Annotated in this window: 58 protein-coding genes, 1 other RNA gene and 1 pseudogene (1 of these 60 only partly in view); 18 read left to right on the top strand and 42 right to left on the bottom strand. The window is 61.8% G+C overall.

From position 1 onward, the window contains the following. From ftsA to rsmI, 16 genes are all read right to left on the bottom strand, one after another. On the bottom strand, positions 1 to 1162 hold the 5' portion of the coding sequence (gene ftsA / locus PMM47T1_RS02230) for a cell division protein FtsA (protein ID WP_008365410.1). Its footprint begins 95 nt before the window's first position; only the first 1162 of its 1257 coding nucleotides appear in the window; it begins with the start codon at positions 1160 to 1162; the stop codon falls past the left edge of the window. Between the two features lie 14 nt (positions 1163 to 1176). Further along, positions 1177 to 2046: a cell division protein FtsQ/DivIB gene (locus tag PMM47T1_RS02225; protein WP_008365409.1), complete on the bottom strand. Its 870-nt coding sequence runs from the start codon at positions 2044 to 2046 to the stop codon at positions 1177 to 1179. A gap of 4 nt (positions 2047 to 2050) precedes the next feature. After that, entirely contained in the window at positions 2051 to 3010 is a 960-nt protein-coding gene (locus tag PMM47T1_RS02220) for a D-alanine--D-alanine ligase (protein ID WP_008365408.1), read from the bottom strand. Continuing rightward, a complete protein-coding gene (gene murC, locus PMM47T1_RS02215; RefSeq protein ID WP_008365407.1) occupies positions 3007 to 4461 on the bottom strand; it encodes a UDP-N-acetylmuramate--L-alanine ligase in 1455 nt (484 codons plus the stop codon). The genes PMM47T1_RS02220 and murC overlap by 4 nt, the downstream gene beginning before the upstream one ends. Beyond that, complete coding sequence (murG, locus tag PMM47T1_RS02210) at positions 4454 to 5524, bottom strand: undecaprenyldiphospho-muramoylpentapeptide beta-N-acetylglucosaminyltransferase (RefSeq protein WP_008365406.1); 1071 nt, start codon at positions 5522 to 5524, stop codon at positions 4454 to 4456. The genes murC and murG overlap by 8 nt, the downstream gene beginning before the upstream one ends. Further along, positions 5514 to 6728: a putative lipid II flippase FtsW gene (ftsW, locus tag PMM47T1_RS02205; RefSeq protein ID WP_008365405.1), complete on the bottom strand. Its 1215-nt coding sequence runs from the start codon at positions 6726 to 6728 to the stop codon at positions 5514 to 5516. Before ftsW ends, murG begins: the two co-directional genes overlap by 11 nt. After that, on the bottom strand, positions 6725 to 8071 hold the full coding sequence (murD, locus tag PMM47T1_RS02200; protein ID WP_008365403.1) for a UDP-N-acetylmuramoyl-L-alanine--D-glutamate ligase: 1347 nt from the start codon (positions 8069 to 8071) through the stop codon (positions 6725 to 6727). Before murD ends, ftsW begins: the two co-directional genes overlap by 4 nt. Before the next feature lie 5 nt (positions 8072 to 8076). After that, positions 8077 to 9159, bottom strand: coding sequence for a phospho-N-acetylmuramoyl-pentapeptide-transferase (mraY, locus tag PMM47T1_RS02195; RefSeq protein WP_008365402.1), 1083 nt, complete (start codon positions 9157 to 9159; stop codon positions 8077 to 8079). Beyond that, a complete protein-coding gene (locus PMM47T1_RS02190; protein WP_008365400.1) occupies positions 9159 to 10526 on the bottom strand; it encodes a UDP-N-acetylmuramoyl-tripeptide--D-alanyl-D-alanine ligase in 1368 nt (455 codons plus the stop codon). Before PMM47T1_RS02190 ends, mraY begins: the two co-directional genes overlap by 1 nt. Beyond that, on the bottom strand, positions 10519 to 11982 hold the full coding sequence (locus PMM47T1_RS02185; RefSeq protein ID WP_008365399.1) for a UDP-N-acetylmuramoyl-L-alanyl-D-glutamate--2,6-diaminopimelate ligase: 1464 nt from the start codon (positions 11980 to 11982) through the stop codon (positions 10519 to 10521). Before PMM47T1_RS02185 ends, PMM47T1_RS02190 begins: the two co-directional genes overlap by 8 nt. Then, positions 11982 to 13718, bottom strand: coding sequence for a peptidoglycan D,D-transpeptidase FtsI family protein (locus PMM47T1_RS02180; protein WP_177323358.1), 1737 nt, complete (start codon positions 13716 to 13718; stop codon positions 11982 to 11984). Before PMM47T1_RS02180 ends, PMM47T1_RS02185 begins: the two co-directional genes overlap by 1 nt. Continuing rightward, positions 13718 to 14011, bottom strand: a complete 294-nt coding sequence (ftsL, locus tag PMM47T1_RS02175; RefSeq protein ID WP_008365394.1) for a cell division protein FtsL — start codon at positions 14009 to 14011, stop codon at positions 13718 to 13720. Before ftsL ends, PMM47T1_RS02180 begins: the two co-directional genes overlap by 1 nt. Continuing rightward, positions 14008 to 14955 (bottom strand): 16S rRNA (cytosine(1402)-N(4))-methyltransferase RsmH, encoded by a 948-nt coding sequence (gene rsmH / locus PMM47T1_RS02170; RefSeq protein WP_008365392.1) that lies wholly within the window; start codon positions 14953 to 14955, stop codon positions 14008 to 14010. Before rsmH ends, ftsL begins: the two co-directional genes overlap by 4 nt. Continuing rightward, positions 14952 to 15407 carry a division/cell wall cluster transcriptional repressor MraZ gene (mraZ, locus tag PMM47T1_RS02165; protein WP_008365390.1) on the bottom strand — a complete coding sequence of 152 codons (456 nt, stop codon included), beginning with the start codon at positions 15405 to 15407 and terminating at the stop codon, positions 14952 to 14954. The genes rsmH and mraZ overlap by 4 nt, the downstream gene beginning before the upstream one ends. Positions 15408 to 15717: 310 nt before the next feature. After that, positions 15718 to 16077, bottom strand: an RNA gene (rnpB, locus tag PMM47T1_RS28595) — RNase P RNA component class A. A gap of 97 nt (positions 16078 to 16174) precedes the next feature. Further along, complete coding sequence (gene rsmI / locus PMM47T1_RS02160) at positions 16175 to 17017, bottom strand: 16S rRNA (cytidine(1402)-2'-O)-methyltransferase (RefSeq protein WP_043300631.1); 843 nt, start codon at positions 17015 to 17017, stop codon at positions 16175 to 16177. Positions 17018 to 17227: 210 nt separating this feature from the next. Here rsmI and PMM47T1_RS02155 point away from each other — a divergent pair, with 210 nt between their 5' ends. From PMM47T1_RS02155 to PMM47T1_RS02140, 4 genes are all read left to right on the top strand, one after another. Then, positions 17228 to 19003 (top strand): penicillin-binding protein activator, encoded by a 1776-nt coding sequence (locus tag PMM47T1_RS02155; protein ID WP_008365386.1) that lies wholly within the window; start codon positions 17228 to 17230, stop codon positions 19001 to 19003. Next, positions 19003 to 19374: a YraN family protein gene (locus PMM47T1_RS02150; protein WP_008365385.1), complete on the top strand. Its 372-nt coding sequence runs from the start codon at positions 19003 to 19005 to the stop codon at positions 19372 to 19374. Before PMM47T1_RS02155 ends, PMM47T1_RS02150 begins: the two co-directional genes overlap by 1 nt. A gap of 131 nt (positions 19375 to 19505) precedes the next feature. Then, positions 19506 to 20099 (top strand): phosphoheptose isomerase, encoded by a 594-nt coding sequence (locus tag PMM47T1_RS02145; RefSeq protein WP_043300630.1) that lies wholly within the window; start codon positions 19506 to 19508, stop codon positions 20097 to 20099. After that, entirely contained in the window at positions 20096 to 20674 is a 579-nt protein-coding gene (locus PMM47T1_RS02140; RefSeq protein WP_008365382.1) for a BON domain-containing protein, read from the top strand. The genes PMM47T1_RS02145 and PMM47T1_RS02140 overlap by 4 nt, the downstream gene beginning before the upstream one ends. A gap of 94 nt (positions 20675 to 20768) precedes the next feature. Here PMM47T1_RS02140 and PMM47T1_RS02135 read toward each other — a convergent pair whose 3' ends face one another. The 7 genes from PMM47T1_RS02135 to rplM form a co-directional block, all read right to left on the bottom strand. Continuing rightward, the gene (locus tag PMM47T1_RS02135; protein ID WP_008365380.1) at positions 20769 to 21191 is read right to left on the bottom strand and encodes a ClpXP protease specificity-enhancing factor; all 423 of its coding nucleotides are present in this window, start codon (positions 21189 to 21191) and stop codon (positions 20769 to 20771) included. 17 nt (positions 21192 to 21208) lie between these two features. Then, entirely contained in the window at positions 21209 to 21826 is a 618-nt protein-coding gene (locus tag PMM47T1_RS02130; protein WP_008365378.1) for a glutathione S-transferase N-terminal domain-containing protein, read from the bottom strand. Positions 21827 to 21983: 157 nt separating this feature from the next. Beyond that, the gene (locus PMM47T1_RS02125; protein ID WP_008365376.1) at positions 21984 to 22763 is read right to left on the bottom strand and encodes a cytochrome c1; all 780 of its coding nucleotides are present in this window, start codon (positions 22761 to 22763) and stop codon (positions 21984 to 21986) included. Next, complete coding sequence (locus tag PMM47T1_RS02120; protein ID WP_008365374.1) at positions 22763 to 23974, bottom strand: cytochrome b; 1212 nt, start codon at positions 23972 to 23974, stop codon at positions 22763 to 22765. The genes PMM47T1_RS02125 and PMM47T1_RS02120 overlap by 1 nt, the downstream gene beginning before the upstream one ends. Beyond that, positions 23974 to 24567 (bottom strand): ubiquinol-cytochrome c reductase iron-sulfur subunit, encoded by a 594-nt coding sequence (petA, locus tag PMM47T1_RS02115; RefSeq protein WP_008365373.1) that lies wholly within the window; start codon positions 24565 to 24567, stop codon positions 23974 to 23976. Before petA ends, PMM47T1_RS02120 begins: the two co-directional genes overlap by 1 nt. 331 nt (positions 24568 to 24898) lie before the next feature. Continuing rightward, complete coding sequence (gene rpsI / locus PMM47T1_RS02110; protein WP_008365372.1) at positions 24899 to 25291, bottom strand: 30S ribosomal protein S9; 393 nt, start codon at positions 25289 to 25291, stop codon at positions 24899 to 24901. Between the two features lie 14 nt (positions 25292 to 25305). Further along, complete coding sequence (gene rplM, locus PMM47T1_RS02105) at positions 25306 to 25734, bottom strand: 50S ribosomal protein L13 (protein WP_007928449.1); 429 nt, start codon at positions 25732 to 25734, stop codon at positions 25306 to 25308. Positions 25735 to 25982: 248 nt separating this feature from the next. Between rplM and PMM47T1_RS02100 the strand changes: the two genes are divergently transcribed. After that, a complete protein-coding gene (locus PMM47T1_RS02100; protein WP_008365368.1) occupies positions 25983 to 27023 on the top strand; it encodes an NADP(H)-dependent aldo-keto reductase in 1041 nt (346 codons plus the stop codon). Between the two features lie 65 nt (positions 27024 to 27088). On the opposite strand, the gene PMM47T1_RS02095 is transcribed toward PMM47T1_RS02100, so the two are convergent. After that, the gene (locus PMM47T1_RS02095) at positions 27089 to 28228 is read right to left on the bottom strand and encodes an acyl-CoA dehydrogenase family protein (RefSeq protein WP_008365366.1); all 1140 of its coding nucleotides are present in this window, start codon (positions 28226 to 28228) and stop codon (positions 27089 to 27091) included. Between the two features lie 240 nt (positions 28229 to 28468). Between PMM47T1_RS02095 and PMM47T1_RS02090 the strand changes: the two genes are divergently transcribed. Continuing rightward, positions 28469 to 29365 carry a GlxA family transcriptional regulator gene (locus PMM47T1_RS02090; RefSeq protein ID WP_177323357.1) on the top strand — a complete coding sequence of 299 codons (897 nt, stop codon included), beginning with the start codon at positions 28469 to 28471 and terminating at the stop codon, positions 29363 to 29365. Positions 29366 to 29438: 73 nt separating this feature from the next. Here PMM47T1_RS02090 and zapE read toward each other — a convergent pair whose 3' ends face one another. The 3 genes from zapE to PMM47T1_RS02075 form a co-directional block, all read right to left on the bottom strand. After that, positions 29439 to 30533 carry a cell division protein ZapE gene (zapE, locus tag PMM47T1_RS02085; RefSeq protein WP_008365361.1) on the bottom strand — a complete coding sequence of 365 codons (1095 nt, stop codon included), beginning with the start codon at positions 30531 to 30533 and terminating at the stop codon, positions 29439 to 29441. Between the two features lie 85 nt (positions 30534 to 30618). Continuing rightward, complete coding sequence (locus PMM47T1_RS02080; protein ID WP_008365360.1) at positions 30619 to 31968, bottom strand: tryptophan--tRNA ligase; 1350 nt, start codon at positions 31966 to 31968, stop codon at positions 30619 to 30621. 24 nt (positions 31969 to 31992) lie between these two features. Then, positions 31993 to 32628, bottom strand: coding sequence for an alpha/beta hydrolase (locus tag PMM47T1_RS02075; protein WP_008365358.1), 636 nt, complete (start codon positions 32626 to 32628; stop codon positions 31993 to 31995). 138 nt (positions 32629 to 32766) lie between these two features. On the opposite strand from PMM47T1_RS02075, the gene PMM47T1_RS02070 reads away from it, so the two are divergent. Continuing rightward, positions 32767 to 33201 (top strand): YhcB family protein, encoded by a 435-nt coding sequence (locus PMM47T1_RS02070; RefSeq protein ID WP_008365357.1) that lies wholly within the window; start codon positions 32767 to 32769, stop codon positions 33199 to 33201. Between the two features lie 86 nt (positions 33202 to 33287). Here PMM47T1_RS02070 and PMM47T1_RS02065 read toward each other — a convergent pair whose 3' ends face one another. The 5 genes and pseudogenes from PMM47T1_RS02065 to PMM47T1_RS02050 all read right to left on the bottom strand — a co-directional run bounded on the left by PMM47T1_RS02065 (position 33288) and on the right by PMM47T1_RS02050 (position 38863). Further along, positions 33288 to 34427: an acyltransferase family protein gene (locus tag PMM47T1_RS02065; RefSeq protein ID WP_008365355.1), complete on the bottom strand. Its 1140-nt coding sequence runs from the start codon at positions 34425 to 34427 to the stop codon at positions 33288 to 33290. 291 nt (positions 34428 to 34718) lie between these two features. Continuing rightward, on the bottom strand, positions 34719 to 36620 hold the full coding sequence (gene cysN, locus PMM47T1_RS02060; protein ID WP_008365352.1) for a sulfate adenylyltransferase subunit CysN: 1902 nt from the start codon (positions 36618 to 36620) through the stop codon (positions 34719 to 34721). A 61-nt stretch (positions 36621 to 36681) separates the two neighbouring features. Beyond that, positions 36682 to 36957: pseudogene (locus PMM47T1_RS28805) on the bottom strand (four helix bundle protein); the annotation flags it as partial. A gap of 14 nt (positions 36958 to 36971) precedes the next feature. Continuing rightward, positions 36972 to 37889, bottom strand: a complete 918-nt coding sequence (gene cysD, locus PMM47T1_RS02055) for a sulfate adenylyltransferase subunit CysD (protein ID WP_008365348.1) — start codon at positions 37887 to 37889, stop codon at positions 36972 to 36974. A 215-nt stretch (positions 37890 to 38104) separates the two neighbouring features. Beyond that, complete coding sequence (locus PMM47T1_RS02050; protein WP_008365347.1) at positions 38105 to 38863, bottom strand: Nif3-like dinuclear metal center hexameric protein; 759 nt, start codon at positions 38861 to 38863, stop codon at positions 38105 to 38107. Positions 38864 to 38985: 122 nt separating this feature from the next. Here PMM47T1_RS02050 and algW point away from each other — a divergent pair, with 122 nt between their 5' ends. Further along, a complete protein-coding gene (algW, locus tag PMM47T1_RS02045) occupies positions 38986 to 40149 on the top strand; it encodes a Do family serine endopeptidase AlgW (protein WP_008365345.1) in 1164 nt (387 codons plus the stop codon). A gap of 159 nt (positions 40150 to 40308) precedes the next feature. Here the strand turns inward: algW and hisC are convergent, their stop codons facing one another. The 10 genes from hisC to PMM47T1_RS01995 all read right to left on the bottom strand — a co-directional run bounded on the left by hisC (position 40309) and on the right by PMM47T1_RS01995 (position 48264). Continuing rightward, positions 40309 to 41352: a histidinol-phosphate transaminase gene (gene hisC, locus PMM47T1_RS02040; protein ID WP_008365343.1), complete on the bottom strand. Its 1044-nt coding sequence runs from the start codon at positions 41350 to 41352 to the stop codon at positions 40309 to 40311. 3 nt (positions 41353 to 41355) lie between these two features. After that, positions 41356 to 42684 carry a histidinol dehydrogenase gene (gene hisD / locus PMM47T1_RS02035; RefSeq protein WP_008365341.1) on the bottom strand — a complete coding sequence of 443 codons (1329 nt, stop codon included), beginning with the start codon at positions 42682 to 42684 and terminating at the stop codon, positions 41356 to 41358. Positions 42685 to 42823: 139 nt separating this feature from the next. After that, a complete protein-coding gene (gene hisG, locus PMM47T1_RS02030) occupies positions 42824 to 43459 on the bottom strand; it encodes an ATP phosphoribosyltransferase (RefSeq protein WP_008365338.1) in 636 nt (211 codons plus the stop codon). Positions 43460 to 43578: 119 nt separating this feature from the next. Further along, positions 43579 to 44844: a UDP-N-acetylglucosamine 1-carboxyvinyltransferase gene (murA, locus tag PMM47T1_RS02025; RefSeq protein WP_008365337.1), complete on the bottom strand. Its 1266-nt coding sequence runs from the start codon at positions 44842 to 44844 to the stop codon at positions 43579 to 43581. Positions 44845 to 44866: 22 nt separating this feature from the next. Continuing rightward, positions 44867 to 45106, bottom strand: coding sequence for a BolA family protein (locus tag PMM47T1_RS02020; RefSeq protein WP_008365335.1), 240 nt, complete (start codon positions 45104 to 45106; stop codon positions 44867 to 44869). 120 nt (positions 45107 to 45226) lie between these two features. Further along, positions 45227 to 45532 (bottom strand): STAS domain-containing protein, encoded by a 306-nt coding sequence (locus PMM47T1_RS02015; RefSeq protein ID WP_008365333.1) that lies wholly within the window; start codon positions 45530 to 45532, stop codon positions 45227 to 45229. Further along, entirely contained in the window at positions 45529 to 46179 is a 651-nt protein-coding gene (locus PMM47T1_RS02010; protein WP_008365331.1) for an MlaC/ttg2D family ABC transporter substrate-binding protein, read from the bottom strand. Before PMM47T1_RS02010 ends, PMM47T1_RS02015 begins: the two co-directional genes overlap by 4 nt. 11 nt (positions 46180 to 46190) lie before the next feature. Further along, on the bottom strand, positions 46191 to 46658 hold the full coding sequence (gene mlaD / locus PMM47T1_RS02005; RefSeq protein WP_008365329.1) for an outer membrane lipid asymmetry maintenance protein MlaD: 468 nt from the start codon (positions 46656 to 46658) through the stop codon (positions 46191 to 46193). After that, positions 46658 to 47455 carry a lipid asymmetry maintenance ABC transporter permease subunit MlaE gene (gene mlaE, locus PMM47T1_RS02000; protein ID WP_008365327.1) on the bottom strand — a complete coding sequence of 266 codons (798 nt, stop codon included), beginning with the start codon at positions 47453 to 47455 and terminating at the stop codon, positions 46658 to 46660. The genes mlaD and mlaE overlap by 1 nt, the downstream gene beginning before the upstream one ends. Then, complete coding sequence (locus PMM47T1_RS01995) at positions 47455 to 48264, bottom strand: ATP-binding cassette domain-containing protein (protein ID WP_008365325.1); 810 nt, start codon at positions 48262 to 48264, stop codon at positions 47455 to 47457. Before PMM47T1_RS01995 ends, mlaE begins: the two co-directional genes overlap by 1 nt. A gap of 231 nt (positions 48265 to 48495) precedes the next feature. Here PMM47T1_RS01995 and PMM47T1_RS01990 point away from each other — a divergent pair, with 231 nt between their 5' ends. From PMM47T1_RS01990 to PMM47T1_RS01945, 10 genes are all read left to right on the top strand, one after another. Further along, entirely contained in the window at positions 48496 to 49470 is a 975-nt protein-coding gene (locus PMM47T1_RS01990) for a KpsF/GutQ family sugar-phosphate isomerase (protein WP_008365323.1), read from the top strand. Next, complete coding sequence (locus tag PMM47T1_RS01985) at positions 49470 to 49994, top strand: KdsC family phosphatase (RefSeq protein ID WP_008365320.1); 525 nt, start codon at positions 49470 to 49472, stop codon at positions 49992 to 49994. Before PMM47T1_RS01990 ends, PMM47T1_RS01985 begins: the two co-directional genes overlap by 1 nt. Before the next feature lie 8 nt (positions 49995 to 50002). Then, on the top strand, positions 50003 to 50575 hold the full coding sequence (gene lptC / locus PMM47T1_RS01980) for an LPS export ABC transporter periplasmic protein LptC (protein ID WP_008365319.1): 573 nt from the start codon (positions 50003 to 50005) through the stop codon (positions 50573 to 50575). Further along, complete coding sequence (gene lptA / locus PMM47T1_RS01975) at positions 50562 to 51104, top strand: lipopolysaccharide transport periplasmic protein LptA (protein ID WP_043300629.1); 543 nt, start codon at positions 50562 to 50564, stop codon at positions 51102 to 51104. The genes lptC and lptA overlap by 14 nt, the downstream gene beginning before the upstream one ends. Beyond that, the gene (gene lptB, locus PMM47T1_RS01970; protein ID WP_008365315.1) at positions 51104 to 51829 is read left to right on the top strand and encodes an LPS export ABC transporter ATP-binding protein; all 726 of its coding nucleotides are present in this window, start codon (positions 51104 to 51106) and stop codon (positions 51827 to 51829) included. Before lptA ends, lptB begins: the two co-directional genes overlap by 1 nt. A gap of 192 nt (positions 51830 to 52021) precedes the next feature. Beyond that, positions 52022 to 53518, top strand: a complete 1497-nt coding sequence (locus PMM47T1_RS01965; protein ID WP_008365314.1) for an RNA polymerase factor sigma-54 — start codon at positions 52022 to 52024, stop codon at positions 53516 to 53518. A 111-nt stretch (positions 53519 to 53629) separates the two neighbouring features. Beyond that, the gene (hpf, locus tag PMM47T1_RS01960; RefSeq protein WP_008365312.1) at positions 53630 to 53938 is read left to right on the top strand and encodes a ribosome hibernation-promoting factor, HPF/YfiA family; all 309 of its coding nucleotides are present in this window, start codon (positions 53630 to 53632) and stop codon (positions 53936 to 53938) included. Between the two features lie 12 nt (positions 53939 to 53950). After that, the gene (gene ptsN, locus PMM47T1_RS01955) at positions 53951 to 54415 is read left to right on the top strand and encodes a PTS IIA-like nitrogen regulatory protein PtsN (RefSeq protein ID WP_008365310.1); all 465 of its coding nucleotides are present in this window, start codon (positions 53951 to 53953) and stop codon (positions 54413 to 54415) included. 2 nt (positions 54416 to 54417) lie between these two features. After that, entirely contained in the window at positions 54418 to 55275 is an 858-nt protein-coding gene (gene rapZ, locus PMM47T1_RS01950; RefSeq protein ID WP_008365308.1) for an RNase adapter RapZ, read from the top strand. Between the two features lie 16 nt (positions 55276 to 55291). After that, the gene (locus PMM47T1_RS01945; protein ID WP_008365306.1) at positions 55292 to 55567 is read left to right on the top strand and encodes an HPr family phosphocarrier protein; all 276 of its coding nucleotides are present in this window, start codon (positions 55292 to 55294) and stop codon (positions 55565 to 55567) included. The last annotated feature ends 32 nt before the right edge of the window (positions 55568 to 55599 follow it).

The following is a 55599-nucleotide window of genomic DNA, read 5'->3' as shown; positions in this document are numbered from 1 at the left end:
TGGTGCCATCGTTCTGCTTCTGCAGCCCGTACATCAGCAAGCCCACACCGGTGGAATAAATCGGGTTGCGCACAACATCGGCAAGCCCGCGAACCGAATGCGGTACGCCCAGGCGCACCGGCATGTGGAAAATCTCTTCGGCCAGTTCCACCGCGCCTTCCATCTTCGACGTGCCGCCGGTCAGCACGATGCCGCCGGGGATCAGGTCTTCGTAGCCGCTGCGGCGCAATTCGGCCTGGATCAGGGTGAACAGCTCGTCGTAGCGCGGCTCGACCACTTCGGCCAGGGCCTGGCGCGACAGCTCGCGCGGCGGACGGTCGCCCACGCTTGGCACCTTGATGGTTTCACCGGCACCGGCCAGCTTGGCCAGGGCGCAGGCGTAGCGAATCTTGATTTCTTCGGCGTACTGGGTCGGCGTGCGCAGGGCCATGGCGATGTCGTTGGTGACCTGGTCGCCAGCAATCGGGATGACCGCCGTGTGACGAATGGCGCCTTCGGTGAAGATGGCGATGTCGGTGGTGCCGCCACCGATGTCCACCAGGCACACGCCCAGCTCTTTCTCGTCGTCGGTCAGCACCGAGTAGGCCGAGGCCAACTGCTCGAGGATGATGTCGTCGATTTCCAGGCCGCAGCGGCGTACGCACTTTTCAATATTCTGCGCGGCGTTGACGGCGCAGGTCACCACGTGGACCTTGGCTTCCAGGCGCACGCCCGACATGCCCAGGGGCTCGCGAACGCCCTCCTGGTTGTCGATGGAGTAGTCCTGCGGCAGGGTGTGCAAAACCCGTTGGTCGGCCGGGATGGCCACGGCCTGGGCGGCATCGAGTACACGCTCCAGGTCCGCGCTGCTCACTTCACGATCGCGGATAGCGACGATGCCGTGGGAGTTGAGGCTGCGGATGTGGTTGCCGGCGATGCCGACGAATGCCGAGTGGATACGGCAGCCCGCCATCAGCTGGGCCTCTTCCACCGCGCGCTGGATCGACTGCACGGTCGACTCGATATTCACCACCACGCCCTTCTTCAGGCCACGCGAGGGGTGGGTACCGATCCCGACGATATCCAGCGAACCGTCATCCGCGACTTCGCATACCAGCGCCACCACCTTGGAGGTGCCGATATCCAGACCGACGATCATTTTCCCGCTTTGCACGTTTGCCATGGTCCTGCCTCTTCTTAATTCTTCGCGACGGCGGGTTGGGCCGTCGGCTGCGCATTCGGTTCCCGCCAGCCGACGGCCAGGCCGTTGGCGTAACGCAGGTCGATGCGCGCGATATTCGTGATCTGGTCTTTCAGTGTTTTGTCGTAAATGGCAATGAAGCGGCGCATCTTCTCGACGAGGTGGTCACGCCCCAGCAACAGCTCGATGCCGGGCCCCGAGTTGCCTGCGCCGGTGGTGAGGAACCAGCTGCCACGCTCGCGCAGCTCCAGCCGGGCGATGGAGAAACCCATCGGCCGCAACATCTGGCTCAACACCTGGTACTGCTGCATGACCTGTTGCTGGGCACGTTGCGGCCCGAACAGCTGCGGCAGGTGCTCATAGTTGGCCAACTCGCGCGGCGCGAACGCCTCGCCCTGGTTGTTGAGCAACGCCGAGTCCCCCCAACGGGCCACCGGCAGTTGCTCTTCCAGCCGGATCACGACCTGGTCAGGCCACACCCGGCGAACTTCGGCGTGGGCGATCCACGGCATCTGTTCAAGCTCGGTGCGCATGCTGGCCAGGTCGATGGTAAAGAAGGTCGACGCCACGTACGGGGCAATGCGCTGCTGCACCGCTTGCTGGCTGATGTAGCTCAGGTCGCCCTGCACGTTGATCTTGGTGATCGGCCGGTCGGCGTAGGGCATCAGGTAAATGGCGCCCTCGTAGGTGCCGACGCCCAGTACCACCAGCAGCACCGGCCAGAACAGCTTCTTCAAGAAGCTGAAATTGGCCTTGCGTACCCGTGCGCCCATGGGCTCCTGCGCCACCATTCGGCTGGCGCCACGGGGCACCGGCTTGCTGCGGCCGGGTACGGGTTGCTGATGACGAAGCGTCGCGCCGTTCATGGGTTTACCCTCGCGCCTCTACGCTGTCGGCCAGGATCGCCAGCACCAGTTGCTGGAAATCGATGCCTGCAGCGCGTGCTGCCATGGGGACCAGGCTGTGATCGGTCATGCCTGGGGCCGTGTTGACTTCCAATAGCCAGAAACGCCCCTGCTCGTCCTGCATGACATCGACGCGTGCCCAGCCGGCAATGCCCACCGCTTCACAGGCACGGGCCGTGAGGTCGATCAGCTCTTGTTCGCGGGTGGCGTCGAGGCCGCACGGGATTCGATACTGGGTATCGTTGGCCACGTATTTGGCGTCGTAGTCATAGAACGTGTGTGGGGTGCCCAGGGCAATCGGGGGCAGGACCTCACCGCGCAGGGTCGCGATGGTGAATTCAGGACCCTGAATCCATTGTTCCACCAGAACTTGCGAATCGTAGGTGCTGGCAGCTTTCCATGCGCCGATCAATTCCTCGACGCTGGTCACTTTGGCCATACCGATACTTGAACCTTCATGGGCCGGTTTGACGATCAAAGGGAAGCCCAGTTCCGCACCTGCGCAAATACAATCAGCCTCGCTGGCCAACACCGCGTGATGCGGGGTCGACAGGCCCAGGCTCTGCCACACTTGTTTGGTGCGCAGTTTGTCCATGGCCAGGGCCGAGGCCAGGATGCCGCTGCCGGTGTACGGAATGCCCAGGCACTCCAGCAGGCCCTGCATGCTGCCGTCTTCACCGCCACGACCGTGGAGGATGATGAAGGCGCGGTCGATCTTCTCGCTTTGCAGGCGCGCCAGCAGGTCGTCGCCCACATCCAGGCCGAACGCGTCCACGCCTGCGCTTTGCAGGGCTTCAAGCACGGCGGCGCCGGACTTCAGCGAAACCTCCCGCTCGGCGCTCTTGCCGCCGTAAAGCACGGCCACGCGCCCGAAATCCTTCGGGGCAATGGTCGATAGCAGGGAGGATGAGGTACTGGCTGTCATTTCGATTTCCCCTCGCCGGCCTTGTCAGCGGCGAACAACGGACTTTTCAGTAATTGCGGGGCGAGCCCGCCGATGTCGCCGGCGCCCTGGCACAGCAGGATGTCACCGGCACGCAGCAATGGCTTGACCAAGGGGGCCAATTCCACGCCACGTTCGATGTAGATAGGGTCGAGCTGACCGCGCTGACGGATGCTGTGGCACAGCTGGCGGCTGTCGGCACCCGGAATCGGCTCTTCGCCCGCCGGGTAGACTTCCATCAACAACAGTACGTTGGCGTCGGCCAGCACCTGGACGAAATCGTCGTACAGGTCGCGGGTGCGGCTGTAGCGGTGCGGCTGGTACACCATCACCAGGCGCCGCTCCGGCCAGCCACCGCGCACGGCGCGGATCACCGCGGCCACTTCAGTAGGGTGGTGGCCGTAGTCGTCCACCAGCATCACGCTGCCGTCTTCCACCGGCAATTCGCCGTACACCTGGAAGCGTCGGCCCACGCCCTGGAAGCCCGACAAGCCCTGGACGATGGCTTCGTCGCTGACGCCTTCGTCAGTGGCGATGGCGATGGTGGCCAAGGCATTGAGCACGTTGTGGTTGCCGGGCATGTTCACCGACACGTTCAGCGGCTCGCGGTCGCGGCGCAGCACGGTGAAGTAGGTCAGCATGCCGTCCTGGCGAATGTTGATGGCACGTACGTCGGCTTCTTCGCTGACACCGTAGGTCAGGGTCGGACGGGCGATCTGTGGCAGGATCTCGCGCACCACCGGGTCGTCCAGGCACACCACGGCCAAGCCGTAGAACGGCAGGTTGTGGAGGAAGTCGACGAAGGTTTTCTTCAGCTTGTTGAAGTCGCCACCGTAGGTCGCCATGTGATCGGCGTCGATGTTGGTGACCACGGCTACCAGCGGTTGCAGGTGCAGGAAACTGGCGTCGCTTTCGTCGGCTTCGGCGATCAGGTAGCGGCTGGTGCCCAATTGCGCGTTGGTGCCGGCGGCATTCAGGCGGCCGCCGATCACGAAAGTCGGGTCCAGGCCGCCAGCGGCGAACACCGAGGCAATCAGGCTGGTGGTGGTGGTCTTGCCATGGGTACCGGCCACGGCGATGCCGTGACGGTAGCGCATCAGTTCAGCGAGCATTTCGGCGCGCGGCACCACGGGAATGCGGCGTTCAAGGGCAGTGGCCACTTCCGGGTTGGAGGTGTTCACGGCGCTGGACACCACCAGCACGTCGGCCGTGGCGGCGTTCTCGGCACGGTGACCGATGAAGATCTGCGCGCCAAAGGATTGCAGGCGCTCGGTGACCGCCGACGCTTTCAGGTCGGAACCCGACACCTGGTAACCCAGGTTGAGCAGCACTTCGGCAATGCCGCACATGCCCACGCCGCCGATACCGACGAAATGGATGCGACGGATGCGGCGCATTTCCGGTTGCGGCATGGCTTTCTGGTTCTCAACCATGGGCCACCTCCAGGCAGACGTCGACGACGGTACGGGTAGCATCGGGCTTGGCCAGGCGGCGCGCGGTGCTCGCCATGGTGTTGAGTTTTTCCGGTTGCATCAAAACCTCATTCAGGCGTTCAGCCAGCTCGGCTGCGCCGGTTGTCGCTTGTGGCATCAGGAAGGCAGCGCCTTCACGGGCCAGATATTCGGCGTTGCGGGTCTGGTGGTCGTCGATCGCGTGGGGCAACGGCACCAGCACGGAAGCCAGGCCGGCGGCGGCCAGTTCACTGACGGTCAGGGCGCCTGCGCGGCACACCACCATGTCGGCCCAGCCATAGGCCTGGGCCATGTCCTTGATGAACGGCGCCACCTGCGCCTCGATCCCGGCCTCGCGATAACGCTGGCTGGTGATTTCATCGTGCTGCTTGCCGCTTTGGTGGAACACCTCGGGGCGAATGGCCTCGGGCACCAGCGCCAGCGCGGCGGGGATCAGTTTGTTCAGCGGCTCGGAGCCCAGGCTGCCACCGGTAACCAGCAGACGTGGACGACGCCCGGCCAGCGCCTGGCGCGGGGTTTCCAGGAACAGCTCGGTGCGCACCGGGTTGCCGGTGGTACGGCGCTTGGCCGAGGCGGCGAAGGTGTTCGGGAACGCCTCGCAGATGCGTGCGGCCAACGGCGCCAGCAGGCGGTTGGCGGTACCGGCCACGGCGTTCTGCTCGTGGACGATCACCGGCACGCCGCACAGGCGCGCGGCCAGGCCGCCAGGGCCAGTCACGTAGCCACCGAAGCCCACCACGCAAACCGGCTTGAGCCGGCGCATCACCTTGCGCGCCTGCAGCAGTGCGCGTACCAGCACGAACGGCGCCTTGATCAGCGACAGCTTGCTCTTGCCGCGCAGGCCGGCCACGTTGATCAGGTGCAATGGCAAGCCAGCCTGGGGCACCAGTTCGTTTTCGATGCCGCGCGGCGTACCCAGCCAGTGCACGGTGTAGCCGCGGGCCTGGAATTCGCGCGCACACGACAGCGCCGGGAACACGTGCCCGCCTGTGCCGCCAGCCATGATCAATACGTTACCGGACACGGGCAGGCTCCTCGGCGAAGTCGCTCTCGTCGAACTCGGTTTCTTCACTGCCCAGGTGCGTGCGGCTCTCCCATTCGATGCGCAGCAACAACCCCAGGCAGGCGCAACAGATCACCAGCGAGCTGCCCCCGTAACTGAGGAACGGCAGGGTCAGGCCCTTGGTAGGCAGCAGGCCCACGTTCACGCCCACGTTGATCAGGAACTGGCCTATCCACAGGAACGACAGGCCGTAGGCCATGTACGCGGCGAAGAATTGCTTGGAGCGCTCGGCCCACACGCCGATGTACATGCCGCGAATACACACGAACACGAACAGCGCCACGGTGCACAGCGAACCGACCACGCCCAGCTCTTCGGCCAATACCGAAAACACAAAGTCGGTGTGCGCTTCAGGCAGGTAGAACTGCTTCTGCACGCTGTTGCCCAGGCCTGCACCCAGCCAGCCACCGCGGCCAAAGGCGATCAGCGCCTGAGTCAGCTGGTAGCCGGAACCGAACTGGTCGGCCCACGGGTCGGTGAAGGTGGTGAGACGCGCCATCCGGTAAGGCTGGGCCTGCACCAGGATGAACACCGCGGCCACCGCCAGCAGCACCATCAGGGCAAAGCGGAACAGCCCCACGCCACCCAGGAACAGCATGGCCGCCGCAGCGCCCATCATGACCACGGTGGCACCGAAGTCAGGTTCCATCAGCAGCAGGCCCGCCATGGGCAGCAACACGATGAACGGTTTGAAGAAGCCCATCCAGGTGCCGCGCACTTCCTTCTGCTGGCGGATAAGGTAGCCCGACAGGAAGATCACCACGAACACCTTGGCTATTTCCGAGGGCTGCACGTTGAACGCGCTGAAGCCGATCCAGCGCATCGAACCGTTTACCTCGCGGCCGATGCCGGGCACCAGCACCAGCACAAGCAGGCCGAACGCGCCGATCAGCAGCATCCAGCCCAAGCGCTGCCAGGTGGCGATGGGGATCATCATGGTCACGCCGCAGGCGCCCAGGCCCAGCATCAGGTACACCAGGTGACGAATCATCATGTACAGGGGGTTGCCCGACTGCACGGCGGCCACTTCGGACGATGCCGAGGTAATCATCACCAGGCCCAAGCCCAACAGGGCCAGGCAGCCAGCCAGCATCGGGAAGTCGACGTCGATTCCGCGACCGGTGATCAACGGCGACGGGTATGGCTTGATCACGCCAAAAATCATGACAAGCCCTCCACGGCCTGGGCGAACAGGCGCCCACGCTCTTCATAGTTCTTGAACATGTCCAGGCTCGCGCAGGCGGGCGACAGCAGCACGGCATCGCCGGGCTGGGTCAGAGCAGCGCATTGTTCCACGGCCTCGTCGAGGGTGTTGACGCGTACCAGCGGCACGTCGTCGCCCAGGACAGCGGCAATCAGCTCGGCATCACGGCCCAGCAGTACCACGGCGCGGCAATGGGCAGCCACCGGCGCTTTCAGGGCGGAGAAATCGGCACCCTTGCCGTCACCACCCGCCACCAGCACCAGCTTGCCATCGATGTCGGCACCCAGGCCTTCGATGGCGGCCAGGGCAGCACCGACGTTGGTGGCCTTGGAGTCGTCGTAGTAGCTCACGCCATTGCGTTCGCGCAGCCATTGGCAACGATGGGCCAGGCCGGCAAAGGTGCGCAACGTCGCCAGCATCGGCTCGAACGGCAGGCCCACGGCGTGGCCCAGGGCCAGCGCGGCCAGGGCGTTGGCCTGGTTGTGGGAACCGCGAATTTTCAGCTCGCTGACGGGCATCAGGTTCTGGAATTCGAAGGCCAGGTATTTCTGGCCGTCTTCTTCGCGCAAGCCGAAGGCCTTGAAGTCAGGCTTGTTGAGGCCGAAAGTCCAGCACGGCAGGCCCTCGCCCATCAGCGGCCGGGTCAGGGCGTCCTGACGGTTGTAGACCACCTGGCGGGCGCCACGGAAGATCCGGTGCTTGGCCAGGTGGTAGGCCGGCAAGCCGCTGTAGCGGTCCATGTGGTCTTCGCTGATGTTGAGCACGGTGGCCACTTCGGCGTTGAGCTGGTCAGTGGTTTCCAGCTGGAAGCTCGACAGTTCCATCACGTACAGCTCGACGTCGTCGGCCAGCAGGTCCAGGGCCGGGGTGCCGAGGTTGCCGCCCACGGCCACGCGCTTGCCGGCCGCGGCCGCCATGTCGCCCACCAGGGTGGTGACGGTGCTCTTGGCATTGGAGCCGCTGATGGCGACGATGGGCGCCTGCGCGTTACGCGCGAACAGCTCGATGTCACCCGACAGCTTCACGCCACGGGCCGCAGCCTGCTGCAGGGCAGGCGTGGCCAGGGCCAGGCCGGGGCTGACGTACAGTTCGTTGGCCCGGCACAGGAAGTCCACGTCCAGCTCGCCACAACGCACTTCCACCTGCGGGTAGTCACGACGCAGCGTCGCCAGCTCCGGCGGATTCTCGCGCGTGTCGGCCACGGCAAAGGCAACGCCCCGGCGCGCCAGGAAGCGCACCAGGGACATGCCGCTCTTGCCGAGGCCGACAACGATGCGGAATTGGTCAGAAGCGATCAGAGACACTCGTTCTACCTCAATTTCAGTGTGGCAAGGCCAAACAGCACCAGGATCACGGTGATGATCCAGAATCGGACGATCACTCGCGGCTCGGGCCAGCCCTTGAGTTCGAAGTGGTGGTGAATGGGCGCCATGCGGAACACGCGGCGACCGGTCAGTTTGAAAGAGGCCACCTGAATGACCACTGAAAGGGTTTCCATCACGAACACACCGCCCATGATGAACAGCACGATTTCCTGGCGCACGATGACTGCGATGGTGCCCAGGGCCGCGCCCAGGGCCAGCGCACCGACGTCCCCCATGAACACCTGGGCCGGGTAGGTGTTGAACCACAGGAAGCCCAGGCCCGCGCCGATCAGCGCGCCGCAGAACACGATCAGTTCGCCGGCGCCCGGTACATAGGGAATCAGCAGGTAATCGGCGAATTTAACGTTACCCGACAGGTAGCAGAAAATGCCCAGGGCCCCGCCCACCATCACGGTCGGCATGATCGCCAGGCCGTCCAGGCCGTCGGTAAGGTTCACTGCGTTGCTGGAGCCTACGATGACGAAATAGGTCAACACCACGAAGCCCACGCCCAGGTAAATGCTGGCGTCCTTGAACATCGGGATGATCAGGGTGGTTTCCACCGCGCTAGGCGCGGTCATGTACAGGAACACTGCCGCGCCCAGGCCGAACACCGACTGCCAGAAATACTTCCAGCGGCTCGGCAGGCCACGGGAGTTCTTCTCGATCACCTTGCGGTAGTCATCCACCCAGCCGATGCCTCCGAACAGCAAAGTGACCAGCAGCACGGTCCACACATAACGGTTGGTCAGGTCAGCCCACAGCAGGGTGCTGATGGCGATGGCGGACAGGATCAGGGCGCCGCCCATGGTGGGGGTGCCGGATTTTTTCAGGTGCGACTCGGGGCCGTCATTGCGCACGGCCTGGCCGATCTGACGAATCTGCAGGGTACGAATCATCCATGGGCCCAGGAAAAGGGCCAACGACAGCGCGGTCAGCACGCCCAGAATCCCGCGCAGGGTCAGGTACTGAAAGACCGCGAAGCCTTTGTAGAACTGTTGCAGATACTCCGCCAGCAGCAGCAGCATTAATGTTTCTCCCCGCTGGAACCGCACAAGGCCGCCACGACGTTTTCCATCGCAGCGCTGCGCGAACCCTTGATCAAAATGGTGGTGTTTTCGCCCTTCTCCGCGCCAAGCGCAGCGATCAGGTCAAGTTGTGTGCCGAAATGGCGAGCATTGACGCCGAATGCGTTTACCGCGTGAACCATGTTCGGGCCCACGGCGTACAGGGTATCGACCTTGCCGAGGGCGTACTCGCCCACCTGCCGATGCCCCTCTTCTGCCCACTGCCCCAATTCGCCGATGTCCCCGAGCACCAGGACGGTGCGTCCGGAAAAGCCGGCGAGTATATCAATGGCGGCGCACATTGAGGTGGGGTTTGCGTTGTAGGTGTCATCAATAACCCGCAGGCCTTCAGGAGTAACCTGGGCCACAGTGCGGCCCTTGACCGGCTGCACGCTTTCAAGCCCGACGGCAATGTCGCCGATGGCCAGACCAAAGGCATGGGCGGCGGCCGCCGCGGCCAGGGCGTTCTGCACGTTGTGGGTGCCCAGCAGGTTCAACTGCACCCGCGCGGTACCTTGCAGGCCGTGCAGGTTGAAGGCCGGACAACCGCGCGCATCGGCACTGATATCGCTGGCGTGGAAATCGGCAGCGGTGTTGACGAGGGCGAAACTGAGCACCCGGCGCTGGCCCGCACGCGCATGCCAGATGCTGTAGGCCTTGTCGTCCAGATTCAATACCGCAGTGCCGTCATCGGCCAGGCCGTCGATGATCTCGCCCTTGGCCTCGACGATCTTTTCCGGGCCACCGAACTCGCCCACGTGAGCGGTGCCGGCGTTGTTGAGGATGGCCACGTGCGGCTTGGTCAGCCCCACGGTGTAGGCGATTTCGCCCAGGCGCGAAGCGCCCAGTTCGATGACGGCAGCAGTATGCTGAGGCGCCAGTTCGAGCAGGGTCAGCGGCGCGCCCAGGTCATTATTGAGGTTACCGCGGGTCGCCAGCACTTCGCCCTGGGTACGCAGGATACCGGCCAGCAGTTCCTTGACCGTGGTCTTGCCGCTGGAGCCAGTCACGGCGGCCACCGGACGGGTGAAGCGCGCACGGTTCAAGGCGCCGAGCTGGCCCAGGGCCGCGCGGCAATCGGCAACCACCAGTTGGGGCAGTTCGACACCGGCCACTTCGCGTTCCACCAGCGCGGCGACCGCGCCCTTGGCAGCGACGTCGGCCAGGTAGTCATGGCCGTCGAAGTTCGGCCCGGTCAGTGCCACAAACAACTGGCCGGCGACTATGGCGCGGCTGTCGATGCTGACACCATTGAAATTCACATCCTGGCCGTGCAAACGCGCAGCCAGTGGCGTGAGCAGTTCCGCCAGGGACATGGGTCTAAGCATGGTCCACCTCCCAGGTGGCCAGGGCCTTGGCGGCCTCTTCCAGATCGGAGAACGCCAGGCGCTGGCCGTTGATTTCCTGATAGTCCTCGTGCCCCTTGCCGGCCAGCACTACAACGTCATCGACGCCGGCCTGAGCGATCAGTTGGGCAATGGCCGGGCCACGGCCCGAGACGAATTCGACCCGGGCAGCGGCGCTGAACCCGGGACGGATGCCGGCAAAAATCTGCAACGGGTCTTCGCTGCGGGGGTTGTCGTCGGTGACCAGCACGCGATCGGCCAGGCGCTCGGCCACTTCAGCCATTAGCGGGCGCTTGCCACGGTCGCGATCACCGCCGCAACCGAACAGGCACACCAGTTGGCCCTTGGCGTGTGGGCGCAGCGCCTGCAGTACCTTGTCCAGGGCATCCGGGGTGTGGGCGTAGTCGACCACCACCAGCGGTTGCTTTCCGCCGCCCAGGCGCTGCATGCGACCCAGCGGGCCTTCCAGCTGCGGCATCACCTTGAGGATGTCATCCAGCGGGTAGTCCAGCGCCATCAGCGTACCCACCGCGGCCAGCACGTTGCTGAGGTTGAAGCGCCCCAGCAGGCGGCTGCGCAGCACGTGCTCGCCCTGGGCGGTCACCAGCGTGGCGCGCACGCCGTGGTCGTCGAACTGCGCTTCGCGGCAGAACAGGGTGGCGGCCGGGTCGAGCAGGCTATAGGTGATCAGCCGGGACTCGTGGGTCTCCTCGGCCAGCGTGCTGCCGAAGGCATCGTCCAGGTTCAGCACGCGGCAGCGCAGGCCGGACCAGTTGAACAGCTTGGCCTTGGCCGCGGCGTAGGCCTGCATGCTGCCGTGATAGTCCAAATGGTCGCGACTGAGGTTGGTCAGCACCGCCACGTCGAAGGCCAGGGCAGTGACGCGCCCCTGGTCCAGGGCATGGGAGGACACTTCCATGGCCACGGCTTTGGCACCGGCCTTTTTCAGGCCCACCAGGGTCGACTGCACGGCGAGCGGGTCCGGGGTGGTCAGACGGCCGCTTTGCAGCGCCTCGTAGAAGCCGGTACCCAGGGTGCCGATCAGGCCGCAGCGCTGGCCCAGAAGGTCCAGCGCCTGGGCCACCAATTGGGTGACGCTGGTCTTGCCGTTGGTGCCGGTGACGCCTACCAGGTTGAGCAGGCGGCTAGGGTCGCCATAGAAGCGCCCGGCAATGTCCGACAACTGGCGAACCAGGCCCTTGACCGGAATCAGCGGCACGTCGGTAATCGGCAACACGGTGGCGCCGTCCACTTCATAGGCCACGGCGGCAGCGCCGCGCCCCAGGGCATCGGCAATGTGCGTGCGGCCGTCCACCTTGGCACCGGGCACGGCCAGGAACAGGTCGCCGGGACGTACGTTACGGCTGTCCAGGGCCAGTTCGCGAATCAACGGATCGCGGTTGGCCTGGGCGAAAATCTTGCTCAGCGGCATGCTCATCAACCGCGCCCTCCCTTGCTGGCCGCAGGCTGGGCCTCGGCTTGTTGCTGCGGGGTGCTCGGCAGGTTGTCCGGGGTCACGTTCATCAACCGCAACGTACCGGACATGACCTTGCTGAACACTGGCGCCGAGACCAGGCCACCGAAATAGCCGGCCTTGCTCGGTTCATCGATGACCACGACGATGGCGTAGCGCGGGTCGCTGAGCGGGCCGAAACCGGCGAACAGCGAGCGATAGGCGTTTTCGGTATAGCCGCGCGAACCGATGGTGGCTTTACGTGCGGTACCGGACTTGCCGGCCACGTGATAACCAGGCACCCGTGCACGGTAAACGCCGCGGGGGTCTTCGATCACCTGTTGCATCATGCCCTGCAGGGTCTTGGCCACCTGCTCCGGCATCACCCGGGTGGCCGGCGGCTTACCGTCGACCTTGAGAATGCTCAGCGGCACGATTTCGCCGTCGTTGGCGATGGCCGAATAGGCGTGCACCAATTGCAGCGCGGTCACCGACAGGCCGTAGCCATAGGACAGGGTCGCGGTCTCGGCCTTTTTCCACTCGCGGTGGTTGGGCAGGTTGCCCACGCGCTCGCCCGGGAAGCCGAGGCCGGTGTACTGACCAAGCCCCACGGCCGACATGGCGCGGAAAATGTTCTCGCCGCCAACGTCGAAGGCCACCTTGCTCATGCCCACGTTACTGGAGTTGATAAGGATACCGGTCAGGTCGAGGATCGGGCCCTCGGTGCGGGTCACGTCCTTAATGGTATAGCGGCCGATCTGCAGGGTACCAGGGTACACCTCGACCTTGTCGGTAGGCTTCCACCGCCCGGTTTCCAGGGCAGCGCTCATGGAAATCGGCTTCATGGTCGAGCCCGGCTCGAACACGTCGGTGATCGCCCGGTTACGCATGGAGGCCGGGAACATGGTCTTGCGGTTGTTCGGGTTGTAGGTGGGCTGGTTGACCATGGCCAGCACTTCGCCGGTCTTGACGTCCATGATGACCAGGCTGCCCGCCTTTGCCTCGTTCTCGACGATGGCGTTGCGCAGCTCGCGGCTGGCGAGGTATTGCAGGCGCAGGTCGATGGACAAGGTCAGGGTCTTGCCCGCCTTGGCGTTCTTGGTCACCTGCACGTCCTTGATCAGGCGGCCGCGACGGTCCTTGATCACCTGGCGCTTGCCCGGCACGCCGGCCAGCCAGTCTTCGTACGCCAACTCCACGCCTTCACGGCCATGGTCGTCCAGGTCGGTGAAGCCGACCATGTGCGCGGTCACATCACCGGCCGGGTAGAAACGACGAAATTCCTCAATGCCGTAGACACCAGGAACCTTGAGGTCGAGCACGGTCTGGCCCTGTTCCGGGGTAAGGCCGCGGACCAGGTAGATGAATTCCTTGGTGGCCTGGGCTTCCAGGCGCGTGGTCAGTTCCTTGGGGTCCTGGCCGAGAGCTGCCGCCAACGCCGGCCACTTGCTCTTGTCTACCTGCATTTCCTTGGGGTTGGCCCACAAGGTGGTGACCGGCGTACTGACCGCCAGCGGTTCACCGTTGCGGTCGGTGACCAGGCCGCGGTGCGCAGGAATAGGGATATGACGCACGCTGCGCGCATCGCCCTGGCCCTTGAGGAAGTCATGATCGATGACCTGCAGGTCCACGATGCGCCACACGATGGCACCCACCATGATACCCAGCAAGCCCACGAGCACCCGGAAGCGCCAGGGGTAAAGTGCCCCTTCAAGCTTCATCATGGCGCCACCATCTTGATTTCGGCGGCATCGGGAATGCGCATTTTCAGTTGGCCGCTGGCCAGCGCCTCGATACGGCTATGAGCCGTCCAGGTACTTTGTTCCAGAATCAGGCGGCCCCATTCGGCCTGCGCCTTGTCGCGTTCGCTCAACTCGTTGTACAGGCTGTTGAGCAACTGACGGTTGAGGTGCGCGCTATAGGACACGCCAATGGCGGACACCAGCACGGCAATGAACAGCAGAAGCATCAGGAAGCTTCCGCCTGGCAAAGGCTTGGCGTAAAGCTTGCTCACCGCAGCTTCTCCGCCACGCGCATGACCGCGCTGCGCGAGCGTGGGTTGGCCTTGAGTTCAGCCTCGGAGGCGAACTGGGCCTTGCCGTGGACCTTGATCTTGGGCTCGAACGCCTGGAAGCGCACCGGCAGGTTGCGCGGCAGGTTGTCGGCTTCACCCTTGGCCAGCTTGCGCATGAACAGCTTGACGATGCGATCTTCCAGCGAGTGGAAGCTGATGACCACCAGGCGGCCGCCGATTTCCAGCGACTCCAGCGCAGCCTCAAGGCCCGCCTCAAGGTCGGCCAGCTCGTTATTGACGTGAATACGCAGGCCCTGGAACGCACGGGTGGCGGGGTTCTTGCCCTTTTCCCAGGCAGGGTTGGCAACTTTCAGCACTTCGGCCAGGTCACCGGTGCGCTCGAACGGCTTGACCTCGCGGCGCGCAACCACGGCATTGGCCATGCGCTTGGCGAAACGCTCTTCGCCGTATTCCTTGAACACGCGGGCGATTTCCTCGGCCGGCGCATTGGCAATGAACTCGGCGGCGCTGACGCCACGGCTCGGGTCCATGCGCATGTCCAGCGGGCCATCGTTCATGAAGCTGAAGCCGCGTTCGGGGTCATCCAGCTGAGGTGAAGACACACCCAGGTCCAGCAAGACGCCGTTGACCTTGCCGCTCAAACCTTGACTAGCAATCTCGCTACCCATTTCCGCAAAACTGCGCTGCACAATGACAAAGCGGCCGTCTTCGGCCGCCAGCGCTTGCCCGGTGGCAATCGCTTGAGGATCCTTGTCGAAACCCAACAATCGCCCCTGGGGGCCCAGGTGCTTGAGGATCAATCGGCTATGACCACCGCGCCCGAACGTCCCGTCCAAATAGCAGCCATCGCCCTGTATGGCGAGAGCCTCGACGGCTTCGTCAAGCAATACGGTGATGTGGTTAAAGCCGCTATCTATAGTCACAGAATCAAATCACGCAGTTCATCAGGCATGGCGCCCGGTTGTTGAATAGCTGCCAGGTCCGCTTCAGCAACAGCGTTCCAGGCATCCTCGTCCCACAGTTGAAACTTGTTGAGCTGGCCTACCAGCATCGCTTTCTTGTCCAGCTTCGCGTACTCGCGCAGGCGTGGCGGAACCAGAAAACGCCCGCTGCCGTCGAGCTCCAGGTCAACCGCATTACCAATCAGCAACCTCTGCAGACGGCGGTTTTCTTCCCGAAGCGACGGCAATGCGCGCAGCTTTGTCTCAATCAATTCCCATTCGTCCAGCGGATACACACAAAGGCAGGGGTCGACGGCGTCGATGGTCACGATCAACTGGCCGCTGGAGCGCGAAACCAGCTCGTCACGGTACCGGCTCGGCATAGCGAGACGGCCCTTTGCATCGAGACTGATGGCATTTGCTCCGCGAAACACAGAGGCGCTTCCCCAAATTTTAGTTTTTTGTGCCTAAAAACCCACTTTGTGCCACTTTCCGCCACTTGCGCACACTATAGGAATGCGCCCATACCACCGTCAAGGCACGCTCGTAAGGAAAACCCTTACAGATCGGAGATTTAGGAGATAAACGGAAGGAGACAGGCTAATTCGAGGGAAGCGCGTGGGTATAAAGCCAAGTCAACTCAATGAGCTACGAGTCAAACTTAAAGTGATTTATCAAGAGTAAGATTTTTTCGGTATTACCAGGGCCGCTTCTGCCATTGATTTGATGCAGAAGGGAAAAGAGGTGGAGAGTCGATCTGTAAGCCGGGTTCTGTCGAGGACAGTCATTCCTCTACGATGGCCATCACTGGACACCTTTAGCAACCTACCCGGTTCCAACGCGGGCCGCGCCATATGGAACCCTATTTGGTCTTGCTCCGAGTGGGGTTTGCCTAGCCACGAACTGTTACCAGACGTGCGGTGCGCTCTTACCGCACCTTTTCACCCTTACCGGCACCGAAATGCTTAGGCGGTTATTTTCTGTGGCACTTTCCGTAGGCTCGCGCCTCCCAGGTGTTACCTGGCACTCCGCCCTATGGAGCCCGGACTTTCCTCCCCCCGCTTTTGCGGAACAAAAGCAGGCAGCGACTGTCCAATCGACTCTCCGCTGACAAGGTTACGGAATAGCACGGCCAGCTGCAAGCTTTAAGCTTCGAGCTGCAAGCTTGTGTGCCTGCCTTGCAGCTCGAGGCTTGCAGCTTTCAGCTGCTTTTCTGCCGCTCCAACGCCACCTGATACAACACATTCTTCCGCGCCCCGGTAATCTCCGCCGCCAACGCCGCCGCTCGCTTCAACGGCATTTCCTTGAGCAGCAGGTCCAGCACGCGCATCACCTCGGCGCTGACCACTTCATCAGTTTCCGGCGGCGTCCAGCCGGCCACCAACACCACGCATTCGCCGCGCTGCTGGTTGCTGTCGCCCTCTACAAAAGCACGCAATTGGGACAACGGCAGGCCCTTCAAGGTTTCGAAGGTCTTGGTCAGCTCGCGCGCCAGCAAGGCGGGGCGATCCGGGCCGAAGACAAACTCCATATCCTGCAGGCATTCCAGAATCCGATGCGGGGCCTCGTAGAAGATCAACGTACGCGGCTCTTCGCGCACCTGCTCCAGGCGCGAGCGGCGGCCTACGGTCTTGGCCGGCAGGAAGCCTTCGAAAATGAAGCGATCGGAAGGCAGGCCCGCCGCCGACAACGCCGCGATCAGCGCACAAGGGCCTGGCACCGGAACCACCGGGATACCGGCGGCACGCACCTGGCGCACCAGGTGGTAACCCGGGTCGGAAATCAGCGGGGTGCCGGCGTCGGAAATCAGCGCTACGCTTTCGCCCGCCAGCAGCTTGTCGAGAAACCGCCCGCCCTCGTCACGCTCGTTGTGCTCGTGGCAGGCGGCTAGAGGGGTGCTGATGCCGAAGTGCTGCATCAGCCGGATGGAATGGCGGGTGTCCTCGGCGGCAATCAGAGCCACGTCACTCAGGATCTTCAAGGCACGGGCGCTCATGTCGTCCAGGTTACCGATGGGCGTGGCCACCACATAAAGTGTTCCCATCGCGGAATTCGAAGCACCTGGAGCAGTCACAGCACACACCTGTCGTTGGCAAAAGCGGCATTGTAGCGCGCGCTTTCACCCAACGGCCAATAAGCCCTCGGTAAAACCCTGAATGACCTTTGGTACCGCTTTCACGCCAGTGACATCGCACCGGGGGCCATGCTTGGGTACAATTGCCGGCCTAACCGATCGAGTATCAGGAAGATATACATGACAGCTTGCCTGCGGCTGCTCTCAGCCCTATGCCTTGCCGCACTGTTGGCGGCCTGCGCCAGCTCGCCTTCCAGCAGCCTGGGCGATCTGCCGCGCACCCCCGACGCCAGCATCGAACAACTGCTTGGCCAGGCCGCTTCGGCGAAGACCCCGGTCGATGCCTCGGTACTGCGCCTGAGCGCCGCCAACCTCGCCTATCAGCAGCACGCCAACGAGCGCGCCGGGCAGATCCTGGCCCAGGTACAGGTAGACCTGCTCAACGTCGGCCAGCAAATCATCGCCAGCACCCTCAAAGCCGAGCTGGCCATGGCCCGCAACCAACCCAAGGAAGCCCTGGCCGCGCTCAATCACCCAAGCCTGCAACGCTTGGGCGAAGCCTCGGTCGAGCAACAGGTGCGCACCCACAGCGTGCGCGCCCGCGCCCTGGAAGCCGACGGCCAGGTCCTGCCCGCCGCCCAGGAACGCGTGTTCATTGCCCCACTACTCAGCGGCGACGCTGCGGCAGCGAACAGTGAGGCCATCTGGACCTTGGTGAACAGCCTGCCCATCGACCAGCTGCAACCTGGCGGCACCGACGACCTGGCCGGCTGGCAGAGCCTGGCCCTGGCCGTGAAAAGCGCCGGCACGCTGGACCAGCAGAAAGCCGCCATCGACAACTGGCGCAGCGCCCACCCCGACCACCCTGCCGCCAAGCAATTGCCGCCATCCCTGGTCAAGCTCATGGAGCTGACCAGCCAGCCGCTGACCAAGATCGTGCTGCTGCTGCCGCAACAAGGCCCGCTGGCCTCCGTTGGCAAGGCCCTGCGCGACGGCTTCATGGCTGCCTATTACCAGGCCCAGCAAGCCGGCCAGAAACCGCCTGCGGTGGAAGTGATCGACAGCTCGCGCGTTACCTCCATGGATGATGTGTACCGTCAGGCCCAAGCCGCCGGCGCACAATTGGTGGTGGGCCCGCTGGAGAAACCGCTGGTGAAACAACTGGCCGGGCGCGCGCAACTGCCGCTCACCACCCTGGCCCTGAACTACAGCGACGGCAACCAGGCCAACCCACCCCAGCTGTTCCAGTTCGGCCTGGCGGCTGAAGACGAAGCCCGCGAAGTCTCCCGTCGTGCCCGCGCCGACGGCCTGCATCGCGCCGTGGCCCTGGTGCCCCGCGGCGAATGGGGCGACCGCGTGCTCGCCGCCTTCCGTCAGGACTTCGAAGCCAACGGCGGTCAGTTGCTGGGTTCCCAGCGCGTCGACCAGCCCGTGGCCCTGGCCCAGCAGATCGGCGACCTGATGCAGGCTCACCAGGGTGCCAACGGCAGCAACGGCTCGCGCCGCCAGGACGTGGACTTCATCTTCCTGGCGTCCACGCCGCAACTGGCCCAGCAGATCAAACCAACGCTGAACTTCCAATATGCCGGTGACGTGCCGGTGTACGCGACGTCCAATGTCTACAGTGCCAGCGGCGACCAGGCCCAGTACATCGACATGAACGGTGTGCGCTTCTGCGAAACGCCATGGTTGCTGGACACCAGCAACCCGCTGCGCCAGCAAGTGGTTCGTCAGTGGCCCCAAGCCGGTGGCAGCCTCGGCCGCCTGTATGCCATGGGTGTCGACGCCTTTGGCCTGGCCCCGCGCCTTGGCCAGCTCAAAGCACTGCCGGACAACCGCATGCAGGGCCTGTCGGGCAACCTGAGTGTCAATGCCGGCCAGCGCATCGAGCGCCAACTGCCGTGGGCACAATTCAATGGCGGCCAGGTGCAGCGCCTGCCGGATACGGCCCAGTAATGCCCGCCAGCTCGCCGCGCCAGGCCGGCCAGGAGGCCGAAGCGCAAGCACTTGCACACCTGCAACAACAGGGTTTGCAGCTGCTTGCGCGCAACTGGCTGTGTAAAGGCGGCGAGCTTGATCTGGTCATGCTTGATGGCGATACAGTAGTATTCGTCGAAGTTCGTTACCGCCTGCACGCACAATGGGGCGGCGCGCTTGAAAGCATCGATGCGCGCAAGCAGGCCAGAGTCGTCAATGCCGCACATCTGTTTCTGCACAAGGAAGCGCGCTGGGCCAATCATCCCTGCCGCTTCGACGTGGTCGCCCTGGAAGGCAGCGCCAGCAAGGACACGCGCCTGAACTGGCTACGCAATGCTTTTGATGGTTGAGCCAACCGTCGTGAGTGCTGTTGGACACCCCCTTTTTTCAACGATTTTTGCTCTTTGCTTTGCGGGCTGCACATTCATGTGCCGGGACGCTGAACAGCGCCCGACCAGCCGCCCTAATTAAGGTCACATTGATGGACATGCAATCCCGAATTCGCCAGCTTTTCCAGGCCAGTATCGATACCAAGCAACAGGCGATGGAAGTCCTTGCACCGCACATCGAGCAAGCCAGCCAGGTCATGGTCAACGCCCTGCTCAACGAGGGCAAGATGCTGTCGTGCGGCAATGGTGGCTCGGCCGGTGACGCGCAGCACTTTTCCTCCGAGCTGCTCAACCGCTTCGAGCGCGAGCGCCCGAGCCTGCCGGCCATCGCCCTGACCACCGACAGCTCGACCATCACCTCTATCGCCAACGACTACAGCTACAACGAGATCTTCTCCAAGCAGATCCGCGCCCTGGGTCAGCCGGGCGATGTGCTGCTGGCGATTTCCACCAGCGGCAACTCGGCCAACATCATTCAGGCGATCCAGGCCGCACATGATCGCGAAATGATTGTCGTAGCCCTGACCGGTCGCGACGGCGGCGGCATGGCCTCGTTGCTGCTGCCCGAAGACGTCGAGATTCGCGTACCGGCCAGCGTCACCGCACGCATCCAGGAAGTTCACCTGCTGGCGATCCACTGCCTCTGCGACTTGATCGACAGCCAATTGTTCGGGAGTGAAGAATGACCCCTAATCGCCTTGGCCTGATGGCCCTGACACTGTGCCTGAGCCTGACCGGCTGCAGCTCGTTTTTGACTGCCACCCGCGACAAGCCGATCGAGGATGATCGCGGCACGCGCACCTTCGGCAGCAAGATCGATGACTCGCTGATTGAAACCAAAGTGTCGGTGAACGTGGCCAAAGCCAGCCCGGACCTTGACCAGAACTCGCACATCGTCGTCAGCAGCTTCAACGGCATTGTCCTGCTGGCTGGCCAGACTCCGCGGGCCGACCTCAAGGCCATGGCCGAACAGGCCGCCAGCGGCGTTCAGCGCGTCAAGAAAGTGCACAACGAACTGCAGGTCATGGAACCTTCGTCAATCCTGGCCCGCAACAACGACGCCTGGCTGACCACCAAGATCAAGACCCAGATGCTTGCCGACGCCAGCATCCCCGGCTCGCGCATCAAGATCATCACCGAGAACGGCATTGTCTACATGCTGGGGCTGGTCACCCAGAAGGAAGCGGCCCAGGCGGCATCGCTGGTGCAAGGCGTGGGTGGCGTACAGAAGATCGTCAAGCTGTTCGAATACATCGACTGATGAGGGCAGCTGCAAGCTGCAAGCTTCTAACTTGAGGCTTGTAGCTTTAAGCTCGAAGCTAAAAAAAGGCGATCCGAGAGGATCGCCTTTTTTGTTACTTGACCACTTTCAGGCTTGGACGGCCTGCAGGGCGCTGCGGGCGCCCGCCATCGGGTGGCAGGTCATCATCATGACCATCGAGCACCACCTCGTCTTCCTCGAACGCCGGCGGCTCGAGATCGAAGACCATGCCCTGGCCATTCTCGCGGGCATACACCCCCAGGATAGCGCCGATCGGCACGTAGAGGGTGTGTGCCACACCACCGAAACGGCCTTCGAAGCTGACCGCGTCGTTGTCCATGTGCAAATGACGCACTGCACTGGGCGACACATTGAGGACGATCTGGCCATCACTGGCAAAGCCCTTGGGCACCTGCACCGAACGGTATTCGGAATTGACCAGCATGTGTGGCGTGCAATCGTTATCCACGATCCACTCGTAGAGTGCACGCACGAGATACGGACGACTGGAGTTCATCAACGGCTCCTTCAAACCTAGCGCATTTCACGTTCAGCGGCCGAGAGGCTAGCCTGGAAGGCCTCACGGGCAAACTGACGCTCCATATAGTCCAGCAGCGGCTTTGCGGGCCGCGGCAATTCGATACCCAGAACTGGCAAACGCCAGAGTATGGGCAGTAGACAGCAATCAACAAGACTTTGCTCCTCACTGAGGAAGAAAGGCTTGTCGGCAAACAATGGCGAGACACCCGTGAGGCTCTCGCGCAGCTCCTTGCGGGCCTGCACGCGCGCCGGTTCCTTGGTGCGCGTGTCAAGAATCAGGTCCACCAGCCCACACCAGTCGCGCTGGATCCGGTGGATCAGCAGGCGGCTGTTGGCTCGGGCCACCGGATACACCGGCAGCAGCGGCGGATGCGGGTAACGCTCATCCAGATATTCCATCACGACGGTGGATTCGTACAGCGCCAGATCGCGATCAACCAGCGTCGGCACACTGCCGTACGGGTTCACTTCGATCAATTTGGCCGGCTGCGAACCCGCCGGCACACTGATGATCTCGGCGCTTACACCCTTCTCGGCGAGAACGATGCGAACCCGATGAGAATAGTGGTCAGCGGGGTCGGAGTAACAGGCCAACCGGTTGGTCACGCCCATGGCGGTCCTCCTCGCGTATAAAAAACATGAATAACACAAAAACGAGCGCGCCCCTGAAACACTCCTTTAGCGGATGTGACTGGAAGGCATTCCAGGCTCACTACGCAGCGGAGTTGCCCAGGGGCGCGCGCATTTAACAGCAAATCTTACCGCACATTCAATGAACGTCTTTCCAGTATTCACGTTTGAGCAGGTAGGCAAAGATGAAGAGGATGGCCAGGTAAAGCAATACGTAGGCGCCAATGCGTTCGCTGGCGAGCTTGTTGGGGTTGGCCGAGTAAGCCAGGAAGGTCACCAGGTTCTTGATTTTTTCATCAAACTGCTCGGGCGTCAGGCTGCCGGTCTTGGGCAATAGCGTCAGTTGATCGCAGGCTTCATGGGTCAATGGCGAGCCGGTCAGCGGGTCATATTGCTTCTTGCCATCGGTGACTAGCTGAACCTGCTTGCAGCCGATCACCTGGCGCCCCTGCAGGCCGCCCAGCACGTTGGGCATGCCTACATTGGGGAACACGGCGTTGTTCACGCCCCAGGGCCGCGCAGGGTCCTCATAGAAGGAGCGCAGGTAGCCATACAGCCAGTCGGTACCGCGCACCCGCGCCACCAGGGTCAGGTCCGGGGGCGCGGCGCCGAACCAGGCCTTGGCGTCGGCAGGCTGCATGCCGATGGTCATGTGGTCGCCGATCTTGGCGCCGGTGAACACCAGTTTTTCCAGCATCAGGTCATGGGGAATACCCAAGTCATCGGCCACCCGCTCGTAACGCTGGAACTTGGCACTGTGGCAGCCCATGCAGTAGTTGGCGAAGGTGCGCGCGCCATCTTGCATGGCAGGCTTGTCGGCGAGGTCGATATCCACTTTTTCCAGCTCCGGACCACCCTCGGCGGCCAGGGTCAACGTGGGCAGCAACGCAATAATGAACACCGCTAATAGCTTTTTCATCAGCCAGTCACCCTTTCCGGTACCGGTTTGGTCTTCTCGAGCCGGGTGTAGAACGGCATCAGAATGAAGTAGGCGAAATACAGCACCGTACAGACCTGCGAAACCAGCGTTCGCTCAGGTGTTGGCGGTTGCACGCCGAGGTAGCCCAGGGTCATGAACGAGACGCAGAACAGCGTCAATGCAATTCGACTCAACCAGCCCTTGTACCGCATGGACTTGACCGGACTGCGATCCAGCCAAGGCAACACGAACAACACGGCGATGGCCGCCCCCATGGACATCACCCCCATCAGCTTGTCAGGCACGGCGCGCAAGATGGCGTAGAACGGCGTGAAGTACCACACCGGGGCGATATGTTCTGGCGTCTTGAAGGCGTTGGCCTGCTCGAAGTTGGGTTTTTCCAGGAAGTAGCCGCCCATTTCCGGAAAGAAGAACACAATGGAGCAGAACACGAACAGGAACACCACCACCCCCACAATGTCCTTGACCGTGTAGTACGGGTGGAACGCAATGCCGTCAAGCGGCACGCCGCGTTCATCCTTGAGCTTCTTGATCTCGATGCCGTCGGGGTTGTTGGACCCCACCTCATGCAGCGCCAGCACATGCAGCACCACCAGCCCCAGAATGACGATGGGCAAGGCAATCACGTGCAGGGCGAAGAAGCGGTTCAGGGTGATGCCGGAAATCAGATAGTCGCCGCGAATCCACTGGGTCAGGTCATTGCCGATTACCGGAATGGCGCCAAACAGGGAAATGATCACCTGCGCCCCCCAGTACGACATCTGCCCCCAGGGCAGCAGGTAGCCCATGAAGGCCTCGGCCATCAATGCCAGGTAGATGAGCATGCCGAAGATCCACACCAGCTCCCGAGGCTTCTTGTAGGAGCCATACAACAGGCCGCGAAACATGTGTAGGTAGACCACGATGAAGAACGCCGAGGCACCGGTGGAGTGCAGGTAGCGCAAGATCCAGCCATAGGACACGTCGCGCATGATGTACTCGACCGAGGCAAACGCCTCCTCCGCCGAGGGCGTGAAGCTCATGGTCAGCCACACGCCGGTGATGATCTGGTTGACCAGCACCAGCAGCGCCAGGGAGCCGAAGAAATAGAAGAAGTTGAAGTTCTTCGGTGCGTAATATTTGGTGAGGTGCTCTTCCCACATTTTGGTCGCGGGAAAACGGGCATCCACCCAGGCCATGAATTTGCTCATCACGCTTTCTCCGTGTCTTCGCCAATGACAATCACGTCGTCGCTTTCGTACCTGTGCGGCGGTACCGCCAGGTTCAGCGGCGCGGGCTGGGACTTGTAGACGCGTCCGGCGAGGTCGTAGTGGGAACCGTGGCAGGGGCAGAAATAGCCACCCACCCAGTCCTTGCCCAGGTCGGCCGGAGCCACCTCGGGGCGAAACGTCGGAGAACAGCCCAAGTGGGTGCAGATGCCGATGAGGATCAGGACCTGGGGCTTGATGGAGCGCAACTTGGGGTCGACATAGGCAGGCTGGGTTGAGTTCTTGGACTCCGGATCGGACAGCCGGTCCTCGATCTTGCCCAGGTTGGCGAGGATCTCGTCGGTGCGGCGCACCACGAATACCGGCTGGCCACGCCATTCGGCGATGACTTGCTGGCCAGGCTCGACCTTGCTGATGTTGAACTTGACTGGAGCCCCCGCCGCCTTGGCCTTGGCACTTGGAAACCACGACCCCACGAACGGGACCGCAGCCCCCACCGCTCCTGCTGCGCCGACCACGGAGGTGGCCGCTACGAGGAAGCGACGCCGGCCTGCATTCACGCCGTCATTGCTCATTCAGTCCTCTCCCATCAGCTTCGTGTGCCCTGTTGCAACGGGCATCTACATTGTTGTTTCCACCCGCACAGGTAGGGTCAGTACCTGAAAATGTGACGAATGGTAGTGAAAAGCCCATACATGGACAAGGGAAATACCGCGGCAAACGGCTTCATCCCCTGCCCCGACGGCATGCGCAGGTCCAGCAAGTTGCTGTACAAAAACTTCGCACGCCACCTTTAACATCGTAGCCGCTGCGGGCCCTCGACGCTCACCGTAGTCTAGTCGACATAAAAAAGCCCGGTTCCAAAGGAACCGGGCTTTTTTTTGAACGGAGTCGCGAAGCTTTGAATTAACGCTTCGAGTACTGCGGACGCTTACGCGCTTTACGCAGACCGACTTTCTTACGTTCAACTTCACGAGCGTCACGAGTGACGAAGCCTGCTTTACGCAGTGCGCCACGCAGGGTCTCGTCGTACTGCATCAGTGCACGGGTGATACCGTGACGGATCGCGCCGGCTTGACCGCTGACACCACCACCGATAACGGTGACGTAGATGTCGAACTTCTCGGTGGTCTCGGTCAGTTCCAGCGGCTGACGAACTACCATGCGGGCAGTTTCACGGCCGAAGAACACGTCCAGAGAACGGTTGTTGATGGAGATGTTGCCAGTACCCGGACGCAGGAAAACGCGTGCGGTAGCGGTCTTGCGACGGCCAGTGCCGTAATTTTGAGTCGCCGACATAATGAACTATTCCGTTAAATCTTCAGTTCTTGGGGCTGCTGAGCAGTATGAGGGTGTGCAGCGCCCGCATAGACTTTCAGCTTACGGTACATGTCGCGACCCAGCGGGTTTTTAGGCAGCATGCCTTTTACCGCGGTCTCGATCACGCGCTCAGGGGCCTTGGCGATCAGCTTTTCAAAGTTGATCGACTTGATGCCGCCCGGGAAACCGGAGTGGGAGTAGTACATTTTGTCAGTGGTTTTAGCGCCAGTGACACGAACCTGCTCAGCGTTGATGACGACGATGTAGTCGCCGGTGTCAACGTGAGGGGTGTATTCTGGTTTGTGCTTGCCACGCAGACGGCTCGCGATCTCAGTAGCCAGACGACCCAGGGTCTGACCAGCAGCATCAACGACGAACCAGTCGCGTTTTACTGTTTCCGGTTTAGCAGTAAAAGTTTTCATTCTTTATAGCCTCGAAGGCCGTCCAGCAAAAAGAGACGGCAGATCTTACTGAATAGTGCGTACTTTGACAAGTCAAAGGCAGCCGGATACAGACGCTATCGGGGGCTCGGGTCGGCGCGTCCAATATACGGCAAGATTCTTCGGCGAGCGGCGCATCACTTCCACTGCAGAGAGAGGGGGCGAATTATCCAGATTGCGAAAAAAATATCAACCTGCTTTTATGATTCCTTTGCCTTGAGGAGAAGCAGATGGATTATCGCCGACTGGGACGCACCGACATCAACGTCAGCGCCCTGTGCCTGGGTACCATGACCTGGGGCGAGCAGAACACCGAGGCAGAGGGCTTCGCGCAGATCGAGCGGGCCAAGGCTGCCGGTATCAACTTCATCGACACGGCGGAAATGTACCCCGTGCCCCCTCGTCCGGAAACCTACGCCGCCACCGAGCGCGTCATCGGCAATTACTTCGCCAGCCGCGGCGATCGCGCCGACTGGGTACTGGCCAGCAAAATCGCCGGCCCAGGCAACGGCATCGCGCACATCCGCGACGGCCAGCTGCGCCACAACCGCGAGCACATCGTGCAGGCCCTGGATGCCAGCCTGGCACGCCTGAAGACCGACTGGATCGACGTGTACCAGCTGCACTGGCCCGAGCGCAGCACCAATTTCTTCGGCAAGCTGGGCTACCAGCACACCCAGGACGACCTGATCACGCCGCTGGAGGATACGCTCGAGGCATTGGACGAGCAGGTCAAGGCCGGCAAGATCCGCCACATCGGCCTGTCCAACGAAACGCCGTGGGGCACCATGAAGTTCCTGCAACTGGCCGAAAGCCGCGGCTGGCCACGCGCAGTGTCCATCCAGAACCCCTACAACCTGCTCAACCGCAGCTTTGAAGTGGGCCTGGCGGAAATTGCCATCCGCGAACAATGCGGCCTGCTGGCCTACTCGCCCATGGCCTTCGGCATGCTCTCGGGCAAGTTCGAGAACGGCGCCAAGCCAGCCAATGCGCGCCTGACCCTGTTCAGCCGCTTCACCCGCTACAACAACCCGCAAAGCGTGGCCGCGTGCAGCCGCTACGTGGCCCTGGCCCGCGAACACGGCCTGGACCCGGCGCAGATGGCCCTGGCGTTTGTCACCCAGCAGCCGTTCGTCACCAGCAACATCATTGGCGCCACGTCGCTGGAGCAACTGGATACCAACATCGCCAGCTTCGACCTGAAGCTGAGCGATGAGGTGCTGGAAGGCATCGAGGCGATCCACAAGGATCAACCCAACCCGGCGCCGTAACACATCACCCTGTGGGAGCGGGCTCTGCCCGCTCCCACAAGGACCTTGTGCAAGCCTCAATCACATCAGATCACCGACCGGGCAATGATCTCCTTCATGATTTCATTGGTCCCGGCATAAATGCGCTGCACCCGCGCATCTGCCCACGCCCGGGCAATCGGGTATTCCCACATGAAGCCGTAGCCGCCGTGCAGTTGCACGCACTCGTCGAGCACCTTGCACTGTAGGTCCGAGCCCCAATACTTGGTCATCGCCGCCGTGGGCACGTCCAGCTCGCCCTTGAGGTGCAGTTCCAGGCAGCGGTCGATGAAGACCCGGCCAATCTGCACTTCGGTGGCCATTTCCGCCAGCTTGAAACGGGTGTTCTGGAAATCGCTGATGGCCTTGCCGAACGCCTTGCGGTCGCGGGTGTAGTCCAACGTCCACTGCACGGCCGCCTCGGCTGACGACACTGCACCGATGGCCACGGTCAGGCGCTCCTGAGGCAACTCCTGCATCAGGTAGGCAAAGCCCTGCCCGGCCTGGCCCAGCAGGTTGTCCTTGGGAATGCGCACGTTCTGGAAGAACAGTTCGGAGGTATCCTGGGCCTTCATACCCACCTTCTCCAGGCGCTTGCCCTTGTCGAAACCAGGCGTGCCGGCCTCCACCAAAAACAAGCTGGTGCCCTTGGCTCCGGCCCTTGGGTCGGTCTTGGCGACCACGATCACCAGGTCGGCAAGAAAGCCATTGGTGATGAAGGTCTTTGAACCATTGAGCACATATTCATCACCGTCCAGCACAGCGGTGGTCTTCACGCCCTGCAAATCAGACCCGGCGCCCGGCTCAGTCATGGCAATGGCCGTTACCAGCTCGCCACTGACCATGCGCGGCAGGTATTTGCGTTTAAGCGCCTCGCTGCCGTAATGCAAGATATACGGCGCTACGATGTCCGAATGCAGTGAAAAGCCAATGCCGCTCAGGCCCTGGCGGCTGATTTCCTCGATCACCACGGCGCTGTACAGAAAATCAGCGCCGATGCCGCCGTATTCCTCGGGTATATGCGAGCACAGCAAACCGGCCTCGCCCGCCTTGTTCCAGAGCGCTCGGTCCACGTGGCCCTGCTTCTCCCAGTGGGAATGGAAAGGCGCCGCCTCTTTTTCAAAGAACTTGCGTACGCTGTCGCGGAACAATTCGTGGTCGGAGCTGAATACGGTCCTAGGAATCATCTGACACCTCTCGCTGAGCAATCCATGTTAGATAGCAGAGACTAAGCGCCACGGCTGCTATCGACACTGGACACAAACGCCAAAAAATAAGACGATCCAGCCGCTTATTGACCACTATCCCTTATAAGAATAACGAACATGATGTTTACCCCGAATACCCCGTCCCTGCGGCGCGTGAGCATTCTGGCCATCGACAAGGTCTTTGCCTCGACGCTGATGCACGCCAAGGATTTCTTCCACCTGGCCAGCCTGCGTTACGGCAAGCAGTTGGGCCAGGGCCTGACGTCCATTTTCGAAACCCGGCTGATCAGCCCGGACGGCCAACCCGTACAAACCTTCAGCGGCGTACAGGTGCCGGTGGACGGCACCCTTGAAGACGCCGACATCATTGTGCTGCCTGCTTTCTGGGATGACTTTGACGCCCTGTGCCTGCGCTACCCGCAGGTGATGCCCTGGCTGCGTGCCCAGCACGCCCGTGGCGCGGTGTTGTGCGGCGAAGCCAGTGGTGTGTTCTGGCTAGCCGAGGCAGGCCTGCTGGACGGCAAGGAGGCCACCACGTACTGGCGCTTCTTCGGCCAGTTCGCCGAGCGCTTCCCGCAAGTGATCCTGAACCAGGACAAGCACCTGACCGACGCCGACAACCTGTACTGCGCCGCCGGCACCACCTCGGCGTGCGATCTGTACATTTACCTGATCGAGCGCTTCTGTGGCGCCAGCGTTGCCCAGGCGGTGTCGCGCGACATCCTTTACGAAGTGCAACGCAACTACACCCCGGGGCGCATGGGCTTTGGTGGTCAGAAACTGCACCAGGACCTGATCATCCTGCAGATCCAGCAATGGCTGGAGGAGCACTTCGCCGACAAGTTCCGCTTCGAGGACGTGGCCCGCGAGCATGGCATGAGCATCCGCAATTTCATGCGCCGGTTCCAGAACGCCACGGGCGACAAGCCCTTGCATTACCTGCAACGGCTGCGGATTGAAACGGCCAAGGGATTGCTGTCAGGCTCGCGCAAGAGCATCAAGACCATCAGCTATGAGGTAGGGTACGACGACGCGAGCTTCTTCGCCCGCCTGTTCCGCCAGCACACGGCGCTGTCGCCGAACCAGTATCGCCAGCAGTTTTTGCAGGAGGCGTAGCCTCCTGAGCCGCAAGCTACAAGCTACAAGCTGTGCACACCTCACTTGCAGCTTATAGCTTGCAGCTGCCTCTTCAGGGCTTGTGCGCGCGCGACAGGAATTCGTGCGACTGCATTTCCAGCAGGCGACTCAGGGTGCGCTGGAACTCAAACATCAGGCGACCGCCGGTGTACAGTTCCTTGAGCTCCACTTCGGCAGAGATGATCAGCTTGACGTTGCGGTCGTAGAATTCGTCGACCATGTTGATGAAACGTCGCGCGATGTCATCGGTGGCCACGCCCATCTGCTCCACGCCGCTGAGCAGCACGGCGTGGAAGATCTTGCCCAGTTCAATGTAGTCGTTCTGGCTGCGTGGGCCGTCGCACAGCTCACGAAAGTCGAACCAGGCCACGTCGTCGCAGGTCTTCAGCGCGCGGATTTCACGGTTCTCGATCATCAGCACGTCGTTTTCAACGGCTGCCGTACACTCCGGCGTCAACGCCTTGAAGCTTTTGAGCAGGCTTTGCGCAGCCGCTTCGTTGAGCGGGTAGTGGAACAGCTCAGCCTGCTCCAGGTGGCGCAGACGGTAGTCCACGCCGCTGTCGACGTTGACGATCTCGGTGTTCTGCTTGATCAGGGCAATGGCCGGCAGGAAGCGCGCACGTTGCAAGCCGTCCTTGTACAGGCCGTCCGGAACGATGTTGGAGGTGGCCACCAGGGTCACGCCATTCTTGAACAGCTCTTCCATCAGCGTGCCAAGGATCATGGCGTCGGTGATGTCGGAGACGAAGAATTCGTCGAAGCAGATGACCCGCGCTTCGTCGGAAAAGCGCTTGGCGATCACCGTCAGCGGGTTTTTCTCACCCTTGAGAGTGCGCATTTCTTCGTGCACGCGCTTCATGAAGCGGTGAAAGTGGGTGCGCACTTTCTCCTTGAACGGCAACGCCTCGAAGAATGTGTCCACCAGGTACGTCTTGCCTCGCCCTACGCCACCCCAGAAGTACAGGCCCTTGACCAGCGTCGGCTCTTTCTTGCCGAACAACTTGCCGAACAGGCCTGGCTTGCTGTCATGCGCCGCGATCAGGTCGTCATACAGACGCTGGAGGTGACGCACCGCGGTTTCCTGCGCAGCATCATGGAAGAACTCGGGGCGTTTGAGGTCAGCTTGATATCGTTCTAGAGGCGTCATATTCGTTAGCAGGGCAACAAAAACGGGCCGTCACTGTAGCGGCGGCCCTGGGTTATGGCAATTAGACTTGCGACAGTTGGTCGCATTAGTCCTGTTGGGGCTGCAAGGCAAGCCGCAGAGCCTCTACCGCGGCGTCGCGGCTGGCAGTGTCGGTAAACTCCGGGCTGTCACCCACGCAGGCGTCGTCCAGCCACAGGGTGAAGCCGGTGCCTTCGCCGCGCACGTCCAGCGCTGCGCCGCTTTGCAACTGCTTGCTGACCTGGCCGGCCGTCTTGCCATCGGCAAAGCTGCGCGACAGCAGCAGTTGTTCGCCATCAGCGGCCAGCAGGCGGAAACGGAAGCTGCCGTCTTCATCGCGGAAGCTGACAAAACGCGCGGTCTTGGCGGCTTTCTTCTTGGTGGTGGTAGCAACCTGAGCCTGCTCGCGGAACGAACGCAGGCCTACCGCCTCACGCAGCTCGCCGAGGAACGGCGTGGCCACCTTGCGGGCCTTGGCGGCACCGGCCAACAGGATGTCTTCCAGGTCGGCCGGGCGGGCGATGAACTGGTGGTATTTGTCCCGAGCTTCACCCAGTTGGCTGTCCAACAGGCTGAACAGGCGACTCTTCGCCTCGCCCCAGCCCAGGCCCTGCAGCAGTTCTTCGCGGAACTCGGCCTGCTGGGCCGGGGTGGAGAAGGCCTGGAACAGGGTGAACAGGTGCGAGTTGTCCGGGTCTTTCGCTTCGCCTGGCGCCCGGGAGTCGGTGACGATACGCGAAATCGACTCCTTCATGTCCTTGGCGCTGGTGAACAGCGGGATGGTGTTGTCGTAGCTCTTGGACATCTTGCGACCGTCCAGGCCTGGCAACGTCGCCACGCTTTCCTCGATCAGCGCCTCGGGCATCACGAAGAACTCGCGGCCCTGGCCGAACAGGTGGTTGAAGCGCTGGCCGATGTCGCGAGCCATTTCCACGTGCTGGATCTGGTCGCGACCTACCGGCACCTGATGGGCGTTGAACATCAGGATGTCGGCGGCCATCAGCACCGGGTAGCTGAACAGGCCCATGGTGATGCCAGCGTCCGGGTCTTCGCCGGCTTCGACGTTCTTGTCAACCGAGGCCTTGTAGGCGTGGGCACGGTTGAGCAGGCCCTTGCCGGCCACACAGGTCAACAGCCAGGTCAGCTCGGTGATTTCGGGGATATCGGACTGGCGATAGAAGGTCACACGATCCACGTCCAGACCACCGGCCAGCCACGTGGCGGCGATTTCCAGGCGCGAGCGCTGGATGCGCAGCGGGTCGTCACACTTGATCAGCGCATGGTAGTCGGCCAGGAAGTAGAACGAATCAGCGTCGCTCTGCTGGCTGGCGACGATAGCCGGGCGGATGGCACCGGCATAGTTGCCCAGGTGCGGCGTGCCAGTGGTGGTGATACCGGTCAGGATACGAGTGGTCATGGTTGTATTCTTGTCAGTCTGCAATCAATTCGAAAGGCGTGGCAGGACCAGATCTTTCAGGTCGGTCAGCTTGCCATGAAAAAAGTGTCCGCATTCTGCCACTTTCAGCAGCTCATGGGGGCGTTGCAGCTGTCCGGACCAGGCGTACACCAAGGCCGGATCAACCACTTCGTCGGTTTCCGGCTGGATCACCGTCAGCGTCCCTCCCAGTGGCAGGCTATGCTCTGCCCCCAGGCGCATCACCGCCGGTGCCACCATGAACAGGCGCTCAACGCTCTGCCCGGCGGCTTCCAGGCGCCCGCCCAGGCTGGCGGCGACGAAACCACCGAACGAGAAGCCCAGCAGTGTCAGCGGCAGGTCGGGGTGTTGGCTGCGCAGCCAGGCGGCGACGGCTTGGGCGTCACCGACTTCACCGTTACCCATGTCATGGCTACCGGCGCTTTGACCGACGCCGCGGTAGTTGAAACGCAAGGTAACAAAACCGGCGTCACGGGCCGTGCGCTGCAAGGTGGAGATCACCTTGTTGAGCATGGTCCCGCCTTGCACCGGGTTGGGATGGCAGATCAGCGCGATGCCGCGGGCATCGGTGGTGTCCAGGTACAGGGCTTCGAGTTGGCCTTGCGGGCCATCGATGAAAACGGGGGTTTCGCGGATCAGCAAGGGTGTACTCCGTGACCTCGATAGGGGTCGACTCGTCTAGTCGAAGGATTCTGTCTGAAATATTTGCGATTGCTCGCGGTATACAGCGCAGGTTAGAGCCGTTAACGTAAAGCAAAGCCGTTTATAGAGGAAGGACTCGTGGAACACTCGCTCTTAGTTTGGTTGTTGCCGACAATCGCCCTCGTCGTGGGTGTCGTGATTGGCCTGGTCGTCGCCCGCCTCGTGCCCAATGCCGCCCCCAGCAGCACTCAGCGCCAGCTGGACGAGATTCAGGAACGCTTCGACAGCTACCAGAATGACGTGGTCACCCACTTCAACACAACGGCCTCGCTGGTCAAGAAAATGACCCAGAGCTACCAGGAAGTGCAGGAACACCTCGCCGAGGGCGCCAATCAACTGGCCCTGGACGAACTGACCCGCCAACGCCTGCTGGCGGCCCTGCACGCCGACGCGGCAGGCCCGCGCGAACGCCTCACGCCACCGCGCGACGCCGAGCCGCCCCGCGACTACGCGCCCAAGGCGCCGAACTCGCCAGGTATGCTGGACGAGCAATACGGGCTGAAGCGCAAGTAACTGCGCCCACCATGAAAAAGGAGCCTTGTGGCTCCTTTTTTATTGCCTGGCGCCTGGCGCTTGTAGCCGCAGCCTTTCGGCAACGGCTACACGGCAGTCACCGGGGCGGCAGGCCGCGGGCGCTGGCGAATGAACGGCCGCTCGATGCCCCAGTACGTAGCCACGCTGAGGCTGGCCACCAGCCACAGCACCAACGGCAGGAACCACACATAGTGCAGGAAGTTGGCCGCCTGGAAGTCATAGATCGAGAACACGCTGAACAGCACGTAAATCACGATGCCGTGCAGCAGGTAAATACTGAAGCTGGCCTCGCCCAGAATCTTCAACCCACGGTTTTCCAGCAGGCTGTTCAGGCTGTTGCCCAGCACAAACAAGGCGAATGGAATGGCCAGGATGATCATTTGGGCCTTCGAATAAGGCTTAAGCGCCATGCACAAGACCAGTACCGCCAATGCCACCAGCGTGCTCGGCCAGCGCGCATAATCGATTGCCCTGGCCTTGAGCCAATCCTCAAGGATGGCGACGACAATGCCTGCCACGAACAGCTTGATGTAGTTGTTGCTGAAATACTGGCCGTACAGCGGCCACAGCAGCGCCAGCGCGACGATCGAGATCACCACGGCCGCAACGGCCAGACGACGACGCAACAGGCAATACAGCAGCGGCAGCGACAGGTAGAACACCGCCTCGTACAGCAATGTCCATTGCACACCAGCGTTGATACGGCGGGTTTCGTCGATGCCATTGAAGGGCACGCCGATGAATACCAGCCAGTGGCCGATCGACTTGGTGAAGTCGAGCAACGACCCCAATTGGCCGCCTTGTTGATAAAACGCAACAACCACCACAATGACGACACTGGTCAGATACATCGGGAAAATTCGGCGAATGCGCGATGAAGCGATGGCCGTCCAACGGGGCACTCCGCGATACACTTTTCCGCCAAACAGATAGCCGGTGATCATGAAGAACAGCGACACTGGGACCGCGCCCAAGTTGTTGATTACTCGACTGTCTGTCATCTGCCAGATCGACGTGGCATGCCAGTAGTAGCTGACCGTGAAGTGGTGTGCCAGTACGGCGGTAGCAAGGATACCGCGCAGCCCGTCCAGAGAAGACACGCGATGTTGCGCTTCTTCGGACAAGATGGGCAGACGGCTGGCAGCCAGGCAAAAAATGGCCATCGCCAACACATATAGCGCGACCAGCAGCAGGATTTCGATCATGTTTGTTCTTTCGTATCCGTAAACAGCGTAAAAAGCGCCAGCAGAATTGAGTGACTTGGCACGCAAACAACTTCTTGCGTTACATTCTAATCACGTTCGCTGGGTTTGGCGCCTCCCGTTGTTGTCGATTCCTGATACATCGAATCGCGCCAGGCACGACGATCTGCGCAGCCTGGCGGCAGCGGCTACAGGCAGCAGATACAAAGCACTGGGTACGGGGGGGAGGTTGCAGCCCACAAAAAAGCCCGCCCCTCTTTCGAGGGGCGGGCTTTCGCGGTGCAGCGAAGTGGCTTAGATGGCGCCGCGCTTGCGCAGCAGTTCCAGCACTTGCTTGACGCCGTCTTCCAGCGAGACGCTCTGGGTGTCGATCACCAGGTCGGCGTTCAACGGCACATCGTACGGGAAGGACTCACCCGGGATGTTGTCGCCACCGGCGGCATACAGGCCCTGCGGGTCACGCTGGGCACATACCTGCGGCGATGCCTGCACGTACACGGTCAGCAGGCGCTCGGCACCGATCAGGGCCTTGGCCTGTTCACGACCTTCGGCATCCGGCGCGACGAAGGCCGCCAGGGTCAGCAGGCCAGCTTCGTTGAACTGACGCGCCACGTGAGCAGCACGACGCCAATTTTCAGTGCGACCGGCGCGATCCTGCGGCAGGCCCTTGTTCAGGTCATGGCGCAGGTTCTGGCCATCCAGCACGAACACCGCGCGCCCCATGTCGAACAGCTTGCGTTCAACGGCATAGGCCAGGGTGCTCTTGCCAGCGCCCGACAGGCCGCTGAACAGCACGGTAGCCGGCTGCTGGCCGAAGCGCAGGGCGCGCTCTTCAGTGGCCACGTGGGCCTGCTTGCCATGATGGCCAGCAGAGCCGTGCGGCACCACCGGCGGCGCGATGATCATGCCGGCGCCCACGGTGCCATTGGTCAGGCGGTCGATGACAATGAACGCACCAGTGGTGCGGTTGCTGTCGTAGCCGTCCAGGGCAATCGGTGCATCCAGCGCCAGCTTTACTCGCCCGATCTCGTTCAGGGCCAGGGCACTGCCCGGACCTTCAGCGAGGGTGTTGACGTCAACCTTGTGGACGATGCTGGCAATGGAGCCTGGCACGTAGCTGGTGGCGCGCTTGATGTCGTACTTCTTGCCCGGCAGCATCGGCTCTTCAGCCATCCACACCAGCATGGCGTCGAAGCTGTCAGTGACAGTCGGCACGTTGTCGGCGTGTACCAGCAGGTCGCCACGGGAGATGTCGATCTCGTCTTCCATGGTCAGGGTCACGGCCTGGCCCGGGCCTGCCTGCTCCAGTTCACCTTCGAAGGTGACAATGGATTTGACCCGGCTGCTCTTGCCCGACGGCAGCACGACGATTTCATCGCCCTTGTGCACGACACCGCTGGCCAGGGTACCGGCGAAGCCTCGGAAGTTCAGGTTCGGACGGTTGACGTACTGCACCGGGAAACGCAGGTCGGTGAGGTTGCGGTCAGCCGCCACTTCCACGGTTTCGAGGATTTCCATCAGGGTCTGACCGGTGTACCACGGCGAGCGCTCGCTATGATTCACCACGTTGTCACCCTTGAGGGCCGACATTGGCACGAAGTGCAGGCTGGACGGCTTGAGAGCGATACCTTCGGCGAACTTCAGGTAATCGGCCTTGATCTCCTCGAATACGCCTTCGTCGAAGCCCTTGAGGTCCATCTTGTTGATGGCCACCACGATGTGCTTGATGCCCAGCAGGGAGGCGATATAGCTGTGGCGACGGGTCTGGGTCTGCACGCCGTAGCGGGCGTCCACCAGGATGATCGCCAGGTCACAGGTGGAAGCACCGGTGGCCATGTTGCGGGTGTACTGCTCGTGGCCTGGGGTGTCGGCAATGATGAACTTGCGCTTGGCGGTCGAGAAGTAGCGGTAAGCCACGTCGATGGTGATGCCTTGCTCGCGTTCGGCCTGCAGGCCATCCACCAGCAACGCCAGGTCGATATCGTCACCGGTGGTGCCGACTTTCTTGGAATCACGGGTAATGGCTTCCAGGTGATCTTCGTAGATCATCTTGGAGTCGTGCAGCAGGCGCCCGATCAGGGTGCTCTTGCCGTCGTCGACGTTACCGCAGGTCAGGAAACGCAGCAGCTCTTTGCGCTCGTGCTGGCCCAAATAGGCGAGGATGTCCTCGCTGATCAAATCAGATTGATGACTCATTGCATTCGAGCTCCAAGCTGTAAGCTTCAAGCGGCAAGCTTGTCGGCGTACAACTAGTTGGAATTTTTTTGATCAACCCGCACAGCCTGTTGGAAAGCTCACGGGTTTCCGGAATCCAGTGCGCTGCAAGCGATTCGCTAATGTAACCAATCTCTTTGCCTATCATCATCTGTGTTCGCAACTCCCCACAGGAAGCTTTGGCAATCCACAAAAACTGGCATTTTTCCTTGGTAGAGAAACGCTCCATTCCCTCTGCGATATTGCTAGGAACCGATAACGCAGAACGAGTGATCTGACTCCGAAAAGCCAAACCTGGGCAGGTAGCCATCGCTTGCAGCTTGCAACGTGCCGCTAAAAGTAACCCTGACGTTTCTTGTCTTCCATTGAACCGGCGCCATCGTGGTCGATGACCCGACCCTGGCGCTCGGAAGTTCGCGTCAGGAGCATTTCCTGAATGATGTCGGTCAGGCTTTCGGCCTCCGACTCCACCGCGCCCGTCAATGGGTAGCAGCCAAGGGTACGGAAACGCACTTTCTTTTTGACGATCTGCGCTTTCTCTTCCTCGCTGAGGTGCTCGAGGATGCGATCGTCGTCGATCATGATCAGGGTGCCGTTCTTCTCGATGACTTCGCGTTCGGCGGCGAAGTACAGCGGTACGATCGGGATACCTTCCAGGTAGATGTACTGCCAGATGTCCAGCTCGGTCCAGTTCGACAGCGGGAACACGCGAATGGATTCGCCCTTGTTGACCTTGCCGTTATAGACGTTCCACAACTCGGGTCGTTGGTTTTTCGGGTCCCAGCGGTGCTTGCTGTCACGGAACGAGTAAACACGCTCCTTGGCACGCGACTTCTCTTCGTCGCGGCGGGCACCACCGAAGGCGGCGTCGAAGCCGTACTTGTCCAATGCCTGCTTGAGGCCCTGGGTCTTCATGATGTCGGTGTGCTTGGAGCTGCCGTGGGTGAAGGGGTTGATGCCCTGCGCCACGCCCTCGGGGTTGACGTGCACCAGCAGGTCCAGGCCCAGTTCTTCAACCATACGGTCGCGGAACTTGTACATCTCCTGAAACTTCCACTGGGTGTCGACGTGCATCACCGGGAACGGCAACTTGCCGGGGAAGAACGCCTTGCGTGCCAAGTGCAGCATCACGGCGGAGTCTTTGCCGATAGAATAGAGCATCACCGGGTTGTCGAACTCGGCGGCCACCTCACGGATGATGTGGATGCTCTCCGCCTCCAACTGTTTCAAATGCGTCAGTTTGTCGACCATGGCTACTCACGGAATTACATTCGTTATGGACGGCCTGCGGGCCGTGTTCGAGCCGCCCACTCTAGCACAGAGGCCGCTTCTATCTAATTGGCTGGCTAGAACGAAACAATATAAGAATATACCCGTGAGTTTGGGCCATTGGCTCCCCCTGAGGTTACCCCCTTTGTAGGAGCGGGCACTGCCCGCGAAGCAGAACCCGCTCCCACAGGCAATACTCAAATGGGGTTGGGGATATCGATAAAGATGTGTTCGAGGGCGAAGCGCCGGGCCAGGTAATCGCCCAGGGCCTGCACGCCATAGCGTTCGGTGGCGTGGTGCCCAGCGGCAATGAAGCTGACGTCGTTTTCCCGGGCGCTGTGGAAGGTCTGCTCGCTGGCCTCGCCACTGATGTACAGGTCCACACCGGCGGCAATGGCCTGGTCGATATAGCCCTGCCCGCCACCCGTGCACCAACCGACGCGGCGGATCATTTCGCTGCCTTCGATCAGCAAGGGTTCGCGGCCCATGACCTCCTGCACGCGACGGGCAAAGTCACGCGCCGTGACCGGCTCGGCCAGCGAGCCCACCAGGCCCACCACCCGGGCATTGTCCGGGTCCAGCGGGCCTTCCACGGTAATATCCAGTTGACGGGCCAGTTGTACGTTGTTGCCCACGTCCGGGTGCAGGTCCAGCGGCAAATGGTAGGCCAGCAGGCTGATGTCATGCTTGAGCAGGGTTTTCAGCCGGCGCTGCTTCATGCCCACCACGCAAGGGTTCTCCCCCTTCCAGAAATAGCCGTGGTGCACCAGCACCAAGTCAGCCTGTGCTTCCACGGCGGCGTCCAGCAGCGCCTGGCTGGCAGTAACGCCGCTGACAATGCGCATCACCTGCGGACGCCCCTCCACTTGCAGGCCGTTGGGGCAATAATCCTGGATTTTCGCACTGTTGAGGTAACGGTCGGCTTCTTCGACCAGGGTGCTCAGGGCAACAGCCATAAAAGACTCCTAAATAGCAGTTCAGAGCGGCGCAAGCCCTCGTATAATGGCGCCCATTATGGCCCTCCCCCACCCCATGTGGAATGGTTCACGCTCTGAAGCAAACTCCCAGGATCCGTTAAATGTTCAAGGCACTGCGTTATTTTGGCTGGCCGCTGCTGACTGGTTTACTCATCGCATTGCTGATCATCCAGCGTTTCCCGCAACTGGTGGGCTTGCCCAGCCTGGACGTCAACCTGCAGCAGGTTGCCCAAACATCCTCCAGCGTGGTGCAAGGCCCGGTCACCTATGCCGATGCCGTGGTGCTGGCCGCTCCGGCGGTGGCCAACCTGTACACCACCAAAGTGGTCAACAAGAACAATCACCCCTTGTTTGAAGACCCGCAGTTCCGTCGCTTCTTCGGCGACAACCTGCCCAAGCAGCGGCGCATGGAGTCCAGCCTGGGCTCCGGGGTGATCATGAGCCCCGAAGGCTACCTGCTGACCAACAACCACGTAGTGTCGGGCGCCGATCAGATCGTGGTGGCCCTGAAGGACGGCCGCGAGACCCTGGCGCACGTCATTGGCAGCGACCCGGAAACCGACCTGGCGGTACTCAAGATAGACCTGAAGAACCTGCCGTCGATCACCATCGGTCGTTCCGACAACATCCGTATCGGCGACGTAGCCCTGGCCATCGGTAACCCGTTCGGTGTAGGCCAGACGGTGACCATGGGCATTATCAGCGCCACTGGCCGCAACCAACTGGGTCTGAACACCTACGAAGATTTTATCCAGACCGATGCGGCCATCAACCCCGGCAACTCCGGCGGCGCCCTGGTAGACGCCAATGGCAACCTGACCGGCATCAACACGGCAATCTTCTCCAAGTCCGGCGGCTCCCAGGGCATCGGCTTTGCCATTCCGATCAAGCTGGCCCTGGAGGTGATGAAGTCGATCATCGAGCACGGCCAGGTGATCCGTGGCTGGCTGGGTATCGAGGTACAGCCGCTGACCCAGGAACTGGCGGACTCGTTCGGCCTCAAGGACCGCCCAGGCATCGTCGTCGCAGGCATCTTCCGCGACGGCCCGGCGCAGAAGGCCGGCCTGCAGTTGGGTGACGTGATCCTGAGCATCGACGGCGAGCCGGCCGGTGACGGGCGCAAGTCGATGAACCAGGTGGCACGCACCAAGCCCAACGACAAGATCGACATCCAGATCATGCGCAACGGCAAGGAAATGAAACTGACCGCCGAAGTGGGCCTGCGGCCACCACCGGCGCCGAGTGCCACGCAAGAGGTGCAGTAACGAAAAAGCCCGCGAAAGCGGGCTTTTTATTGACGCATCTGCTGCCTTTGTGGGAGCGGGCTCTGCCCGCGAAGCATTCACCGCGCATTTACAGCCAGATTGCGGTGGCCTTTTCGCGGGCAGAGCCCACTCCCACAAGAGCCCGGAGATTGCGGCGGGTTACAGCGCGTCGAGCAGCGCCTGATTCTGCTCGGGGGTGCCGATGCTGATGCGCAGGAACTGGGCAATGCGCTGCTGCTTGAAGTGACGCACGATCACGCCCTTCTCGCGCACCTTGGCGGCAATGGCCGCGGCATCCTGTTGCGGATGACGGGCAAAGATGAAGTTGGCCGCCGAAGGCAGCACTTCGAAGCCGCGCTGCTCAAGCTCGGCCACCAGCTTCTCGCGACTGTCGATTACCCATTGGCAGGTACGCTCAAAGTACTCGCGATCCTTGAACGAAGCCGCGCCACCGACAATGGCCAGGCGGTCCAGCGGATAGGAGTTGAAGCTGTTCTTGACCCTCTCCAGCGCCTCGATCAGGTCCGGGTGGCCAACGGCCAGGCCAACCCGCAGGCCCGCCAGCGAGCGCGACTTGGACAAGGTCTGGGTAACCAGCAGGTTCGGGTACCGGTTCACCAGGCCAATGGCCGTCTCGCCACCGAAGTCGATGTAAGCCTCGTCGACCACCACCACCGAGTCCGGGCTGTTCTTCACCAGTTGCTCCACCGCGTCCAGTGCCAGCAGGCAACCGGTCGGGGCGTTGGGGTTGGGGAAGATGATCCCGCCATTGGCGCGTGCATAGTCTTCAACGCGAATCTGGAACTGCTCGTCCAGCGCCACCGCGTCGAAAGCGATGCCGTACAGGCCGCAGTACACCGGGTAGAAGCTGTAGCTGATGTCTGGGAACAGCAGCGGCGCGTCGTGCTGGAACAATCCGTGAAAGATGTGCGCCAGGACTTCGTCCGAACCGTTGCCCAGGAACACCTGGTTGGGCTGCACACCGTAGAACTCGCACACCGCCTGCTTGAGCAGGTCGCTGTTGGGGTCCGGGTACAGGCGCAGGCTGTCACCCAGCTCCGCGCGCATGGCCTCGATAGCCTTGGGCGATGGGCCGTAAGGGTTTTCATTGGTGTTGAGCTTCACCAGGTTGGCAACCTTGGGTTGCTCGCCGGGCACATAGGGCACCAGTTGCTTGACGAAGGGGCTCCAGAATTTGCTCATGTTTCAGTTCCCCTGCTTGTCGTCGGCGAGAATGCGGTATTCGGCACTGCGGGCGTGCGCGCTGAGCGACTCGCCACGGGCCAGGATCGAAGCGGTCTTGCCCAGCTCGGAGGCACCCTGCTGCGAGCAGAAGATGATCGACGAGCGCTTCTGGAAGTCGTACACACCCAGGGGCGAGGAGAAGCGCGCGGTACCGGAGGTCGGCAGCACGTGGTTGGGGCCTGCGCAATAGTCACCCAGCGCTTCGCTGGTGTGGCGGCCCATGAAGATCGCGCCGGCGTGGCGGATCTTCGGCAACCAGGCCTGCGGGTCGGCCACCGACAGCTCCAGGTGTTCCGGGGCGATGCGGTTGGCCACTTCGATGGCCTGGTCCATGTCGCGCACGTGAATCAGCGCGCCACGGCCGTTGATCGACGTGTTGATGATCTCGGCACGGTCCATGGTGGGTAGCAGCTTGTCGATGCTGGCCGCTACCTTGTCCAGGAATGCGGCGTCGGGGCTGACCAGGATGGCCTGGGCGTCTTCATCGTGCTCGGCCTGGGAAAACAGGTCCATGGCAATCCAGTCCGGGTCGGTCTCGCCGTCGCATACCACGAGGATTTCCGAAGGGCCGGCGATCATGTCGATGCCCACCTGGCCGAACACGTGGCGCTTGGCGGTGGCGACGTAGATGTTGCCCGGGCCGACCACTTTGTCTACCTGGGGCACGCTCTGGGTACCGTAGGCCAGCGCGGCCACGGCCTGGGCGCCACCGATGGTGAACACCCGGTCGACACCGGCAATGCAGGCGGCGGCCAGCACCAGTTCATTCACTTCACCGCGCGGGGTGGGCACCACCATGACCACTTCGGTCACGCCGGCCACCTTTGCGGGGATGGCGTTCATCAGCACAGACGAGGGGTACGACGCCTTGCCGCCCGGCACGTACAGGCCGGCCCGGTCCAGCGGGGTGACCTTCTGGCCCAGCACGGTGCCGTCGGCTTCGGTGTAGCTCCAGGACTCCTGCTTCTGCTTTTCGTGGTAGCTGCGCACGCGCCCGGCGGCTTTTTCCAGCGCCTCGCGCTGTGGCGCGGTGATGCGGGTCAGGGCCAGCTCCAGGCGTTCGCGGCCCAGGATCAGCTCGGCCATGGAGGCCACCTGCATGTTGTCGAAACGGTTGGTGAACTCCACCAGCGCGTCGTCACCGCGCTCACGCACGGCCTTGATGATATCGAGCACACGCTGGTTGACCGATTCGTCGGACACGCTTTCCCAGCTCAGCAGATGATCCAGATGGCGCGCGAAGTCCGGATCAGTGGCGTCGAGTCGGCGAATTGCAGTGGACGTGGTCATAGCGGGCCTCAATAGTTGGCGAATGCTGAAAAATAGCAAATCTCAGGCGCCGCTAGACTACCAAGCCATCCGCGTGGGCACCTGAGAATTCTGGCTATGACACGGATAGATGGGCGCGGCTCAAGGCCGCGCGAGTGGATCAGCCGCGGTGTCGCGACTCCACAGCCTTGCGCAGGGTATCGATCAGCGCCTGGATGCGGGCGTGCTGCATTTTCATCGATGCCTTGTTGACCACCAGACGCGAACTGATGTGTGCGATCAGCTCCTGGGGTTCCAGGCCGTTGGCGCGCAAGGTGTTGCCGGTGTCGACAACGTCGATGATCTTGTCGGCCAGGCCGATCAGCGGTGCCAGCTCCATGGAGCCGTACAGCTTGATGATGTCGACCTGACGGCCCTGTTCGGCGTAGTAACGCTTGGCCACGTTGACGAACTTGGTGGCCACGCGCAGGCGGCCCTTGGGCTCCACCGCGCCAATGGCACCGGCCGTCATCAGCTTGCACTTGGCAATCTGCAGGTCCAGCGGCTCATAGAGGCCCTGGCCGGTGTATTCCATGAGCACGTCCTTGCCGGCTACGCCGAGGTCGGCCGCGCCATGCTCGACGTAAGTCGGCACGTCGGTAGCCCGCACAATCAGCAGGCGTACGTCGTCCTGGGTCGTGGGGATGATCAGCTTGCGGCTTTTATCCGGATTCTCGGTGGGCACAATGCCCGCCTCTGCCAGCAGAGGCAGGGTGTCATCGAGAATGCGGCCCTTGGACAGCGCGATGGTCAACATGGAAAACGTCTTTCCTTAATCAGGATTGTGCCCGGTCGCAATCGGCGCCGGGCCACTGCCGAACCCCAAGGGCCCGGCTGGACAGATTCATGGGGCGCATCCTTGCGCCCGAAAGCAGGTTAGCCCGGCACGCGACGAATTTTCGCGCCCAGCATCTGCAGTTTTTCCTCAATGCACTCGTAACCACGGTCGATGTGGTAGATGCGGTCGATCAGGGTGTCACCCTCGGCTACCAACGCCGAGATCACCAGGCTGGCCGAAGCACGCAGGTCGGTGGCCATGACTGGCGCGCCCTTGAGCTTTTCGGTACCGGTGACAATGGCAGTGTTGCCCTCGACCTGGATGTGTGCGCCCATGCGGTGCATTTCGTACACGTGCATGAAGCGGTTTTCGAAGATGGTCTCGATCACCGCGCCAGTGCCTTCGGCAATGGCGTTCAGGGAGATGAACTGCGCCTGCATGTCGGTGGGGAACGCCGGGTACGGCGCGGTGCGCACGTTGACGGCCTTTGGACGCTTGCCATGCATGTTCAGCTCGATCCAGTCCTCACCGGTGGTGATTTCCGCGCCCGACTCCTTCAGCTTTTCCAGCACCGCTTCCAGAATGGTCGGATCGGTGTCCTTGACCTTGACGCGGCCGCCAGTGGCAGCGGCGGCAACCAGGTAGGTACCGGTCTCGATGCGGTCCGGCATGACCTTGTAGGTCGCCGAATCCAGACGTTTCACGCCATCAATGGTGATGGTGTCGGTGCCGGCGCCGTGAATCTTGGCACCCATGGCGATCAGGAAGTTGGCAAGGTCCACCACTTCCGGCTCGCGCGCGGCGTTCTGCAGCACACTGCGGCCGTTGGCCAGGGCCGCGGCCATCATGATGTTCTCGGTACCGGTAACACTCACGGTGTCGAAGAAGAAGTTCGCACCGCGCAGGCCGCCTTCCGGCGCCTTGGCCTTGATGTAGCCGCCTTCAACGTCGATGACCGCGCCCATGGCTTCCAGGCCACGGATGTGCAGGTCCACCGGACGCGAACCGATGGCGCAACCGCCAGGCAGGGCCACTTCGGCCTCACCGAAACGGGCAACCATGGGGCCCAGCACCAGGATCGAGGCGCGCATGGTTTTCACCAGTTCGTACGGCGCGATCAGAGTCTTGATGGTGCGTGGGTCGATTTCGACGGAAAGCTTCTCGTCGATCACAGGCTCAATGCCCATGCGGCCGAACAGCTCGATCATCGTGGTGATGTCGTGCAGGTGCGGCAGGTTGGCGACGGTAACCGGGCCATCGGCCAGCAGCGTTGCAGCGAGAATCGGCAGGGCAGAGTTCTTTGCCCCGGAAATGCGGATTTCGCCATCAAGACGAACGCCGCCAGTAATAATCAGTTTGTCCATTAGAATCTCGACGCCCTTAGGCTCAGGTGCGCTCAGCCCAGGCTGCGCTGCTGAAAAATTTCATTGTGACCGCATGGATGCTGCCATCGACGATCCAGGGATTGAGATGAGCATAGATCTGCTGTTGACGCTTGACCGGACTCAGCGCGGCCAGCTCATCGCTGATGACGTTCAATTGGAAGTTGCAGCCTTCGCCTTCAACTTCGACCTGGACATTTGCCAGTTTTTCTTCAAGAAAACGCTTAACTTCTATGGCCTGCATGCTCAACCTCGATCGGCGCCCTGTGCGCGCGGGTCGGCCATCATACAAAAAAAGCCCCTCGCCTGCGAACCCCGGATACGAGGACTCTGACGGAGGGGCTTGTTCATTGTGCCTGATTGTTCACGCCGCGGACAAAATCCCGCTCATTTGGCACACTTCGGCGATCTGTTGCATGTCCTGCGGCAGGCCCTGGAACATCAGGGTCTTGCCGCTGGCAAGGGCATCGCGCTTGAGGCACAGCAGCAGGGACAGGCCCACGCTGCTGGACTTGACCACGCCCGAGCAGTCCAGCACCAGGGCATTGCCCGGGCTGGCCTTGACCAGCGCCTGGCCCTGCTTGCGCAAGGCCGCGCCGTTGCTGTAGTCGAGCACACCGGCCAGCAGCAACTCGCCGCCGGCGCCCTGGCTGATGGCGGCGTCGGTCATTGGTCGGCCTTGTCGGCACCAGTGCCCTTGTCGGCCTTGGCCTTGGCCACTTCGCCGGCCCAGCCGTCGATTGTCTTGTCCAGGTTGTTGCCGTTGCGCTGCATGGCATCGGCGAACTGGTCACGGAACAGCTTGCCGATGTTGATGCCGTTGACGATGACGTTACGCACTTTCCATTCGCCGTTCAGCTTCACCAAGGTGTACTGCACGGGGTAGACAGCGCCGCTGTCGCCTTTCACGGTCATGTCAACGCTGGTGCGGTCACCTTCGTCACCCTTGGCAGGGCCCACGGTAATGCCCTGGTTGTTGTATTCCAGCAAGGCGTTGCCATAGAACTGCATCAGGCCACGCTTGAAGTTGTCCTGAAAACGCTTCAGTTGGTCCGCCGTGGCGTTGCGCGAGTACTTGACGGTCATGATGCTCTTGGAGATACCGTCGGCATCGACCACCGGGCCGATGATGTTGTTCAGCGCATCATAGAACTTGGTAGGGTCAGCCTTGTATTGCGCCTTGTTCGCTGCCAGGTCGGCCAGCAGTTCCTTGGTGGTGCGATCCACCAGGTCATGGGCGGATTGGTCGGCAGCATTGGCCAGCAGCGGCATGCAGGCCAGCAGTACGAGCAGGCCACGTCGCAGGATGGTCATCATGAAGTAACTCCTCATTTGGCGTCTTTATTAACGGTATTGAGCAGGAATTTGCCGATCAGATCTTCCAGTACAAGGGACGACTGGGTGTCATGAATGGTTCCGCCGTCCTTGAGCAGGGTGTCTTCGCCACCCACGCTCAGGCCGACGTATTTTTCGCCCAGCAGGCCCGCGGTGAGGATAGAAGCCGTGGAGTCGGTTGGCAGGTTGTTCACCTTCTTGTCGATCTGCATGGTCACCCGGCCGGTGAAGTTGTCACGGTCCAGGTCGATGGCGGTGACCTTGCCCACGGTGACGCCAGCCATGGTGACCTTGGCGCGCACGGTCAGGCCGGCGATGTTGTCGAAGTAGGCGTACAGCTTGTAAGTGTCGGTTGCGGAACTGGTCGACAGACCACTGACGCGAAGGGCCAGCAGAATCAATGCCAGAATCCCGGCCAGCAGAAACATGCCGACACCGATTTCCAGGGTGCGGTTTTGCATCAGAAATCTCCAAACATCAAAGCGGTCAGAATAAAGTCCAGGCCCAGGATGGCCAGCGAGGCGTACACCACGGTCTTGGTGGTGGCACGGCTGATCCCCTCGGAAGTGGGCTCGCAGTCGTACCCCTGAAACACGGCGATCCACGTCACGACGAAAGCGAACACAATGCTCTTGATCACGCCGTTGATGACATCGTCGGTGAAGTTGACACTGTTCTGCATGTTGGCCCAGAACGAGCCGTCATACACGCCCAGCCAGTCGATGGCCACCCAGGAGCCGCCCCAGATACCGACGACGCTGAAGATGATGGCCAGAATAGGCAAGGAAATGAAACCTGCCCACAGGCGCGGCGCAGCAATGTACTTGAGCGGGTCGACGCCAATCATTTCCAGGCTCGACAGCTGCTCGGTGGACTTCATGTTGCCGATCTCGGCGGTCAGCGCAGAACCTGCACGCCCGGCGAACAGCAAGGCAGTGACCACCGGCCCCAGCTCGCGCAGCAGCGTCAGGGCAACCATCTGCCCCACTGCCTGTTCGGAGCCGTACTTGGTGAGGATGCTGAAGCCCTGCAGGGCCAGCACCATGCCGATGAACATGCCCGACACGACGATGATCAGCAGCGACATGACGCCAACCGAATAGAGCTGCTTGACCAGCAGCGCAAAACCGCCGCCGACACCACGGCGCCCGACCAGTGCATGCATCAGGAACAGCCCGGAGCGCCCCAGCACTGCCACCATGTCGATGGCCGCGCGGCCAAACAGGCGAATGCGTTCCAGTAGTGATTTCTTGCGCATCAGCGCGTCCCCAGAAGATCGGCGCGGTAATCCGGCGCCGGGAAATGGAAAGGTACCGGCCCGTCGGGGTCGCCTTTCATGAATTGACGGATTCGCGGGTTATCGGCCGCCATCAGTTCCTGCGGCGTGCCCTGCCCCAGCACCTGGCCATCGCCCACCACGTAAATGTAGTCGGCAATGCTGGCGGTTTCGGCGAGGTCGTGGGACACCACGATGCTGGTAATGCCCAGGGCATCGTTGAGCAGGCGAATAAGGCGCACCAACACGCCCATGGCGATAGGGTCCTGGCCGACGAACGGCTCGTCGTACATGAGGATCTGCGGGTCCATGGCGATGGCGCGCGCCAATGCCACGCGGCGCTTCATGCCGCCGGACAGCTCGTCGGGCATCAGTTCCACCGCACCGCGCAGGCCAACGGCCTGCAACTTCATGAGCACGATGTCGCGGATCATCTCGTCGGGCAGGTCGGTGTGCACGCGCAGCGGGAACGCCACGTTCTCGAACACGTCGAGGTCGGTGAACAGTGCGCCGCTCTGGAACAACACGCCCATGTGCTTGCGGGCGTCGAACAGATCGCTGCGCGACAGGGTCGGCAGGTTCTGCCCATTGACCCACACTTCGCCGGCGCCGGGGCGCAACTGTGCGCCCATCAGGCGCAGCAGGGTGGTCTTGCCGCAGCCGGAAGGTCCCATGATGCCGGTGACCTTGCCTCGTGGAATGCGGATATCGACATTGTTGAAAATACTCCGCGAGCCCCGCTTGAAGGAGACGCCCTTCAGCTCGACCGCGTAGTCATTATCGGCACTCATCTAAACTCCTTGCGATGCAGCCTGTCCTCGGACGCTTCCCCCCGTCACGAAGACACGCGCGCTTCTGGCGGGCCAACTGGCGGCGAACTATATCACCCATGACACACGCGCCCCAAGGCTGTTGCACGGGTCATTCAGCAACAAGACATTTAAAGGATGACGATCGAACGTGAGGGTTTCGATCAATACGGCTATAATCGCCGCCTTTTCATCAGGCAATACGTTTCCGACATGAGCCAATCCAGCGACCTGATCCAATCGGCACACCGCACAATCCGCCTCGAACTCGAAGCGGTAGAGGGTTTGCTGGCCCATATCAATGCTGATTTCGTCCGCGCCTGCGAGATGATCCTGGCCAGCAAGGGCCGCGTTGTGGTGGTGGGCATGGGCAAGTCCGGGCACATCGGCAACAAGATCGCCGCCACCCTGGCGAGCACCGGCACCACCGCGTTCTTCGTGCACCCGGCCGAGGCCAGCCATGGCGACATGGGCATGATCACCCGCGACGATATCATTCTGGCGCTGTCCAACTCCGGGTCCACCGCGGAAATCGTCACCCTGTTGCCGTTGATCAAGCGCTTGGGCATCCAGCTCATCAGCCTGACCGGCAACCCCGACTCGCCGCTGGCCAAGGCCGCCGAAGTCAACCTGGACGCCCGCGTGGCCCACGAGGCGTGCCCGCTGAACCTGGCACCCACCTCCTCCACCACGGCCGCGCTGGTACTGGGCGACGCCCTGGCCATTGCCCTGTTGGAGGCTCGCGGCTTCACCGCGGAGGACTTCGCCTTCTCGCACCCCGGCGGTGCCCTGGGCCGGCGCCTGCTGCTCAAGGTAGAAAACGTGATGCACGCCGGCGACGAATTGCCGCAGGTGGTACGTGGCACCCTGCTCAAGGACGCGCTCATGGAAATGACTCGCAAGGGCCTGGGCATGACGGTGGTACTGGAAGATGACGGACGCCTGGCCGGGATCTTCACCGACGGCGACCTGCGCCGCACCCTGGACCGTACCATCGACGTGCACAGCGCGCACATCGAGGAAGTGATGACGCCGCACGGCAAGACCGCTCGCGCCGAGATGCTCGCCGCCGAAGCACTGAAGATCATGGAAGACCACAAGATCAGTGCGCTGGTGGTGGTCGACAAGGATGACCGCCCGGTGGGCGCCCTGAACATGCACGACCTGTTGCGTGCGGGAGTGATGTAATGACCCAGGACCTTCTGCAACGCGGCAAGGCCGTGAAACTGGCGGTGTTCGACGTAGACGGCGTGCTGACCGACGGGCGCCTGTACTTCTGTGAAGACGGCAGCGAGATCAAGACCTTCAGCACCCTGGATGGCCAAGGCATCAAGATGCTGATCAATTCCGGGGTGGCCACTGCAATCATCACCGGCCGCAAGAACCCCATCGTCGAGCGCAGGGCCAAGAGCCTGGGCATTGCCCACCTGTACCAGGGCCGCGAAGACAAATTGGTGGCGCTGGACGACCTTCTGGCCCAACTGGGCCTAAGCTATGAACAGGTAGCCTACCTGGGCGATGACCTCCCGGACCTGGCCCCTATTCGCCGCGTCGGCCTGGGTATGGCCGTGGCCAACGCCGTGCCGTTTGTGCGCGAACACGCCCACGGCGTCACCCAGGCCCGTGGCGGCGAGGGTGCCGCCCGCGAGTTCTGCGAGCTGATCCTGCGTGCCCAAGGCAACCTCGAAGCGGCCCTGGCCGCCTATTTATAGAGTTTCCCATGCCGAGCAAAAAACTGCGCAATCTCTTGATGTTCTGCGTGATCGTGGCGATCTTCGTCTCGGTCGGCTATTGGAACATCAACCCTGAAACCTTCCTCGAGAAGCCGGCTGCGGCAATCGACGACACGGCCATCGACTATTACGCTATCAACGCCCACGCCGTGCAGTTCCTGCCCGACGGCGGCGTGCAGTACCGCATGACCGGCGACAGGGTCGACCACATGCAGGCCAGCCAGATCACCAAGGTGGTGAACCCGGACATGAACCTGTACCGCGGTACCGTGTACCCATGGCACGTGACCAGTGACCACGGCGAAGTGAACCCCGACGGCACCCAGGTGGAGCTTATCGACAACGTTCGCATCGCCCGCACTGACCAGAAAGACCGGCCTACGCTGATCACCAGCACGCGCATGACGGTATTCCCACAACAGCAATATGCGCAGACAGACCGAGACGTTAGAATCGACGGCGCCGGTGGCGTCTCTACGGGCAAGGGCATGAAGGCATATTTGAAAGACAGCAAGATCAACTTGCTGTCAAACGTAAGAGGACTGTATGAGGCTCGTTAAAACCCTCCCTTTATTGCTCTCCCTGGGCTCTGCACTGGGGAGCGTTAGCGCCTGGGCACTGCCGACGGATCGCGACCAGCCTATCCACATCCAGTCCGACGACGCACAACTGGACGACAAGCAGGGCGTGGCTGTCTACAAGGGCAATGTGATCATTACCCAGGGCACCATGAAGATCACGGGTAACACCGTGACCATCACCCGCAACGCGCAGGGCGACGTGGACACCTTCACCTCCGTGGGCAACCTTGCCTACTACGAGCAGAAGCCGGCCATCGACAAGCCCATCGTGCAAGGCTGGGGCAAGACCATCCAGTATCAGTCGGCGCTGAACCACATCACCCTGATCGACCAGGCCAAGGTGGTGAACGACGGCAACACGTCGGAAGGCGAGAAGATCATCTACGATACCGTCAAGCAGGTCGTCAACGCCGGCCGTGCCAATGGCACCAAGATCACCGCGCCGCGTCCACGGATCGACATGGTCATCCAGCCGAAAAGCAAAACCGACCAGCAGCAGGGCAAGTAATGGCTATCCTCAAAGCCCAGCACCTGGCCAAGGCCTACAAGGGCCGGCAAGTGGTGCGTGACGTCAGCATATCCATCGAGAGTGGGCAGATCGTCGGCCTGCTGGGCCCTAACGGCGCTGGCAAGACCACCTGTTTCTACATGATCGTGGGCCTGGTGCGGGCCGATCAGGGCCGCGTGCTGATCGACGACCTGGACGTCAGCCACCAGCCGATGCACGGCCGGGCGCGTTCAGGTATCGGTTACCTGCCGCAAGAAGCGTCGATCTTCCGCAAACTGTCGGTATCGGACAACATCATGGCCATTCTCGAGACCCGCAAGGAACTCGACAAGGCGGGTCGCGTGAAGGAACTGGAAAGCCTGCTGCAGGAATTTCACATCACTCACATTCGCGACAACCTGGGCATGAGCCTGTCCGGCGGCGAGCGTCGCCGGGTGGAAATCGCCCGCGCGCTGGCCACCGCACCCAAGTTCATCCTGCTCGACGAACCGTTCGCCGGTGTCGACCCGATCTCGGTCGGCGACATCAAGCAGATCATCCACCACCTCAAGAACAAGGGCATCGGCGTACTGATCACCGACCACAACGTTCGCGAGACGCTGGATATCTGTGAAACCGCTTACATCGTCAACGATGGCCAACTGATCGCCGAGGGCGACGCTGAAACCATCCTGGCAAACCAGCTGGTGAAAGAGGTTTACCTCGGTCACGAGTTCCGCCTGTAACCGGCGAGGTGTTTGGCTGATTGCCGAGCCTGCCGCAACTTTTTTAGCCCCATTCGGGGTTTTATTGCGGCATCGCTCTAGGCAAACACTTCAGTTTCAGGCATATAATTTGCTTACGACAAAAGCCGAGAGCCTCGGCGCCCTGTAGTGGATGGCGCTCTGCGCCGGCGAATAAGGTGTTAAGCCCCTGCCATGAAACCATCGCTCGTCCTAAGAATGGGCCAGCAACTGACGATGACACCGCAGTTGCAACAGGCCATCCGCCTCCTCCAGCTCTCTACCCTGGACCTCCAACAGGAAATCCAGGAAGCCCTGGAATCCAACCCGATGCTCGAGCGCCAGGAAGAGGGCGACGACTTCGACAACAGTGACCCCATGGCCGACAACGTCGAGCAGAAGGCCACTGTGGAAATCCAGGAACCGAGCTATCAGGAAACCTCGGCACCCACCGTCGACAACCTCGAAGACGGCGAATGGAGCGAACGCATTCCCAATGAGCTTCCCGTGGACACCGCGTGGGAAGACATCTACCAGACCAGCGCCAGCAGCCTGCCCAGCAACGATGACGACGAATGGGACTTCACCACCCGCACGTCGGCCGGCGAAAGCCTGCAAAGCCATTTGCTGTGGCAACTCAACCTGGCGCCCATGTCCGACACCGATCGCCTCATCGCGGTCACCCTGATCGACTGCATCAACAACCAGGGCTACCTGGACGAGACCCTGCAGGAGATCTGCGACTCGTTCGACCCGGAACTGGACATCGAGCTCGACGAAATCGAAGCCGTGCTGCACCGCATCCAGCAGTTCGAGCCCGCCGGCATCGGTGCCCGCAACCTCAGCGAATGCCTGCTGCTGCAATTGCGCCAGATGCCCGCCAAGACCCCGTGGCTCAACGAAGCCCTGCGCCTGGTGGCCGACTACATCGACCTGCTGGGCAGCCGCGACTACAGCCAGCTGATGCGCCGCATGAAGCTCAAGGAAGACGAGCTGCGCCAGGTCATCGAACTGGTGCAGAGCCTCAACCCGCGCCCTGGCTCGCAGATCGAGTCCACCGAGGCCGAATACGTGGTGCCCGACGTGATCGTGCGCAAGGACAGCGAGCGATGGCTGGTTGAGCTGAACCAGGAGGCCGTGCCACGCCTGCGGGTCAATCCGCAATACGCCGGCTTCGTGCGCCGCGCCGACACCAGCGCCGACAACACCTTCATGCGCAACCAGTTGCAGGAAGCGCGCTGGTTCATCAAGAGCCTGCAAAGCCGCAACGAAACCTTGATGAAGGTGGCCAGCCAGATCGTCGAGCACCAGCGTGGTTTCCTCGACTATGGCGACGAAGCCATGAAACCGCTGGTGCTGCACGACATCGCCGAAGCGGTGGGCATGCATGAATCGACCATTTCGCGGGTGACCACGCAGAAATACATGCACACGCCGCGCGGCATCTACGAGCTGAAATACTTTTTTTCCAGCCACGTCAGCACCTCCGAGGGCGGTGAATGCTCGTCCACGGCGATTCGCGCGATCATCAAGAAACTGGTTGCGGCCGAAAATCAGAAAAAGCCATTGAGTGACAGCAAGATCGCTGGTTTACTGGAGGCACAAGGCATCCAGGTCGCCCGCCGCACTGTCGCCAAATACCGTGAATCCCTAGGGATCGCGCCGTCGAGCGAACGCAAGCGGCTGATGTGATCACTGGCAGCGCGAAAGCGCTGCCAGGCGGCGTACCGGATGTGCCACAGCGTTCCAGTGGCAGGTTATCCAACCTGTCTCTTTATGCACTGGCAATAAGGAGAAAGCGGTATGCAAGTCAACATCAGTGGACATCAACTGGTTGTGACCGACGCCATGCGCACTTACATCGGTGAGAAACTCGACCGATTGGAGCGCCATTTCGACAAGATCACCAACGTGCAGGTCATCATGGAGGTCGAGAAGCTGAAACAGAAAATCGAGGCCACCCTGCGCGTACCTGGCGGCGAGGTGGTGGCAAACGCGGAACATGACGACATGTACGCGGCCATCGACCTGCTGACCGACAAGCTTGACCGCCAACTCAAAAAGCATAAGGAAAAACAGCAGAGTCTGCTGCAAGGCGCGACTGCCCGCTGACACTCCCCACCCATGATCCGACTTGAACACATCCTGACCCCCGGCCGTTCCCTCGTGAACGCGCCGGGCGGCAGCAAGAAGAAAGTACTCGAACACATCGCCAACCTGATCGCCCGGGAAGTCCCGGGCCTTGAGATGCAGGTGGTGTTCGACAGCCTGATTGCGCGCGAAAAACTGGGCTCGACCGGCTTTGGCAATGGCATTGCCATTCCCCACTGCCGCCTGGCCGGCTGCAACACGCCGATCAGCGCCCTGCTGCACCTGGAGAACAAGATCGACTACGACGCCATTGATGGTGCGCCGGTGGACCTTGTCTTCGTGCTACTGGTACCCCAGGAAGCCACCAACGAACACCTGGCCCTGCTGAGCCAGATCGCTGGCATGCTCGACCGCGCCGACGTGCGCGAACGCCTGCGCGCGGCCCCCAGCAGCGAAGCCCTCTTTCAAGTGGTTCTGGACGAACAGAAAGGTCATTGACCATGCGCCTGATCATCGTCAGCGGCCGTTCCGGCTCGGGTAAAAGCACTGCGCTGGATGTGCTGGAAGACAACGGCTTCTATTGCATCGACAATCTGCCAGCCGGCCTGCTGCCCGAGCTGGCGGAACGCGCGCTGATCCACACCGAACTGGCCCAGCCGCTGGTGGCCGTGTCCATCGATGCCCGCAACCTCCCCAGCCACCTGTCACGCTTTCCGCAACTGTTGCAGGAACTGCGAGACAAGCATATTCAATGCGATGTGCTGTACCTGGACGCGGATGAGGAAACGCTGCTCAAGCGTTTCTCCGAGACCCGCCGGCGCCACCCGCTGAGCAGTGCCAACCGCTCGCTGGCCGAGGCCATTCGTGTTGAAAGCGATCTGCTCAGCCCGATTGCGGACCTGTCGGACCTCAAGGTCAACACCACTCACCTGAATCTCTACCAACTGCGCGACACCCTCAAGCTGCGCCTGCTGAACCAGCCCGAGCCGGGCACGGCCTTCTTGATCGAATCTTTCGGTTTCAAGCGCGGCATGCCGGTGGACGCCGACCTGGTGTTCGATGTGCGCTGCCTGCCCAACCCGTACTGGAAGCCTGAACTTCGCGACCATTCCGGGCTCGAACAACCGGTCATCGACTACCTGGCTGCCCAGCCGGACGTCGAAGATATGTACCAGGACGTCGCCAGCTACCTGCTCAAGTGGTTGCCGCGCTTCGCTGCCAGCAATCGCGCCTACGTCACCATTGCCATCGGCTGCACCGGCGGGCACCATCGTTCGGTCTACCTGACCGAGCGGCTGGGCCAGGCGCTGCAACAGGCGCTCAAGAATGTCCAGGTTCGCCACCGCGACCTCAGTTGAAAGGATCCCCACCGCGATGCCTGCTCGTGAAATCGAAATTATCAACAAACTTGGCCTGCATGCCCGCGCCGCGGCCAAGTTCGTCGGCGTCGCCGGTAGGTTCCCCGATTGCCAGGTGCGCATCGGCCGCAACCCTGAGAGCCTTATCGACGGCAAGAGCATCATGGCCGTGATGATGCTGGCCGCCGGCAAGGGTACCCTGGTGCACCTGATGACCGAAGGCCAGCAACAGGACGAAGCCATGGCAGCAATCGTGGAGCTGATCAACAACAAGTTCGACGAAGGCGAATAATCGCCCTGCCCGCCCAACAAAAAGCCGCGTAA

Source organism: Pseudomonas sp. M47T1 (assembly GCF_000263855.1).
GTDB lineage: Bacteria > Pseudomonadota > Gammaproteobacteria > Pseudomonadales > Pseudomonadaceae > Aquipseudomonas.
Note: the sequence above shows the minus strand (reverse complement) of the source record. Positions and strands in the feature narration are given on the sequence as shown.

Excerpts from the sequence above, each read along its gene's own strand:
- PMM47T1_RS02220 (WP_008365408.1), bottom strand. The coding sequence starts at position 3,010 with ATGACAGCCAGTACCTCATCCTCCCTGCTATCGACCATTGCCCCGAAG.
- PMM47T1_RS01995 (WP_008365325.1), bottom strand. The coding sequence starts at position 48,264 with ATGAGTGCCGATAATGACTACGCGGTCGAGCTGAAGGGCGTCTCCTTC.
- petA (WP_008365373.1), bottom strand. The coding sequence starts at position 24,567 with ATGAGCAATGACGGCGTGAATGCAGGCCGGCGTCGCTTCCTCGTAGCG.
- PMM47T1_RS02095 (WP_008365366.1), bottom strand. The coding sequence starts at position 28,228 with ATGATTCCTAGGACCGTATTCAGCTCCGACCACGAATTGTTCCGCGAC.
- rplM (WP_007928449.1), bottom strand. The coding sequence starts at position 25,734 with ATGAAAACTTTTACTGCTAAACCGGAAACAGTAAAACGCGACTGGTTC.
- mraY (WP_008365402.1), bottom strand. The coding sequence starts at position 9,159 with ATGCTGCTGCTGCTGGCGGAGTATCTGCAACAGTTCTACAAAGGCTTC.
- hisD (WP_008365341.1), bottom strand. The coding sequence starts at position 42,684 with ATGACCACGTCCACTGCAATTCGCCGACTCGACGCCACTGATCCGGAC.
- PMM47T1_RS02145 (WP_043300630.1), top strand. The coding sequence starts at position 19,506 with ATGGACATGCAATCCCGAATTCGCCAGCTTTTCCAGGCCAGTATCGAT.
- PMM47T1_RS02150 (WP_008365385.1), top strand. The coding sequence starts at position 19,003 with ATGCCCGCCAGCTCGCCGCGCCAGGCCGGCCAGGAGGCCGAAGCGCAA.
- PMM47T1_RS02180 (WP_177323358.1), bottom strand. The coding sequence starts at position 13,718 with ATGAAGCTTGAAGGGGCACTTTACCCCTGGCGCTTCCGGGTGCTCGTG.
- PMM47T1_RS02010 (WP_008365331.1), bottom strand. The coding sequence starts at position 46,179 with ATGATGACCATCCTGCGACGTGGCCTGCTCGTACTGCTGGCCTGCATG.
- rapZ (WP_008365308.1), top strand. The coding sequence starts at position 54,418 with ATGCGCCTGATCATCGTCAGCGGCCGTTCCGGCTCGGGTAAAAGCACT.
- PMM47T1_RS01990 (WP_008365323.1), top strand. The coding sequence starts at position 48,496 with ATGAGCCAATCCAGCGACCTGATCCAATCGGCACACCGCACAATCCGC.
- rsmI (WP_043300631.1), bottom strand. The coding sequence starts at position 17,017 with ATGGGAACACTTTATGTGGTGGCCACGCCCATCGGTAACCTGGACGAC.
- mlaE (WP_008365327.1), bottom strand. The coding sequence starts at position 47,455 with ATGCGCAAGAAATCACTACTGGAACGCATTCGCCTGTTTGGCCGCGCG.
- rpsI (WP_008365372.1), bottom strand. The coding sequence starts at position 25,291 with ATGTCGGCGACTCAAAATTACGGCACTGGCCGTCGCAAGACCGCTACC.
- cysN (WP_008365352.1), bottom strand. The coding sequence starts at position 36,620 with ATGAGTCATCAATCTGATTTGATCAGCGAGGACATCCTCGCCTATTTG.
- PMM47T1_RS02020 (WP_008365335.1), bottom strand. The coding sequence starts at position 45,106 with ATGCAGGCCATAGAAGTTAAGCGTTTTCTTGAAGAAAAACTGGCAAAT.
- murA (WP_008365337.1), bottom strand. The coding sequence starts at position 44,844 with ATGGACAAACTGATTATTACTGGCGGCGTTCGTCTTGATGGCGAAATC.
- PMM47T1_RS02225 (WP_008365409.1), bottom strand. The coding sequence starts at position 2,046 with ATGAACGGCGCGACGCTTCGTCATCAGCAACCCGTACCCGGCCGCAGC.
- PMM47T1_RS02190 (WP_008365400.1), bottom strand. The coding sequence starts at position 10,526 with ATGCTTAGACCCATGTCCCTGGCGGAACTGCTCACGCCACTGGCTGCG.
- PMM47T1_RS02130 (WP_008365378.1), bottom strand. The coding sequence starts at position 21,826 with ATGGGCGTGACCAACCGGTTGGCCTGTTACTCCGACCCCGCTGACCAC.
- PMM47T1_RS01945 (WP_008365306.1), top strand. The coding sequence starts at position 55,292 with ATGCCTGCTCGTGAAATCGAAATTATCAACAAACTTGGCCTGCATGCC.
- PMM47T1_RS01985 (WP_008365320.1), top strand. The coding sequence starts at position 49,470 with ATGACCCAGGACCTTCTGCAACGCGGCAAGGCCGTGAAACTGGCGGTG.
- ptsN (WP_008365310.1), top strand. The coding sequence starts at position 53,951 with ATGATCCGACTTGAACACATCCTGACCCCCGGCCGTTCCCTCGTGAAC.
- mlaD (WP_008365329.1), bottom strand. The coding sequence starts at position 46,658 with ATGCAAAACCGCACCCTGGAAATCGGTGTCGGCATGTTTCTGCTGGCC.
- ftsW (WP_008365405.1), bottom strand. The coding sequence starts at position 6,728 with ATGATTTTTGGCGTGATCAAGCCATACCCGTCGCCGTTGATCACCGGT.
- murC (WP_008365407.1), bottom strand. The coding sequence starts at position 4,461 with ATGGTTGAGAACCAGAAAGCCATGCCGCAACCGGAAATGCGCCGCATC.
- lptC (WP_008365319.1), top strand. The coding sequence starts at position 50,003 with ATGCCGAGCAAAAAACTGCGCAATCTCTTGATGTTCTGCGTGATCGTG.
- PMM47T1_RS02125 (WP_008365376.1), bottom strand. The coding sequence starts at position 22,763 with ATGAAAAAGCTATTAGCGGTGTTCATTATTGCGTTGCTGCCCACGTTG.
- PMM47T1_RS02155 (WP_008365386.1), top strand. The coding sequence starts at position 17,228 with ATGACAGCTTGCCTGCGGCTGCTCTCAGCCCTATGCCTTGCCGCACTG.
- algW (WP_008365345.1), top strand. The coding sequence starts at position 38,986 with ATGTTCAAGGCACTGCGTTATTTTGGCTGGCCGCTGCTGACTGGTTTA.
- zapE (WP_008365361.1), bottom strand. The coding sequence starts at position 30,533 with ATGACGCCTCTAGAACGATATCAAGCTGACCTCAAACGCCCCGAGTTC.
- PMM47T1_RS02135 (WP_008365380.1), bottom strand. The coding sequence starts at position 21,191 with ATGAACTCCAGTCGTCCGTATCTCGTGCGTGCACTCTACGAGTGGATC.
- hisC (WP_008365343.1), bottom strand. The coding sequence starts at position 41,352 with ATGAGCAAATTCTGGAGCCCCTTCGTCAAGCAACTGGTGCCCTATGTG.
- cysD (WP_008365348.1), bottom strand. The coding sequence starts at position 37,889 with ATGGTCGACAAACTGACGCATTTGAAACAGTTGGAGGCGGAGAGCATC.
- PMM47T1_RS02185 (WP_008365399.1), bottom strand. The coding sequence starts at position 11,982 with ATGAGCATGCCGCTGAGCAAGATTTTCGCCCAGGCCAACCGCGATCCG.
- PMM47T1_RS02065 (WP_008365355.1), bottom strand. The coding sequence starts at position 34,427 with ATGATCGAAATCCTGCTGCTGGTCGCGCTATATGTGTTGGCGATGGCC.
- lptB (WP_008365315.1), top strand. The coding sequence starts at position 51,104 with ATGGCTATCCTCAAAGCCCAGCACCTGGCCAAGGCCTACAAGGGCCGG.
- PMM47T1_RS02100 (WP_008365368.1), top strand. The coding sequence starts at position 25,983 with ATGGATTATCGCCGACTGGGACGCACCGACATCAACGTCAGCGCCCTG.
- hpf (WP_008365312.1), top strand. The coding sequence starts at position 53,630 with ATGCAAGTCAACATCAGTGGACATCAACTGGTTGTGACCGACGCCATG.
- hisG (WP_008365338.1), bottom strand. The coding sequence starts at position 43,459 with ATGTTGACCATCGCGCTGTCCAAGGGCCGCATTCTCGATGACACCCTG.
- PMM47T1_RS02015 (WP_008365333.1), bottom strand. The coding sequence starts at position 45,532 with ATGACCGACGCCGCCATCAGCCAGGGCGCCGGCGGCGAGTTGCTGCTG.
- PMM47T1_RS02080 (WP_008365360.1), bottom strand. The coding sequence starts at position 31,968 with ATGACCACTCGTATCCTGACCGGTATCACCACCACTGGCACGCCGCAC.
- PMM47T1_RS02120 (WP_008365374.1), bottom strand. The coding sequence starts at position 23,974 with ATGAGCAAATTCATGGCCTGGGTGGATGCCCGTTTTCCCGCGACCAAA.
- PMM47T1_RS01965 (WP_008365314.1), top strand. The coding sequence starts at position 52,022 with ATGAAACCATCGCTCGTCCTAAGAATGGGCCAGCAACTGACGATGACA.
- PMM47T1_RS02140 (WP_008365382.1), top strand. The coding sequence starts at position 20,096 with ATGACCCCTAATCGCCTTGGCCTGATGGCCCTGACACTGTGCCTGAGC.
- lptA (WP_043300629.1), top strand. The coding sequence starts at position 50,562 with ATGAGGCTCGTTAAAACCCTCCCTTTATTGCTCTCCCTGGGCTCTGCA.
- PMM47T1_RS02050 (WP_008365347.1), bottom strand. The coding sequence starts at position 38,863 with ATGGCTGTTGCCCTGAGCACCCTGGTCGAAGAAGCCGACCGTTACCTC.